The sequence below is a fragment of the Streptomyces sp. Sge12 genome, from assembly GCF_002080455.1.
In the GTDB taxonomy this organism is placed as follows: domain Bacteria; phylum Actinomycetota; class Actinomycetes; order Streptomycetales; family Streptomycetaceae; genus Streptomyces.
The window spans coordinates 2341716-2399386 of record NZ_CP020555.1 but is presented as its reverse complement, the minus strand read 5'-3'; the positions used below and the strand labels follow the sequence as shown (position 1 = coordinate 2399386).

Here is a 57671-nt window from a genome sequence, read left to right as displayed (position 1 = left end):
CGGCGTCCGGGGTGGCCTCGTACCCGTCGGGCAGCCCGGTGAAGAGCTCCTCGGGCGTGTAGAGCAGGCCCCGGTACGGGTCGAACGGCAGGTCCGGCACGGGCGGGAAGACCAGCGCACCGTCGGCGCGGACCTTCACCGCCGCGTCGGGCTCCATCGCGCAGCCCAGGAACACCGACGCCGAGGTGTCGGTCGCCAGCAGGGCGAAGGTCCGCTCCAGCAGGTTCACCGACTGGATCCGGTAGCCGCTGAGCGAGCCGCGTGCCACGACCTGGTCGAATTCGGCGAGCGTCTCGATCTCGATGTCTGGGGTGACCATTCGGCCCACCCTAAGGGCTGCTCGTCTCAGCGGGTCAATGCCAGCGACGTCAGTTGCGCCACACCCCAGCTGAGCGGAAGGCACACGGCCACGAGGGCGGTGGCCCGCAGGCTCGCGGCGCTGCGCAGGACGTTGGACGGGGCGCCGAGGTCGATGAGCGCGGTGCGTCCCGGCTCCCGGCCCCGCCGGGCCTCCACCACGGATGTGAGAAGGGTCGCGGCGGCGCACAGGGCCACCAGGAGGGCGGCCGGCCAGGTCAGCGGGCCCAGCGGGACGGGCAGTCCGCCCCGGTCGCGCAGGGCCAGGGCGGTCAGGGCGGCGGCGGCCACCGAGCACAGCACGCCCAGCGGCGGCCCGATCCGGGGGGCCTCCTGCTGGAGGACCCGTCCGGCCAGCAGCCGCAGCGCGCCCGGGCGGACCGCCTGGACCAGGCTGCCGCAGGCGTAGGCGAGTCCCGGTCCGGCGAGGGCGAGCCCGACCGCGGTCAGCGACCAGCCGGCGAGCACCCCGCCGCCGGTGGGGCCCGCGTAGGCGAGGACCGCGAGCCCGCAGGCGGTCAGGGCGATGCCCCAGGGCAGTCCGGTCTGCGGGGCCAGCGGCTGGTGCGGGCGCAGCGCGAGGGCGGTGGCGGCCGAGGCGGTCACCGGGATCAGGCCCAGCAGGGTGAGGGCGCCCGCCACGGGCAGCGGCTGGTCGGCGTGGAGGAGCTCGGCCCCGGCCCCGTCGAACGGCAGCCCGGCCACGTCCCCGCGCAGGTGGAGGAAGACGGCGAGGGCAAGGGCGGCGCCCAGGGCGCAGGCGACGGCGGTGGAGATCGCGGCGACCAGCGTGAGCCGGAGCGGTCCCAGTCCGGCGGCGTCCATTCCCTCGCGGGGCTGGGTGGCGGGGTCGGCCCGGGCCACGACGACGGCGAGGTGGACGGTGACGGCCAGCGGGATCAGCGCCCACAGCAGGCGAGGGAACGATCCGGCGGGCTGGGCCACGGCCCCGGCGAGTACGTAGAGCAGCAGGAAGCCGGTCCCGGCCGAGGCGGCGGCGACGAGGAGGCGCCGCAGCTGGACGAGGGGCCGGGAACCGCGGGCTAGGCGGAGAGCGAGCACGCGGTCTGGTCCTCCGTGGTGTCGGCGACGGGGGAGGCGGCGGCCGCGGCCCCTGCGAGGCGGCCGTCGAGCAGCGCGATCCGGCGGTCCGCGACGGCCGCGGTGGCCTCGTCGTGGGTGGCCAGCAGCACGGTGACGTCGTGGGAGCGGGCCGCGGTGGTCAGGGCGCGGAGCAGCAGGGCCCGGTCGGTGCGGTGCAGCGGGGCCGTCGGCTCGTCGGCGAAGATCACCGCGGGGTCGTTGACCAGGGCCCGGGCGAGGGCGACGCGCTGGCACTCGGCGCGGCTGAGGGCGCCGGGGCGCTTGCGGGCGAAGCCGCCGATGTCGAGGCGGTCCAGCCATTCGCAGGCGGCGCTGCGGGCGCTGCGGTGGGAGGCGCCGGCGAGCAGCAGGGGCAGGGCCGCGTTCTCCCAGACCTTCAGCTCGGGCAGCAACTGGGGCTCGTGGCCGATCCAGCCGAACCGGTCGCGGCGCAGCCGTTCGCGGACGACCGCACCCATGGTGTGCACGGGAAGGCTGTTGAACCAGACCTCGCCCTGCTGGGGGCGCAGCTGCCCGGACAGGCAGCGCAGCAGGGTGGTCTTGCCGCTGCCGCGGGGACCGGTCAGGGCGACGATCTCGCCCTGGCGGACTGCGACGGAGACCTCGACGAGGGCCGGGGAACCGTCGTGGGAGTAGTGAAGGGACCGAGCCCACAGGACGTCATTGTCAGGCGGGGCAGCATTGTCCGGTGGAGCCACCATGGCGTACACCTCCGTCCGGGGGAACGAAGCGGAACCTGCTGAAGTCACTGGCGCCGCACTGAGATGTAAAGAGATGAACGTCTTGGATGGTGACAGCACACGGCCCGGACCCCCGCGTTCTCACTCGAACGGAGGATCCGGGCCGTGTGGTTGGACTACTGCGGCTCGGACGATGGGGGTCCGGTTACAGCTTGGTCCACGCCTCGGTGAGCACGGAGCGCAGGATGGCCTCGATCTCGTCGAAGGTGCCCTGGTCCGCGATCAGCGGCGGCGCGAGCTGGATGACCGGGTCGCCGCGGTCGTCGGCCCGGCAGTACAGGCCGTTCTCGAAGAGGGCCTTGGAGAGGAAGCCGTAGAGCACGCGCTCCGTCTCCTCGTCCGTGAAGGACTCCTTCGTGACCTTGTCCTTGACGAGCTCGATGCCGTAGAAGTAGCCGTTGCCGCGGACGTCGCCGACGATCGGCAGGTCGTGCAGCTTCTCCAGCGTGGAGCGGAAGGCGTCCTCGTTCTTCAGCACGTGCTGATTGAGGCCTTCCTTGTCGAAAATGTCGAGGTTGGCGATGGCCACCGCCGAGGACACCGGGTGTCCGCCGAAGGTGTAGCCGTGCAGGAAGGTGTTCTCGCCCTTGTAGAACGGCTCCGCGATGCGGTCCGAGACGATGCAGGCACCGATCGGGGAGTAGCCCGAGGTCATGCCCTTGGCGCAGGTGATCATGTCCGGCACGTAGCCGAACTTGTCACAGGCGAACATCGTGCCGAGGCGGCCGAACGCGCAGATCGTCTCGTCGGAGACGAGCAGGACGTCGTACTCGTCGCAGATCTCGCGGACCCGCTGGAAGTACCCGGGCGGCGGCGGGAAGCAGCCGCCGGCGTTCTGCACCGGCTCCAGGAAGACGGCGGCGACGGTGTCGGCGCCCTCGAAGAGGATCTCCTGCTCGATCTGGTCGGCACACCAGCGGCCGAAGGCCTCCGGGTCGTCGCCGTAGATCGGGGCGCGGTAGATGTTGGTGTTCGGCACCTTGTGCGCGCCGGGGACCAGCGGCTCGAAGGGAGCCTTCAGGGCGGGGAGGCCCGTGATGGACAGGGCGCCCTGCGGGGTGCCGTGATAGGCGACCGCACGCGAGATGACCTTGTACTTCGTGTGCTTGCCCTGCAGCTTGAAGAACTGCTTGGCCAGCTTCCAGGCCGTCTCGACGGCCTCGCCGCCACCGGTGGTGAAGAAGACCTTGTTCAGGTCGCCCGGGGCGTAGTCGGCGAGGCGCTCGGCGAGCTCCACGGCCTTCGGGTGGGCGTACGACCACACGGGGAAGAAAGCGAGCTGCTGAGCCTGCTTGTAGGCGACCTCGGCCAGTTCCTTGCGGCCGTGACCTGCGTTGACCACGAACAGTCCGGCGAGACCGTCGAGGTAGCGCTTGCCCTTGTCGTCGAAGATGTAGGTGCCCTCACCACGCACGATGGTGGGGACGGGTGCGTTCTCGTACGACGACATGCGGGTGAAGTGCATCCACAGGTGGTCGTATGCGGTCTTGGAGAGGTCCTGGCTCACGGGCTATCGAGTTCCCCACATGTAGGTCTGCTTCTTCAGCTTCAGATAAACGAAGCTTTCGGTTGATCGCACGCCGGGGAGCGTGCGGATCTTCTTGTTGATCGTTTCGAGCAGGTGGTCGTCGTCCTCGCAGACGATTTCCACCATCAGGTCGAACGACCCTGCGGTCATGACCACGTACTCGCACTCGGCCATGGCGGTCAGCGCATCGGCCACCGGGTCGAGGTCTCCCTCGACGTTGATGCCGACCATGGCCTGGCGTCGCAGGCCCACGGTGAGCGGGTCGGTGACGGCGACGATCTGCATGACGCCCTGGTCGAGCAGCTTCTGCACCCGCTGGCGCACCGCCGCTTCGGACAGGCCGACGGCCTTGCCGATCGATGCATAGGGACGGCGACCGTCCTCCTGCAGTTGCTCGATGATCGCCAGGGACACAGCATCGACCGAAGGGGACGGTTGTCTGTTCCTGGAATCTGCGCTTCGACTGACCACGACCTCACTGTGCACGAGGGTCGTCTGTTCCGCAAGACGGAATCGATGAAATCCGTTGTTTGACGACTCTGATCTCACTGATTTCGTAGTTGGTGGCGTCCGGGTCTGTCGAAAGCCTCCGCCGAGGGGCTAGGCTTGGCTTTTGTCTCAATCGTTGGACATGTGATCAGGAGTGTGGCTGTAGTGACCACCGAACTGCGTCGTCTGCGCAACTACATCGGCGGGGAGTTCAAGGACGCCGCCGACGGGCGGACCACCGAGGTGGTCAACCCGGCCACCGGCGAGGTGTACGCCACCGCCCCGCTCTCGGGCCAGGCCGATGTCGACGCCGCCATGGCCGCCGCCGCGGCAGCCTTCCCGGGCTGGCGCGACACCACCCCGGCGGAGCGCCAGCGGGCGCTGCTGAAGATCGCGGACGCCTTCGAGGCGCGCGCGGAGGAGCTCATCGCCGCCGAGTCGGAGAACACCGGCAAGCCGCTGGGCCTCACGGCCAGCGAGGAACTGCCGCCGATGGTGGACCAGATCCGCTTCTTCGCCGGTGCCGCACGTCTGCTGGAGGGCCGCTCGGCCGGCGAGTACATGGAGGGGATGACCTCGATCATCCGCCGTGAGCCGGTCGGCGTCTGTGCCCAGGTCGCGCCGTGGAACTACCCGATGATGATGGCCGTGTGGAAGTTCGCCCCGGCCATCGCGGCGGGCAACACCGTCGTGCTCAAGCCTTCGGACACCACCCCGGCCTCCACCGTGCTGATGGCGGAGATCATCGACTCGGTGCTGCCCAAGGGCGTCTTCAACGTCATCTGTGGTGACCGCGAGACCGGCAAGGCCATGGTCGAGCACTCCACCCCGGCGATGGCCTCCATCACCGGCTCGGTGCGCGCGGGCATGCAGGTCGCCGAGAGCGCGTCCAAGGACGTCAAGCGCGTCCACCTGGAGCTCGGCGGCAAGGCCCCGGTCGTGGTCTTCGAGGACGCCGACATCCCCAAGGCCGTCGAGGACATCGCGGTCGCCGGTTACTTCAACGCCGGCCAGGACTGCACCGCCGCTACCCGCGTGCTCGTGCACGAGTCGATCCACGACGAGTTCGTGGCCGCGCTCGCCAAGGCCGCCGCCGACACCAAGACCGGCCAGCCGGACGACGAGGACGTGCTGTACGGCCCGCTGAACAACCCGAACCAGCTCAAGCAGGTCGCGGGCTTCATCGAGCGCCTCCCCGCCCACGCCAAGGTCGAGGCGGGTGGCCACCAGGTCGGCGAGAAGGGCTACTTCTACGCCCCGACCGTGGTCTCCGGCCTCAAGCAGGACGACGAGATCATCCAGAACGAGGTCTTCGGCCCCGTCATCACCGTCCAGTCCTTCACCAACGAGGACCAGGCCCTGGAGTACGCGAACGGCGTCGAGTTCGCCCTCGCCTCCTCCGTGTGGACCAAGGACCACGGCCGTGCGATGCGGATGTCCAAGAACCTCGACTTCGGCTGCGTGTGGATCAACACCCACATCCCGCTCGTCGCCGAGATGCCGCACGGCGGCTTCAAGAAGTCCGGCTACGGCAAGGACCTCTCCGCCTACGGCTTCGAGGACTACACGCGCATCAAGCACGTGATGACCTCGCTCGACGGCTGATCGGCCGCATCGATCACAGCACAGCGTTGACGGGGCGGGCAGTAGACAACATGTCTATTGCCCGCCCTTCCGCGTTCCCCGAGGCTGTGCCCATGCCTGAACTCGCCTTCTCCCGCCGTTCTGCGCTGTACGGCCTCGGTGCCGCGGGCCTCGTGGCCGCCCTCGCCGGCTGCGGCGTGCCCGCCGCCTATGTGCCCGAGGAAGGGCGCGAGGGCCCGGACCGCTCGGAGCGGGACCGCAGTGTCGTCTTCTCCAACTGGCCGCTCTACATCGACACCGACGAGGAGGACGAGGAGCGCCGTCCCACGCTGGAGGCCTTCTCGGAGCAGACGGGCATCGAGGTCCGGTACACCGAGGAGATCAACGACAACGACGAGTTCTTCGGCAAGGTCAGCCCGGCCCTGATGAACCGCCAGGAGACCGGCCACGACCTGATCGTGGTCAGCGACTGGATGGCCGCCCGCTTCGTCCACCTGGGCTGGGCCCAGAAGCTGGACCGGTCGGTCCAGCCCAATGTGGCCAGGCACCTCGATCCGCAGCTGCGTTCCCCCGCCTTCGACGAGGGCCGGCTGCACACCGTCCCCTGGCAGTCGGGGATCACCGGCATCGCCTACAACCGCAAGGCCCTGGGCCGGGAGATCAAATCGGTCAAGGACCTGTGGCAGCCGGACCTGGCGGGCAAGGTGACCCTCTTCTCCGGCCTGGACGAGTCCTTCGCCCTGCTGATGCAGGGCAACGGCGTGGACGTCACGCGCTGGACCGAGTCCGACTTCCACCGGATGTGCGACCAGGTCGAGAGCATGGTGAAGAAGAAGCACATCCGCCGCTTCACCGGCAACGACTACACCTCCGATCTGAGCAAGGGCGATGTCCTCGCCTGCCAGGCCTACTCCGGTGACGCCATCCAACTCCAGGCCGACAACCCGGACATCGAGTTCGTCGTCCCCGAGGAGGGGGCCGAGCTCTGGGCGGAGAGCCTGCTCGTCCCCAACCTGGCCCGGCACAAGGCCAATGCCGAGGCCCTCATGGACTACTACTACGCCCCGGAGGTGGCCGCCGAGCTCGCCGCCTCGGTCAACTACGTCTGCCCCGTCCCGGCCGCCCGGGAGGTTCTGGCCGCCTCCGACGACAAGGAGACCGCCGAACTGGCCGAGAACCCGCTGATCTTCCCGGACGAGGACATGCGCAAGAGGCTGGTCGTGGCACGGGACATCTCCTCCGCCGAGCGCCGCTCCCTCGCCAGGCGCTGGAACGCGATCGTCGGCCTCTGACCGGCGCGGACCGACTCCGCCCGCCGGTTCTGAACGCGTTCAGCAATTTGGCTGAACGCGTTCAGAAACCGGCGTACGCTTCCTTCCATGAGCGAGAGAAGCGCCCTTCAGCGGCGGATCCGTGTCTGGCTGGCCCTGTTCATCGTCTGCCTGGTCCTCAGCGGCCTCACCGCCTTCCCCCTGGTCAGCGAGCTCCGCTGGGCCAACGCCCTGATCGACAACGAGTGGCTGCGACGCGTGGGCGACGGCCTGGACCAGGCCGATGCCGCCTACCCCTTCCTCCTCTACGGGACCGACTGGCTCGCCTTCGCCCACCTCGTCATCGCCGTCTTCTTCTACGGGGTCCACCGCGACCCGGTCCGCAACATCTGGATCGTCGACGCCGGCATGATCGCCTGTGCCGGAGTGATACCGGTGGCCCTGATCTGCGGCCCGATCCGGGGCATCCCCCTCTGGTGGAGCGTCATCGACATGGCGTTCGGGGTCTTCGGGGTGATCCCGCTCCTGGTCCTCCGCCGCATGATCAAGCGCCTGGAGGGCCTGGAGGGCCTGGAGCACCGGGAAGCCGTGCCGGCTACCGGGTGAAGGCCGCCATCACGATGTCGAAGGCCACCTTGTTCATGTCCCGGCCCTTGGCGTCCACGGAGTTGACCGAGTAGACGAGGGTGCGCGACAGGTCCCGCGTGCCGCCGATGACGGTGCTGTAGCCGTGGCGCGAGCCCGTCTTGCCGTAGGCCACCGTGCCGTCCGGCAGGACAAGCCGCTTCAGTCCCGCCGTCTGTTCCGCGTCCTCCCCGCTCTCGAAGTCCTTCACCTCCGGCACCGTGAACATCTCCTCCAGCTGCGCCGGGGGTACCAGCCGCCCACCGAAGAGGGCCACCGTGAAGCGCTCCAGGTCCGCCGTCGTCGATATCAGGTCCCCGGCGGCCCAGTTGGACCAGGAGTTCCACTCGGTCACATCCACCAGCTCCCGCGTGCCGTCGGCCCGCGTCACCGCCTGGTAGCCGCGGTTGTGCGGACCCGGTATCCGCGTCTGCGTCCGGCTCGGCAACGAGGTGTCGCGCAGCCCGAGCGGCTTGAATATCCGCGTGGTCACGGCCTGTTCGTAGGACCGGCCCGTCACCTTCTCGATCAGCACGCCCAGGATGGTGTAGTCGATGTTGAGGTAGTGCTGACGGGTCCCCGGGTCGAACTCGGGCCCCTTCGCCACCGCGTTGGCGATCAACGCCCGCGGATCGTCCCGGTCGAACCGGTGGGCCAAGGCGTCCTCGAAGGTGTCACCCGGGCCGTCGGCCGGACGGATGCCACTCGTGTAGTTCAGCAACTGCCGCACCGTGACGGGCTTGAAGGTCCCCGGCAGCAGGCCCGGCAGGTACTCCTGCACCGGACGGTCCAGCTCCACGCGCCCCTCGGCGGCCAGCTGGAGCACCACCGCCGCGGTGAAGGCCTTGGTCACCGACCCCGCCCGGAAGCGGCCCCGCTCCAGCGCCGGGCGCCCCGTACGGACATCGGCGACACCGGAGTGCCCCTGCCAGCTGCCGCTCGAACCGCCCACGCGGACCAGCGCGGCCGTCGCATCCGCGTGCCCGGGGCCGAGCCCGGCGATCGCCTTCTCCAGCGCCCCCGCGTTCGGCGGCGTCGCGATCGCCGGTGTGACCAACCCCTGTGAAAGAGGAGCCGGCGCCGCAGCGGTCGCGGCATGCGCGACGGCCGGACCGGAAGCGATCCCCAGCACCAGAGCGGCGGCGGTCAGCGTGCGCGTCGTGGCGTTCATGATGGTGTGTGCTCCCCCTGTGAGAACCCGGGGCCCGACTGCCCCGATGACCTCAATGCTCCTGCTCACCCGGGTAGTTGCGGATCACCAACGAGAGGGGTCTTCACCGGTACGACAACTCACCGGCGCGAGGGAGGCGACACGCCGCACCTCACTCCCCGGAGGGAGTACCCGCCGCGATCAGGCCCGTTTCGTACGCGCAGATCACCGCCTGGATCCGGTCCCGCAGGCCCAGCTTCGCCAGCACGTTCCCCACGTGCGACTTCACCGTGTGCTCGCTCACCACCAGAGACGCCGCGATCTCCGCGTTCGACAGCCCCCGCCCCAGGTGCAGCAGCGTTTCCCGCTCCCGCGCCGTCAGCACCTCCAGCCGCTCCGCCCGCAGCCCGTGCCGCGCCGCGGCCCCCGTCACCGCCGTGTACTCCTCGATCAGCCGGCGCGCCACCGAGGGCGCCAGCAGGGACTCGCCCGCCGCCACCACCCGTACCGCGTGCACGAGATCGTCCCGCCGCACGTCCTTCAGGAGGAAACCGCTCGCCCCCGCGTGCAGCGCCTCGTACACGTACTCGTCCGAGTCGAAGGTCGTCAGCATCACCGTCCGGCAGGAGCTCCGCGCCGAGATCGTCCGGCACGCCTCGATCCCGTCCAGCACCGGCATCCGGATGTCGAGCAGCACCACGTCCGGCGCCAGCCGGGCCACCGCCTCCACCGCCGCCGCGCCGTCCCCCGCCTCCGCCACGACCTCGATGTCCTCCTGGGCGTCCAGGATCATCGCGAACCCGCTGCGCACGAGCTCCTGGTCGTCGGCCACCACCACACGGATCGTCAACTGCCCACCTCCTGCGGCGAGGCTGCAAGGACCACCCGTACCGAGTACCCGCGCCCGTCGGGCCCCGGGCCGGTCCACGCCGTTCCACCGTGCGCCGCCGCCCGCTCGCGGATCCCGATCAGGCCGTGCCCGCCGCCGGACTTCCCGCCCGGCCCCCTGCCGTCGTCCGTCACCGTCACCGTGAGCGCCCGCGGGCCGTACTCCAGCCGGACGTCCACCGCCGCGGCCCCGGCGTGCTTCACCACGTTCGTCAGCGCCTCCTGCACCACCCGGTGCACCGTCGCCTCCAGCGCCGCCGGCAGCTCGCGCACCTCGCCCGACCGCTCGTACGACACCCGGAGCCCGCTGGCCCGCACCCGGTCCAAGAGCGCCGGCAGCGCCCCCGTCCCGGGCTGCGGCGCACGCGGAGCCTCCGCCTCCGCCGCGCGGAGCACGCCGAGCATCGTCCGCAGCTGCGCCATCGCCTCCCGACCCGTCTCGGCGATCGCCTCGAAGGCGGCCTCGGCCCGGGCCGGCGCCCGGCGCACCGCGACCGGACCGGCCTCGGCCTGCACGATCATGATGCTGACGGAGTGCGACAGGATGTCGTGCATCTCCCGGGCTATCCGGGCCCGTTCGCGCGCCGCCGCCTGCTCCGCCTCGATCCGGTTCGCCCGCTCCAGCTGAGCCGCCCGGTCCTCGACGGCTGCCGTGTACGCCTGACGGGTCGCCTGCAGCCGGCCCAGCGCAACCGCCGCCCCGAAGACGAACAGCGAGAACAGCAGCTCCTTGGCCGTCGCGGTGTTGAGCGCCACGGAGCCCAGGATGGCCGCCGTCACGACCACCCCCATCACGAGCCGCACCCGCGGCGCGCAGATCAGCGCGATCGTGTAGACGGCGATCAGCGCCGCGTACGGCAGCGGCTGCCCGGGACCGTCCAGCGAGAGCCGGTAGAGCGACCCGGCCGCGATCACACCGAACATCACCCACACCGGAGCCCGTCGGCGCCACACCAGCGGTACGTTGACCAGCGTGGTCAGCAGGTACGCCGGCCAGCTCGCAGGCGATTCCTCCGGGTCGCGCGGCACGACGAACGGGATCGTCGTCGCCACCTGCACCAGCAGCATCAGCCCCAGGTCCTGCCAGCGGGGAGGTGCGCTCCGGATCCGCTCCCCGAAGGCCCGTATCACCGCCCGAGCCCGGCCCGGACGGACGCCAGCGCGTCCAGCCGGTTCGTGGTGATCGAGTCGACCCCCGCCGCGACGAGGGCCTTCATCGTGCGCCTGGTGTCGGCCGTCCAGGCCGACACCAGCAGGCCGTCCGCGTGCAGCGCGTCGACCAGCTCCCGGCTCACCAGCCCGAAGCGGTAGTTGAGCCAGCGCGGCGCCAGGGCGTCGACCAGGGCCCGCCGCGGCGGCGACAGCGAGGTCCAGGTCAGCGCGATCTCCGCACCCGGATCGGCGGCGCGGACCGCCAGCATGGTGTTCGGGCCCGCGCAGTAGTACGTGCGCTCGCGCGCCCCGCACTCGCGGACCTGGCCCACGACGATCCGTACCGCTTCCGCAGTGGCGCCCGGGAGGTCGAGCATCAGCCGGCCCGGGCCGGCGGCCATCAGGGCATCGCGCAGCGTGGGCACCCCGCCCAGCGTCAGCTCCTTCAGCTGCGGGGCCGTGACGTCGTCGAGGCGTACGTCGTGACCCCACAGCCGCTGGAGCGTCTCGTCGTGGAGCAGGACCGGCACCCCGTCCCGGGTCAGCCGTACGTCGATCTCGACGTCGTCCGCCCCGCGCGCGAACGCGGAGCGGATCGAGGCAAGGGTGTTCTCACGGACACGGTAGGGATCGCCGCGGTGGCCGACGGCAGTCAGAGTGCTCATGTCCCCATTCTCAGGGGCGCAGTTGTCGCAACGGCGTCAGCGCGCGAGCCATTTCGTGGTGTACGTGTCGATCTCCGCGGTGAGCTTCGCCTTGCCGGCCGGGTCCAGGAAGGAGGCCTCGACGGCGTTCTTCGCGAGCTGCGCGAGCCCGCGCTCGTCGAGGTCGAGCAGGCGCGCGGCCACCGCGTACTCGTTGTTGAGGTCGGAGCCGAACATCGGCGGGTCGTCGCTGTTGATGGTGACGAGCACGCCGGCCGCGACCATCTCCTTGACCGGGTGCAGGTCGAGGTCGGTCACGGCGCGGGTGGCGATGTTGGAGGTCGGGCAGACCTCCAGGGCGATCCGGTGCTCGGCGAGGTAGGCGAGCAGCTCCGGGTCCTGCGTGGCGCTCGTGCCGTGGCCGATGCGCTCGGCGCCGAGATCGCGGATGGCGTCCCAGATCGTCTCCGGGCCGGTGGTCTCGCCGGCGTGCGGGACGCTGTGCAGACCGGCGGCGCGGGCCGCGTCGAAGTACGGCTTGAACTGCGGCCGCGGGACACCGATCTCGGGGCCGCCCAGGCCGAAGGAGACCAGGCCCTCGGGGTGCAGGTCCACGGCGAGCCGGGCGGTCTCGGCGGCGGCCTCCAGGCCGGCCTCGCCGGGGATGTCGAAGCACCAGCGCAGGATGACGCCGAGTTCGGTCTCGGCGGCCCTGCGGGCGTCCTCGATGGCCTCCATGAAGGCCTTCTCGTCGATGCCGCGGCGGGTAGAGGAGTACGGGGTGATGGTCAGCTCGGCGTAGCGGATGTTCTGCCGGGCCATGTCGCGGGCGACTTCGAAGGTGAGGGTGCGGACGTCGTCCGGGGTGCGGACCAGGTCGACCACCGACAGGTAGACCTCGATGAAGTGGGCGAAGTCGGTGAAGGTGAAGTAGTCGGCGAGCGCCTCGGGGTCGGTGGGGACCTTCGAGTCGGGGTGCCGGGAGGCGAGCTCGGCCACGATGCGCGGGGATGCCGAGCCGACGTGGTGGACGTGCAGTTCGGCCTTGGGCAGCCCCGCGATGAAGGGGTGCAGGTCGGTCATGGGGTTGCCTCCGGGAGGACGCGGGTGCGGTCAGTTCGGGATTCATCGTAGGCACGCCGGTGACTGTCGGTGGCAGCGCTTAGCATGGCTGTACGAGAGGGGGGCGCCGTATGACCGACAGCAGTCCTGAGCCGGGGGACCCGTGGGCGCCGCCGGAGCGGCCGGCGGTCGAGCTGGGCAAGCCGCAGGGCGCGCAGGGTGCACCGGGCGTGTCGGGCCCGCCGTCCGTGCACGACCAGCCGACGCTCGCCGGGATGCCGGGCGACCCGTACCCCCCGCCGGCCCCGGCCCAGCCCTATCCGTCGGCCCCGACGCCGACCCCGCCCCCGATGACCGGGCCGCCCGCGTCGGCGGCGTACGGGTACCCGGCCCAGCCCGGTTACGGGTACCCCGGCGACGCCGGACACCCCGGGCAGACCGGCCACCCGGGCTATCCGGGCCATCCGGGGTACCAGGGCTATCCCGGTTACCAGGGCTACCCGGGCCAGGGCCCGTACCCGCCCTACGGGGCCGGGCGCAGCAATGGCTTCGGCATCACCGGGCTCGTCCTCGGGATCCTGTCGGTCGTCGGCTGCTTCACCAGCTTCTTCGCGATAGCCCTCGGCATAGCCGCGATCGTCTTCGCCACCCTCGGCCGCGGCAAGGTGAGCCGCGGCGAGGCAGACAACGGCGGGATGGCGCTCGCCGGCATCATCCTCGGCGCGATCGGCATCGTGCTCGGCGCCCTGATGATCGCGGTCATATTCGCCGGATTCATGGACGAGGGGTCGAATGACGACTCGCCCTACGACAGCCCCTACGACAACTCCCGGCTGCGCGAGAAGGTCTGACCGGGCCCCTCAGGAGGCCCACGGCCAGTCGGCGTTGCCGCCGGCCTCGATCAGGGACACCATCCGGAAGGCCCCGTCCGTGAGCCCTCCGAAGGCGTGCCGGTTCGCGGCGCCGGAGGGCGCGTGCCCGACGCGGTAGCCGGCCAGGTTCCAGGTGTAGACGGGAACCGCGGACGGTACCTCGGCCGTGGGATCGCCGCCGTGGCCGTACGCGGCGGCCTGCTCGTCGGTGATGATCAACACCCGGTCGTGCTCCCGGTAGTGCTGCTTCACCGCCTTGGCCGTGCAGGTCCCGCCGAGATTCCCGAACCGGTCCAGCACCTTCAGTACGGACTCGCCGCGGCAGAAGGGGACCGCCCGGCTGGTCGTACCGAACTCCACCAGGTCGGCCTCCTCGGCCCGCAGCGCCAGCGCCGCACCGAAAACGGCCGCGGCGTCCGCCCGGTTGAGCCGGGACCGGTCCGAGAGCGGGCACCACATCGAGCCCGAGCGGTCGACGAGGACCACCGTCCGCCCGGGCAGCGCCGGTACGTTGGCCAGCGAGTGGCCGAGCGCCTGTTCCAGCGGGTACGCCCAGCGCAGCGAGGGCGCGTGCTGATGGGCGGCCAGGTAGCGGAAGGGGAACTGCCGCGACCGGGCGACGACTTCCGGGTCGGAGATCCTCGCCGCGACCTGCGCGGCCACCGCGTCCGAGACCCCGGCCTGGTCGAAGTTGCGCAGGTTGCGCAGCAGCGCCATCGTGCCCATCGACGGGATGACCGCCTCCCAGGCGGCCGCGTCCATCGGCCCCTGGAGCCAGCCGGCCAGCGCCTCCCAGGTCATGCCCGCCTCCGCGAGCCGCTCGGCGGCGTCCGGGGCGGTGACCACGGCCCGCCGCTGCTCCACCGGCAGTTCCATCAGCGCCCGGTGGGCGGCGAGGGTGCGGTTGCCGGCCGGGACCTGCGCGCTCTCCGGGTGGTGCCTGCGGTCGAGGGCGTGCCGGAACAGCTCGCCCTGCCAGGGCTTGGCCGGGTCGGGGGAGGCGTGCACCAGGTTGAGGACGTCACCGAAGCGGTAGGCCCTGGAGTCGGTGTCGTACTTCAGCAGCGAACTGCCGGAGTAGAGCCGGCGTACCGCGTCGGCGATGCCGCGCTTGACGGGCTTGGGCACGCCCCGCCCGTACGTCGCCGTCCAGTAGGCCAGCAGCTCGCCGGGCTCGTCGGCGCGCCGCAGCACGCGGTCCACGACCTGGCGGTTCGAGGGCCCGTCGGTGGCGCCCGCGTCGAGCCGGGCCTTCACGTACTCGGCGGCGCCGACGAGCGAGGCGGTCCGCATGTTCGCGTCCTCGCGGAGCCAGCCCAGCAGGCCGGCCGTCCAGGTGGGATCCTCGACGGCGAGGGTGCGCACGAGCGCCGCGAAGCGGTCGTCGCGCGCCTCGCCGCTCTCGTAGGCGGTCTGCTGCGTCACGAAGTTGGCGACGGCGAGCAGGAACAGCTCGGAGCGCGGGTCGCGCAGGTGGCCCGGGCCGCCCTGGTGGGTGCGGGCGGGTCCGGCGGAGCGGACGGGCGATGTGGGCGAGGCGGGCGCAGACCTGCGCGCCCGCAGGTTGAAGCGGGCCATGTGAATCCCCCCGAATTCAGTGAGACATGGGGGGAGGCGGGACGTGCGGGATGCCCGAGATCAGAGGTCGGCGACGGACTGAGTCAGGTGCTCTGTCCAGCTGAGCTACCGGCCCGGGGGCCGGGCGGGATTCGAACCCGCCCCCTCCTGATCCCTGGAAGTAACCGTCGCCTGCGCACCGGGCATCCCGCACGCGTGCCTCCCGAGATCGAGGTGGCGGCGGCCTGATTCTCTGCAAGGAAGGAGCCGCAGCCCGCGCACCGGGAGGTGCGTGACGTGAGGTGTCCAGAGAACAACGACATCGGCGAAACCATGCGGTGCTCTACCTGCTGAGCTACACCGGCCGGAGCCGATGACGGGACTCGAACCCGTGACACTCGAAGGAGGTCTCGCCTGCGCACCTGGACGAACATCACGGTAGGGCACCGCCCGCGCCGGCCGCCACGCAATAGTTCCCGCTCGAAGCGGCGCCGCGGGCTTCCGCCGACCTCCGCCTCAGACCTCGGCCGAGGACAGCAGCGTCGCCACCATGACCTGCCCGTCGGCGGCGCCCCGCGACAGCGGGACCCAGATGAGCCCGACCATCCGCGGGCAGTCGCACGTCAGGTCCGCGTCGACGCCGAGGACCGGCTCGCCGGGCCCGACCTCCACGCGGAAGCAGGAGGTCCGGCCCGAGGGGTAGGGCGCGTCGTACGCGTACCGCACGCTCAGGGCGCGCAGGCCGACCTCCTCCGCCACCTCACGGCGGACCGCGTCCTCGGGCTCCTCGCCCGCCTCCAGGCCGCCGCCCGGCAGCGTCCAGTACTCCGGCCCGTCGTGCCGCCCCGTCGGCCCCGGGCCGCGCTCGCGCACCATCAGCACGCAGCCGTCCCGGATGATCACGGCGGCGACCCGGCGCCGCTCCGTCACGCGTCGCCCTCGCGCAGCCGCTTCCGGGCCTCCATGAGGGCGAAGCCCAGCAGGTTCAGCCCGCGCCAGCGCGCCGGCTGCAGGGCGCGCTCGTCGTCGGCCGCGAGGCCGATCCCCCAGATCCGGTCCATCGGGCTCGCCTCCACCAGGACCCGCTCGCCGGTGCCGAGCAGGTACCCGCGCAGCGCCGGGTCCGAGCCGAACTTGTGCACGCTGCCCTCCACCACCAGGGCGAAGCGCTCCCGCTCCCATATCGCATTGTCGAAGCCGCGCACCAGGCGCCCGACCTTCTTCGCCTCGGCCGGGCTCTTCGCCGCCAGTGCAGCCCGCTCCGCCTCGGCGTCGCCGAACAGCCGGGCCTTGCCGGCCATCATCCAGTGCTCCGCGGTCGCATAACGGACGTCACCGACAGTGAAGGCAGAGGGCCACCACTGGCTCATACAGCTCGGTCCGAGCCGGCCGTCCGGCTGCGGCCGGTGCCCCCAGAACGGCAGGTACTTCACCCGCTCACCACGGCTGACCTGCTTGATCAGATCGTCGATCATCTCCATGCACGCGAGTCTGGCAGTCGCCACTGACACTTCGTACGGGATTTTCGGTGTGCCTCGACACATGGTCGACCGATTCCGTCGCGTAATCAAAAGGCAACAACGGAATCACTTGGCCGAGGGCATCACCTCTGCCAGGATCGGCACTCAATTCGAGCTGTAGCTCGAACTGTAGCTACGGAGAGCGTGAGAGCGTTATGGGCAACCGCTTCCAGGTCAAAGACCGCTTCGCGGACGGCGCGCAGTACATCGACGGGCAGCTGAGGTCCGGCACCTCCGGACAGTCACACACCGTGGTCGATCCGGCGACCGGCGACGAGGTCCTCACCTACGAGCTCGCGAGCACCACGGACGTCGACGAGGCCGTCGCCGCCGCCAAGAGGGCCTTCCCGGGCTGGTCCGGCGCCACCCCCGGCGAGCGTTCGGACGCCCTGCACCGGCTGGCCGCCGTACTGGCCGAGCAGGCCGAGGACTTCGCGTACGCCGAGTCCCTCCAGTGCGGCAAGCCGATCAAGCTGTCCACGGAGTTCGACGTACCGGGGACCATCGACAACACCGCCTTCTTCGCGGGCGCGGCCCGCCACCTCCAGGGGCAGGCGGCCGCCGAGTACTCCGGCGACCACACCTCCTACGTACGCCGTGAGGCCATCGGGGTCGTCGGCTCCATCGCGCCCTGGAACTATCCGCTCCAGATGGCCGCCTGGAAGATCCTCCCGGCGATCGCCGCCGGCAACACCATCGTCCTCAAGCCCGCCGAGCTCACCCCGCTGACCTCCCTGATGTTCGCGCAGGCGGCCAAGGATGCGGGCCTGCCCGACGGCGTGATCAACATCGTCACCGGCGCCGGCCGCGAAGCCGGAGAGCACCTGGTGGGCCACCCCGACGTGGTCATGACCTCCTTCACCGGCTCCACCGCCGTCGGCAAGCGGGTCGCCGAGATCGCGACCGCCACCGTCAAGCGGCTCCACCTGGAGCTCGGCGGCAAGGCCCCCTTCCTCGTCTTCGACGACGCCGACCTGGAGGCCGCCGCGCACGGCGCTGTCGCCGCCTCCCTCATCAACACCGGCCAGGACTGCACGGCCGCCACCCGTGCCTACGTCCAGCGCCCCCTGCACGACGCCTTCGTCGCCCGGGTGGCCGAGCTGATGGAGGGCGTCCGCCTCGGCGACCCCTTCGCGCCCACCACAGACCTGGGCCCGCTGGTCTCGCACGCCCAGCGCGACCGCGTCGCCGGATTCGTCGAGCGGGCCCGCGCCTACGCCACCGTCGTCACCGGCGGCGAGATCCCGGCGGGGGACCTGGACCGGGGCGCGTACTACCGGCCCACCCTCATCACCGGAGCCGCCCAGGACAGCGAAGTGGTCCAGTCCGAGATCTTCGGTCCGGTCCTGGTCGTCCTGCCCTTCGACACCGACGACGAGGGCATCGCGCTGGCCAACGACACCCCGTACGGACTCGCGGCCTCCGCCTGGAGCCGCGACCTCTACCGGGCGAACCGGGCCACCCGCGAGATCAAGGCGGGCTGCGTCTGGATCAACGACCACATTCCGATCATCAGCGAGATGCCCCACGGGGGCTACAAGGCCAGCGGCTTCGGAAAGGACATGTCGGCCTACTCCTTCGAGGAGTACACGCAGGTCAAGCACGTGATGTACGACAACACCGCGGTGGCCGAGAAGGACTGGCACCGCACGATCTTCGGGGACCGTCCGTAACCATCTGCGGCTCATCGCCGCGTGGGCCCACCGCCTGACCAGCGGTACACCTCCCGAAAGGGCACAGCGCATGGAGCAGTTCGAGCCCGACCGCCTCTCGGCGGCGCAACTCGCCGCGATGCGGCGCAGCCTCACCAGCGGGCGCGGCGCCCTCACCCGCCGCTCGCTGCTGCGCGCCTCCGGAGTCGGAGCGCTCACCCTCGGAGGGCTGTCCACCCTCGCCGGATGCGGAATCCCGCCCGCCAAACGCGAGGGCGACGCGGCCGCGGCCTCCGACGACCACTCGGCCGGGGAGAAGGAGATCAACTTCTCCAACTGGACCGAGTACATGGACACCAGCGAGGACGAGAAGTCCCGTCCCACGCTGGAGGAGTTCACCAAGCGGACCGGCATCAAGGTCAAGTACACCGAGGACATCAACGACAACGTCGAGTTCTTCGGCAAGATCCGCCCCCAGCTCGCGGCCGGTCAGGACACCGGCCGCGACCTGATCGTGGTCACCGACTGGCTGGCCGCCCGCATCATCCGCCTCGGCTGGGCGCAGAAGCTGGACCCCGCGCACCTCCCGCACGCGTACGCCAACCTGATCCCGCAGTTCCGCACCCCCGACTGGGACCCGGGGCGCTCGTACAGCTACCCCTGGACCGGCATCGACACGGTCATCGCCTACAACGAGAAGGCGACCGGCGGCAAGAAGGTCGACTCCGTCACCCAGATGCTCGACGACCCCTCCCTCAAGGGCCGCGTCGGCTTCCTCACCGAGATGCGCGACAGCGTCGGCATGACCCTGCTCGACCAGGGCAAGGACCCGGCGACCTTCACCACCGCCGACTTCGACGAGGCGATCGGCCGGCTCCAGAAGGGCGTGGACAAGAACCAGATCCGCCGCTTCACCGGCAACGACTACACCTCCGACCTCGACAAGGGCGACCTCGCCGCCTGCCTCGCCTGGGCCGGGGACATCATCCAGCTCCAGGCCGGCAACCCGGACATCAAGTACGCCATCCCCGCCCCCGGATACATCACCTCCAGCGACAACCTCCTGGTCCCCGCCAAGGCCCGGCACAAGGCCAACGCGGAGAAGCTCATCGACTTCTACTACGAGCCGGAGATCGCCGCCCAGCTGGCCGCGTACATCAGCTACGTCTGCCCGGTCGAGGGCGTCAAGGACGAGCTGGCCAAGATCGATCCCGCGCTCGCGGACAACCCCCTGATCGTCCCGGACAAGGCGATGGCCGCCAAGGCCCACGCCTTCCGCTCCCTCACCAGCGAGGAAGAGACGGCGTACGAGGAGAAGTTCGCCAAGCTCATCGGCGCCTGACGCACGCCTTGCGGCGAGCCCGCCGGACCGCGGCACCGACCCCCGGAGGACTCCGGCGGCGGCGCGGCCCGGCCGGCTCCGCCGAGCCTTCGACCCCTTGCCCCACCCAACCCCGGGACCATCCATGACTGACAAGACCGCGGGCGGCGACGTCCGCCTCTCCGGGATCAGCAAGCACTACGGCACCTTCACCGCCGTGCACCCGCTGGATCTCACCATCCCCCAGGGCTCCTTCTTCGCGCTGCTCGGCGCCTCCGGCTGCGGGAAGACCACCACCCTGCGCATGATCGCCGGCCTGGAGGAGCCCTCCACCGGCACGGTCCACCTCGGCGACCGGGAGGTCACCGACCTGCAGCCGTACAAGCGCCCGGTCAACACGGTCTTCCAGAGCTACGCACTCTTCCCGCACCTGAGCATCTTCGAGAACGTCGCCTTCGGACTGCGCCGGCGCGGCATAAAGTCGGTCAAGAAGCAGGTGGACGACATGCTGGAGCTGGTCCAGCTCGGCCAGTTCGCCCAGCGCAAGCCGCACCAGCTCTCCGGCGGCCAGCAGCAGCGCGTCGCCGTCGCCCGCGCCCTGATCAACCACCCGCAGGTACTGCTCCTCGACGAGCCGCTCGGCGCCCTCGACCTCAAGCTGCGCCGCCAGATGCAGCTGGAGCTCAAGCGGATCCAGACCGAGGTCGGCATCACCTTCGTGCACGTCACGCACGACCAGGAGGAGGCCATGACGATGGCCGACACGGTCGCCGTGATGAACGGCGGCCGCGTCGAGCAGCTGGGCGCCCCCGCCGAGCTGTACGAGAACCCCGGCACCACCTTCGTCGCCAACTTCCTCGGCACCTCGAACCTCATCGAGGCCACCGTGGAGACCGCCGGCACCGGCGCCGCGGCCGGCTCCGGATCCGAGATCGTCGTGTCCGCCTCCGGCGCCACCCTCCGGCTGCCCGCCGCCCGCTGCGCGACCACCCCCCGTACGGGCGGAAAGCTCCTGGTCGGGGTGCGCCCCGAGAAGATCTCCCTGGTCCACGAGGACGAGGAGCACACCATCGCGACCGGCCGCAACAAGATCACCGGGCGGATCGCCGACTCCTCCTTCATCGGCGTCTCCACGCAGTACGTCATCGACAGCCAGGTCTGTCCGGAGCTGGAGGTGTACGCCCAGAACATCGAGCGGGACAGCCGCCTGGTGCCGGGCGCCGAGGTGATCCTGCACTGGAACCCGGAGCACACCTTCGGCCTCGACGCGGCCCAGTCCATGCTTGCAGGGACGATGGGCGACGCGGGCATCGAGACGGTGGAGGAAAGCGCATGACGACCACCGCGGCGCCGCCCCAGGCGCCCGCCGCCACCGAACCCCCGGTGCACAAGCCGTCCCTGCGCAAGCGGCTGATCCCGTACTGGCTGCTGCTACCCGGCATCCTGTGGCTGCTGGTGTTCTTCGTGCTGCCGATGGTCTACCAGGCCTCGACCTCGGTGCAGACCGGTTCCCTCGAAGAGGGCTTCAAGGTCACCTGGCACTTCGGGACCTACTGGGACGCCTTCACCGAGTACTACCCGCAGTTCCTGCGCTCCCTGCTCTACGCGGGCACCGCGACCGCGCTGTGCCTGCTGCTCGGCTACCCGCTGGCCTACCTGATCGCCTTCAAGGCGGGCCGCTGGCGCAACCTGCTCCTCGTGCTGGTGATCGCCCCGTTCTTCACCAGCTTCCTGATCCGCACGCTGGCCTGGAAGACGATCCTGGCCGACGGCGGGCCGGTGGTCGGCGTCCTCAACAGCATCGGCTTCCTCGACGTCACCAGCTGGCTCGGGATGACCGAGGGGGACCGGGTGCTGGCCACGCCGCTCGCGGTGGTGTGCGGTCTGACGTACAACTTCCTCCCTTTCATGATCCTGCCGCTGTACTCCTCGCTGGAGCGCATCGACACCCGCCTCCACGAGGCGGCCGGGGACCTGTACGCCCGCCCCGCCACGGTCTTCCGGAAGGTGACCTTCCCGCTCTCGATGCCGGGCGTGGTCTCCGGGACCCTGCTCACCTTCATCCCGGCGAGCGGCGACTACGTGAACGCCGAACTGCTCGGGTCCACGGACACCCGGATGATCGGCAACGTCATCCAGTCGCAGTACCTGCGGATCCTCGACTACCCGACGGCGGCCGCGCTGTCCTTCATTCTCATGGCGATCGTGCTGATCATGGTCACCATCTACATCCGCCGAGCGGGGACGGAGGACCTGGTCTGATGCGCAATCCCGTCACCTGGCTGCGGCGCAACCTGGTCGTCATCGCGGGCCTCGGCACGCTCGCGTACATGATCCTGCCGAACGTCGTCGTCACCGTCTTCTCCTTCAACAACCCCACCGGGCGGTTCAACTACGCCTGGCAGGAGTTCTCCCTCGACGCCTGGAAGGACCCCTGCGGGGTCGCCGACATGTGCGGCTCGCTCTCCCTCTCGCTCCAGATCGCCCTCTGGTCCACCCTGGTCGCGACCGCGCTGGGCACCGCGATCGCCTTCGCGCTCGTGCGCTACCGCTTCCGGGCCCGCGGCGCGGTCAACTCGCTGATCTTCCTGCCCATGGCCATGCCCGAGATCGTGATGGCGGCCTCGCTGCTCGCGCTCTTCCTGAACATGGGCATCCAGCTGGGCTTCTGGACGATCCTGATCGCGCACATCATGTTCTGCCTCAGCTTCGTCGTCGCCGCCGTCAAGGCGCGCGTCCTGTCCATGGACCCGCGGCTGGAGGAAGCCGCCCGCGACCTCTACGCCGGACCGGTGCAGACCTTCGTACGGGTCACGCTGCCGATCGCGGCACCCGGTATCGCGGCGGGTGCGCTGCTCTCCTTCGCGCTCTCCTTCGACGACTTCATCATCACCAACTTCAACTCGGGCAACACCGTCACCTTCCCCATGTTCGTGTGGGGATCGGCCCAGCGCGGTACGCCCGTGCAGATCAACGTCATCGGTACGGCGATGTTCGTCATCGCGGTGCTGGTGGTCCTCGCCGGCCAGATGGTCGGCAACCGCCGCAAGAAGGCACAACCGAAGTAATTCGGAAGCACGTCATCAGTTCCGTAGGGAGTTGGAAGCCATGGCCCCAGTCGCCATGCGTAGTGTTGCGAAATCCCTTTCCGAAGCGAAGCCGGTCTCGTACTGGCTGGACGACCCCGGCAAGCCCGCGCCCGAGCCGGCGCTGACCTCCGACGAGCGGTGCGACCTGCTGGTCGTCGGCGGCGGCTACAGCGGCCTGTGGACCGCACTGATCGCCAAGGAGCGCGATCCCGAACGGGACGTCGTACTGATCGAGAGCAAGGAGGCGGGCTGGGCCGCCTCCGGCCGCAACGGCGGTTTCTGCGCCGCTTCCCTCACCCACGGCCTCAGCAACGGACTGGCCCGCTGGCCCGGCGAGCTGGCCAAGCTGGAGGAACTGGGCGCCCGCAACCTCGACGCCATCGAGGAGGCCGTCGCCCGCTACGGCATCGACTGCGACTTCGAGCGGACCGGCGAGATCGACGTCGCCACCGAACCGCACCAGGTCGAGGAACTGCGCGAACTGCACGAGGAGGCGCTGCGCCTGGGCCTCGCCGACGGCTCCGAATGGCTGGACGGCGAGGCGGTGCGCGCCGAGGTCGACTCGCCGACCTTCCTCGCGGGCCTCTGGGACCGCGACGGAGTCGCCATGCTCAATCCGGCGAAGCTGGCCTGGGGCCTCAAGCGGGCCTGCCTGGAGCTCGGGGTGCGGATCTACGAGAACACCCGCGCCCTCAAGCTGGCCGCGGCCGGTTCCGGAATGACCGTGACCACCCCCTACGGCACGATCCTCGCCCGCCGGGTCGCCCTGGGCACCAACATCTTCCCCTCGCTGGTCCGCCGGGTCCGCCCGTTCACCGTCCCGGTCTACGACTACGCGCTGATGAGCGAGCCGCTCGACGAGGCCCAGCTCGCCGCCATCGGCTGGAAGAGGCGGCAGGGGCTCGGCGACAGCGCCAACCAGTTCCACTACTTCCGCATCACCCGCGACCACCGGATCCTGTGGGGCGGCTACGACGCGATCTACCCCTACCGGGGCAAGCTCGACTCCGAGTACGACCACCGCCCCGAGACCTACCTCAAGCTCGCGGAGCACTTCTTCACCGCCTTCCCGCAGCTGGAGGGGCTGAAGTTCAGTCACGCCTGGGGCGGCGCGATCGACACCTGCTCGCGCTTCTCCGCCTTCTTCGGCACCGCGTACACGGGGAAGGTGGCCTACGCGGCCGGCTACACCGGTCTCGGCGTGGGGGCCACCCGGTTCGGCGCGGACGTGATGCTGGACCTGCTGGACGGGATCTCCACCGAGCGCACGCAGTTGGAGATGGTGAAGTCCAAGCCGATGCCGTTCCCGCCCGAGCCCTTCGCGTGGACCGGGATCGCGCTCACCAAGTGGTCGCTGGCCCGCGCGGACGCCCGCGGCGGACACCGGAACCTGTGGCTCAAGACGCTGGACCGCTTCGGCCTCGGGTTCGACAGCTAGTCCGCCCCCCGTCGCGGGCTGTCGGCCGTGCGCCGCGCGCGCCCGGCGCGGACCACCCGCCACCGTGTGACCCGATTCACTACCATGGAGTAACGAAACCCGCGTCATACCCCCGCCCGGCCCCGCTCTCTCCAGGTGAGAACCCCTCACCTACAGGGAACGGAGGCCGGGCGATGACGATCCCGGGGGCCAAGACGGCAGTGGACTGGCTGGTATCGGTGGCGCCGGATCCGGGGGCCTGCCGGTGGGAGTGGGAGCGCAACCCCCTCGGGGTCGCCCTGCTGCCCGCCGGCCGGCGCTGGGACGTGCTGATCCTGCCCGGGGAGCTGGGGCGGCCCACCCTCGACGTACTGCGCCTGATCGGCCGGCCCGGCCCGGTGCTCGCCGACTTCGGTGACTCCCGGCTGGGCTTCTTCGTGCCCGCGGGCACGGCCTCGCGGTGGCTCGGCACGGGCGTACGGGGTGCCGGGCGCGGGACCTGGATCGTGGTCCCGTACCCGGGCCGGGCGACCGGCGGAGTGCGCTGGCTGGTGCTCCCGGACGGCGAGGGGACGCTCACCGACCCGGCCGTGCTGGAGCTCGCGATGCACGAGGCGGCCGCATGTGTGCTGACGCATGGAGGCCGGAAGTCTTGACAAGGGTATTGGTCTGGACCATCTTGGGCGCCGCTGACCCCCTCCATCCCCCCATGTACCGGAGGCAGTTGTGCGCAGAGCCCTCCCCTTCCTCACGGCCGCCGCCCTCGCGGTGGCCGGCTTCCTCGCCGCGGGCCCGCCCGCCGCGGCGGCCGACGCCGACCTCGTGCGCAACGGCGGCTTCGAGGCCGGACTCGACGGCTGGAGCTGCTCGGGCGGCAGCGGAGCCATCGTCACCACGCCCGTCCACGGCGGAGGTTCCGCCCTGCGGGCCACCCCGGCCGGCCAGGACAACGCCCGCTGCTCCCAGACCGTCACCGTCAAGCCCGACTCGGCGTACACGCTCACCGCCTGGGTGCAGGGTGCCTACGTCTACCTCGGCGCGAGCGGCACTGGCACCACCGACGTATCGACCTGGACGCAGACACCGGGCGCCTGGAAGCAGCTGGCGACCACCTTCCGCACCGGCCCGTCCACGACCTCGGTGACGGTCTACACCCACGGCTGGTACGGCCAGCCCGCCCACGTCACCGACGACCTCAGCCTGATCGGCCCGGACCCAGGCGGTCCCGGACAGCCCCGGCCCCCGGCCGCCCCCACTGGCCTGGCCGCCTCCGCCACCTCCCCGACCTCCGTCGCGCTGACCTGGTCGGCGGTCCCGGACGCCACCTCGTACACCGTCCACCGCGACGGCGCCGCGCCCGTGAGCGTCACCTCCGCCTCGGCGGCCGTGACCGGCCTCACCGCGGCCACCACCTACACCTTCCGGGTCAGCGCGGTGAACGCCGCGGGCGCGTCCCCGCAGAGCGCGCCCGTCTCCGCGACCACGCCCGGCGGTGGCGGTGGCGGGGGCGGCGGCGGCCTGCCCGCGCACGCACTCGTCGGCTACCTGCACGCGAGCTTCGCCAACGGCTCCGGCTACGTCCGGATGGCAGACGTCCCCGCCTCCTGGGACGTCATCAACCTCGCCTTCGGTGAACCCACTTCGGTGACCTCGGGCGACATCCGCTTCCGGCTCTGCCCGGTCGCGGAATGCCCGAACGTCGAATCCCCGGCGGAGTTCAAGGCGGCCATCAAGGCCAAGCAGGCGGCCGGCAAGAAGGTGCTGATCTCGATCGGCGGCCAGAACGGCCAGGTCCAGCTCGCGAGCACGGCCGCCCGGGACACCTTCGTCTCCTCCGTCAGCAGCATCATCGACGAGTACGGTCTCGACGGCCTGGACATCGACTTCGAGGGCCACTCGCTGTCCCTGGCCACCGGGGACACCGACTTCCGCGCTCCCACCACACCGGTCGTGGTCAATCTGATCGCGGCCGTGAAGACCCTGAAGGCCCGGTACGGCCCGGACTTCGTGCTGACCATGGCCCCGGAGACCTTCTTCGTACAGCTGGGCCACCAGTACTACGGCTCCGGCCCCTGGGGCGGACAGGACCCGCGCGCCGGCGCGTACCTCCCGGTGATCCACGCCCTGCGCGACGACCTCACGCTGCTCCACGTCCAGGACTACAACTCGGGCTCGATCATGGGCCTCGACAACCAGTACCACTCCATGGGCGGCGCCGACTTCCACATCGCCATGACCGACATGCTGCTCACCGGCTTCCCGGTCGCCGGGAACACCGCCCGGGTCTTCCCGGCCCTGCGCCCGGACCAGGTCGCCATCGGCCTGCCGGCCACGACCAACGCGGGCAACGGGCACACCTCGCCCGCGGAGGTGAACAAGGCGCTGAACTGCCTGACGAAGAAGACCGACTGCGGGACCTACCAGACCCACGGCACCTGGCCGGGGCTGCGCGGCCTGATGACCTGGTCGATCAACTGGGACCGCTTCGGCGGCTGGGAGTTCAGCCGGAACTTCGACGCCTACTTCGGCGGCTGACCCGGCTGGACCGGGTCGGCGCCGCGGATCCGGCCGACCCGGTCCGCCCACGCCACGCCGAGCAGCAGGGGAGTGCAGAGCAGCAGGCTGGCCAGCACGTCCAGCGGCCAGTGCCACCCCCGCAGGATCAGCCCGACGGCCGTCGCCCCCGTGAGCACCAGGGCGACGGCCGTCGGCCATGCCCGGCGGGTGTACGGGCGCACGAGCAGGGCCGCGCCGAGATAGGCGACGGCCGCGGTGGCCGTGTGGCCCGAGGGGAAGTAGCCGGCGGCCCAGGGCTCCAGCGGTCCGGGCCGGCCGGTCCACTCCTTGAAGGGGATGACCAGGGCCGGCACCAGGGCCATGGCCAGGCCCGCCGCCCCGGCGGCGAGCAGCCGCCCGCGCCGGGCGGCGTAGGCCATGGCCAGCACGAGAACGGGTACGGCGACCGGGATGTTGCCGAGGTCGGAGAGGCGCTCGGTGACCGAGTCCGGGAGCGCGCGCACCAGGGCGCGGCTCAGCGCGTGGTCCGGGGCCAGCAGCGGGCCGTGGACCAGCACCTGCCACGTGACCAGGGAGAAGAGGATGCCGCAGACCGCGGCGATCAGAAGAGGAGTGGCCGGCCGTCCCGGAACAGGGGGGATGGTTCCGGGACGGCCGCCCGGATCGGGTTGCCGGGCGCCCCGGGGGGTTTGGGGCGAACGGCTGTCCGATCGGTGAGGAGTGTGCGCGAACGCATGCCCAGTACGGTGCTGGGGAAGCCCAGTACTGGTGTCGCCCCCGGTTTCCCTGGAGCGGGGTGTCTCACTCATCTGCAGAAACCGTACGGCAGCGAAAGGGGGACCGACAGCAGGATCGCGCTCCCGCCATCGGCCCCCCACAGCTTCTTCACAGCGTCCGCCCGTTACCGCCGGTATGAGCCGGTCGCGGCGTGCGCACGTTCTAGCCGTTCGATCAGATGGCCGTGCCGATGGCCGCGAACGCGGCCTCGATGAGGTCCATGCCCTCGTTCAGCAGGTCCTCGCCGATGACGATCGGCGGCAGGAAGCGGAGCACGTTGCCGTAGGTGCCACAGGTGAGGACGAGCAGGCCCTCGGCGTGGCAGGCCTTGGCGAGCGCGCCGGCCGCCTCCGGGAACGGGGTCTTGGACACCGGGTCCTTGACCAGCTCGATCGCGATCATGGCGCCGCGGCCGCGGATGTCGCCGATGATGTCGTACTTCTCCTGCATGGCCGTCAGGCGGGCCTTCATGATGGACTCGATCTTCTTCGCCGCGGCGTTGAGGTCGAGCTCCTTCATGGTCTCGATGGAGCCGAGCGCACCGGCGCAGGCCACCGGGTTACCGCCGTAGGTGCCACCCAGGCCACCCGCGTGCGCGGCGTCCATGATCTCGGCGCGGCCGGTCACGGCGGCGAGCGGCAGACCGCCCGCGATGCCCTTGGCGGTGGTGATCAGGTCCGGGACGATGCCCTCGTCCTCGCACGCGAACCACTGGCCGGTGCGGCAGAAGCCGGACTGGATCTCGTCGGCGACGAAGACGATGCCGTTGTCGTTGGCGAACTTCACGATCGCCGGCAGGAAGCCCTTGGCCGGCTCGATGAAGCCGCCCTCGCCGAGGACCGGCTCGATGATGATCGCGGCGACGTTGTCGGCGCCGATCTGCTTGGTGATCTCGTCGATCGCCTGGGCGGCGGCCTCGGGACCGCAGTTCTCGGCACCCGTGGGCCAGCGGTAGCCGTAGGCGACCGGGACGCGGTAGACCTCGGGGGCGAACGGACCGAAGCCCTGCTTGTACGGCATGTTCTTCGCGGTCAGCGCCATGGTGAGGTTCGTACGGCCGTGGTAGCCGTGGTCGAAGACGACGACGGCCTGGCGCTTGGTGTACGAACGGGCGATCTTGACGGCGTTCTCGACGGCCTCGGCGCCGGAGTTGAACAGGGCCGACTTCTTGGCGTGGGTGCCCGGGGTCAGCTCGGCGAGGGCCTCGCAGACCTCTACATAGCCCTCGTACGGGGTGACCATGAAACAGGTGTGGGTGAAGTCGGCGAGCTGCGCGGAGGCGCGGCGCACGACGGCCTCGGCGGACGCGCCGACCGAGGTCACGGCGATGCCGGAGCCGAAGTCGATCAGGCGGTTGCCGTCGACGTCCTCGATGATGCCGCCGCCCGCGCGGGCCGTGAAGACGGGCAGCACGGAGCCCACGCCACCGGCCACGGTCTGGAGGCGGCGGGCCTGCAGCTCCTGCGACTTGGGGCCGGGGATCGCGGTGACGATCTTGCGCTCCTGCGGAACAGCGGTCATAGGGGGCTCCTGGGGGGTGTTTTCGGACGCACTTGTCTCTTTGTCCGCAGGCTAGGCCCGGGAGCGGGGGTCCTGCATGCTCCGTTCGGTAGTGATCACCGCGTGTCCTTGTCCGCGACGGCCATAGGAAGGACCCGAGCGGGCGTCCTGCGGACGGCACGTCGAATCGGAGCGCGGGTACGGGCCCACGGCCGACGCCGGGCAACTACATTGAGCGACGCAGCGCACGCACGGGCAGGGGGCAGGGGTTTCATGGACACCGACGGCACGCACGACGGACGGGCAACCCGCTCGGACCGCGTCCCGAGACCGGCCGGCCCGCCGCCCCCGGGCCTGCCCCCGAAGCCGTCGCACGCCCCGACCGCCGGCCCGACGCTGGGGGACTGGCTGCGCTTCCCCCGCTCCTCGGACGGGCCGGGCGTATGGACGTACGGGCACGTGCCGCGCGCCGCCGAAGAACCCGAGGAGACCCCCACCCGCCAGCTGATCAGCGGCGCCCTGATCTCCCTTCTGGCGGGGCTCCTGCTGTGGTCGCTGCTGTGGAACGGCTACCTCGGCGGCTTCTGGCTCTGGCCCCTCTATATGTTCACGCCGGACTCCTGGGCCGGAACGCTCCCTTCCGTCGTGGCCTCGTACGTCTGGTACGCAGTGGTCGCCATCGTCCTGATCATTGGCTTCGGACGCCTGGGCCGCTGGCCCGAACTGGGCCGCCGGCTGCTCAGCAGCCGGCCCCTGCGGGTGGTGCAGCCCGTGCACACCGCCAACCCCGCCGGTCCCGAGGCGGGTGGGGAGGGCGATCCTGTGCGGTGGCCGGAGTTGCGGGGGGTTGGGCTTGCCGAGGTGGCCGAGAGGCTGGAGGTGGAGGCCGGGGGCGGGCGGATGAACGACGTGGACTACGCCCGGATCCGGCGGGCGTGGGATTCCGTGCGCGTCGACCCGTCCCGCATGCGCGCCTTCGCCGATGCCGTGCGCGCCCAGGGCGCCGGCGCCTGCGCGCACCCGTCCGGGGCGCGGGACCTGCCCGTGCGGGCCGCCCGGCACGATCTGCTGGCCCGGCAGGTGCTGCTCGGCACCGTCGAGGACGGCCCGCGCAATCCGTACTCCCGCCGCGGCACCGCCCTCGCCCTCGACCCCGACGTGCTCGGCACCTCCCTGCTCGCCGTCGGGCCCTCCGGCACCGGCAAGACCCGGCAGCTGGTGCGGCCCGTCGTCGAGTCCCTCTCGCTCCAGGCACTCGCCGGCCAGGCCGCCGTCGTCGCCGTCGGGGCGGCCGGCGCCCAGCTCGGGCCGGACGCCGCCTTCGACGTGGTGGTCCGGGTCGGCGACACCGCCTCCGTCTACGACCTCGACCTCTACGGCGGCGCCACCGACCCCGACGAGGCCGCCACCCTGCTCGCCGAGGCCTTCGTCGGGGACGTCCCCGGCATCGACGTACGCCGCGCCGCGACCGCCCTCGCCCAGCTCCTCGGGCCGTTCCGGGCGGCCCACGAGCGTTTCCCGGCCGTGCCCGAGCTGCGCGAGCTGCTCGACGGGATCCCCACCGCCCTCGACGCCCTGCGCCGCGACCTCGCCGGGCAGCACGCGATGCTGCGCGAGCTCGACGCCCGGGCCCGCCAGCACGGCGCCCCCGCGGACCCCGGCCCCGCCCTCGCCGACCGGGTGGCGCTGCTGGACCGGCCCGCCTTCGCCGGTTTCTTCGACACCACCGGCCAGGGCCGGCCGTTCTCGCTGCGCGCCCTGGAGCACCCGATCCGCGTCCGCGTCGACCTGCCCGAGCGCGGGCACGCCGACGCCTCCCGGATGCTGGCCCGGCTGCTGCTCGCCCAGTTCAACGCCGCCGCGGCCGCCCGCACCGACCGTTCCCTGTTCGCCTTCCTCGCCCTCGACGACGCCTCGCACACCCTGACCGCCGGAACCGTGCGCGGCGTGCAGCGGCTGCGCTCGGCGCACGCGGGCGTCCTGCTCACGCTGCGCACACTGGACGACGTACCCGAGGAGCTGCGCACGCCGCTGCTCGGGGCGGTCGGCTGTCGGATGGCCTTCTCCGGGGTCACCACCTGGGACGGCAAGCGGTTCGCCGAGGCCTGGGGCACCGAATGGGTGGAGACGCGGGACGTCACCCACCGCACGGTCTTCGCCGACCAGCCGCTGACCCGGCTGATGCATTCCTTCCGCAAGCTCGTCACCGGCAAGGCGGTCACCACGGACGCGGTGACCGTGCGGCAGGTGGAGCGGGAGCGGTGGTCCGCCTCGGACCTCGCGCACGCGGTGCCGCCGGGCCACGCGGTGCTGTCGCTGACCTCGGTGCGCGGGGAGCGGGCGGCGCCGCTGCTGGTCCGCCTGGCCGGAACGTCCTGACCCGCACCCCGACCCGTACGGGGTGGCAGAATCGAGGGGAGTCGTTCGTACGACACGGCGAAAACCCCCGGCGGTCTCCCGGCCCCTCCTCCATATCTGCCGCCCCTGCCGCCCCTGCCGGTCCCCGCTCCGCCGCCCCCTCCCGCTAAGGCCACTGGTAACCGATGCCGCTCACCCTCGCCTCACTCGTCCAGCACTCGGCGCTCAAGCTCAGCGTCCGGGCGGGGGAGGGACGCCTCGAGACCCCGGTGCGCTGGGCCCACGTCAGCGAGCTCGCCGACCCGGTCCCGTACATGGAGGGCGGGGAGCTGCTCCTGATCACCGCGATGAAGCTGGACGCCGGGGACCCCGACGAGATGCGGGCCTACGTGCGCCGCCTCGCCGCGGCCGGCGTCGTCGGCATCGGCTTCGCGATCGGCGTCAACTACGAGGAGATCCCCGAGGCGCTGGTGGAGGCCGCCCGTGCCGAGGACATGCCGCTGCTGGAGGTCCCGCGGCGGACCCCCTTCCTGGCGATCAGCAAGGCCGTCTCCGCCGCCCTCGCGGCCGACCAGTACCGGGCCGTCACCGCAGGCTTCGAGGCGCAGCGCGAGCTGACGCGCGCCGCGCTCTCCGTCGACGGCCCCGCCGAGCTGCTCGCCAAACTGGCGGCGCACGTACACGGCTGGGCCGCCCTCTACGACACCTCGGGCGCCGTCGTCGCGGCCGCCCCCGACTGGGCCGCGCGCCGCGCCGCCCGGCTCACCCCCGACGTGGAACGGCTGCGGGAGCGCCCGGCGCCCGCGAGCGCCGTGGTCGGCGGGTCCGAGGACCGCGTCGAACTCCAGTCCCTGGGCACCGGCCGACGGGCGCGCGGCGCGCTCGCCGTCGGTACCGCGGCCCCGCTGGGCACGGCCGAGCGGTACGCCGTCCACTCCGCGGTCGCGCTGCTCACCCTCACCACCGAGCGCTCGCGCTCCCTGCACGACGCCGAGTCCCGACTGGGGGCGGCGGTGCTGCGGATGCTGCTGGCGGGCGAGGCGGACCATGCGCGGTCCGTGGCCGGGGACCTGTACGGGGCCCTGCTGGAGGCGCCGTTCCGGCTGATCGTGGCCGAGCCGGCGCTGGCCGGGACCGCGCAGCCGGAAGGGCTCGCACTGCTCTCCGACACCGTGGAGTCGGCGGCCGCCCGCACCGGGGAGACCCTGCTGGTCGTCCCGGAGGCGGGCCGGCTCGTGATCCTCGCCTCCGACGGGGGCTCGGCCGTCCAGGCGTGCGTGGACCATGCGGAGGCGCTGGAGGCGCGCCGCGGCCGGGACGCGGCGGGACCCGAGCCGGACGAACTGGTGGTCGGCCTGTCCGCGCCGGCCGGACCGGCCGCCGTGGCGGCGGCTCTCAAGCAGGCCGACCAGGCCCTGGCCGTGGCCCGGCGCCGGGGGCGGCCGATGGTGGAGCACGAGGAGATGGCGGCGGGCTCGGTGCTGCCGCTGCTGGCCGACGACGCCGTACGGGCCTTCGCGGACGGCACCCTGCGCGCGCTGCGGGAGCACGACGCGACCGGGCGCGGCGACCTGGTGGCCTCGCTCCAGGCCTGGCTCTCCCGGCACGGGCAGTGGGACGCGGCCGCCGCCGACCTCGGCGTGCACCGGCACACCCTGCGCTACCGGATGAAGCGGGTCGAGGAGATCCTCGGCCGCTCCCTGGAGGACCCGGACGTCCGCATGGAGCTGTGGCTCGCCCTCAAGGCCAGCCCGCCCGCCGCCTGACCGGACCGCGGCCGCCGCAGCGGACCGACCGGGTCCGCCGCAGCGCACCCACCTCGGCCGCAGCAGCAGACCGGCCGGACGTGTGACATTGACAAAGCGGCGCAGCCTTCGCGACGGGTACTACACGCCGGACAAACGCCGAATCGCCCACGGAGTCCTACGGTGGAGGTGTCAGGACCCACCGCACACTTTCGAAGGGCCGGGATTCGCATGACTTCCACCCACGCCTTCTGGCTCGCCGGCCGCCAGGCCACCGGCGAGGACAGCTTCGACGTCCACTCCCCGTGGGACGGCCGACTGGTCGCCGCCGTCAGCGTGCCCACCGACGAGCAGGTCGAAGAGGCCGTGGCCGCGGCGTACGCCGTGACGGCGGAGTTCTCCGCGACCCCCGCCCACGTACGTGCCGCGGCGCTGGACCACGTGTCCAAGCGCCTGGTCGAGCGCACCGAGGAGATCGCCCAGCTGATCTCCGCCGAGAACGGCAAGCCCGTCAAGTGGGCCCGCGGTGAGGTCGGCCGTGCGGTGTCCGTGTTCCGCTTCGCCGCCGAAGAGGCCCGCCGGTTCAACGGCGGAGAGGCCCAGCGCCTGGACACCGACGCCGGTGGTGTCGGCCGTCTCGCGCTGACCCGCCGCTTCGTCAAGGGCCCGGTCCTCGGCATCGCGCCGTTCAACTTCCCGCTGAACCTGTGCGCCCACAAGGTGGCCCCGGCCATCGCCGTCGGCGCGCCGATCATCCTCAAGCCCGCTCCGGCCACGCCGCTGTCCGGGCTGATCCTGGGCGAGCTGCTCGCCGAGACCGACCTCCCGGCCGGTTCCTGGTCGGTCCTGCCGGTCGCCAACGACAAGATGCCGGCGCTGGTCAAGGACGAGCGTCTGCCCGTCATCTCCTTCACCGGTTCCGACACCGTCGGCTACGCCATCCAGCAGTCGGTGCCCCACAAGCACTGCACCCTGGAGCTCGGCGGCAACGCCGCGGCCGTGGTCCTGGACGACTGGTCCTCCGAGGCCGACCTCGACTGGGCCGCGACCCGTATCGCGACCTTCTCGAACTACCAGGCCGGTCAGTCCTGCATCTCCGTGCAGCGCGTGATCGCCGATGCCTCGGTCTACGACCGCCTCGTCGAGAAGGTCGTCGAGAAGGTCCAGGCGCAGGTCACCGGCGACCCGTCCGACTCCGCCACCGACGTCGGCCCCCTCGTCTCCGAGGCCGCCGCCCAGCGCGTCGAGGCCTGGGTCGACGAGGCCGTGGCCGGCGGAGCCAAGCTCCTCACCGGTGGCAAGCGCGCGGGTGCCTCGTACGAGCCCACCGTCCTGGCCCACGTGCCGGACGGCGTCAAGCTCGCCACCGAGGAGGTCTTCGGACCGGTCCTGACGCTGAAGAAGGTCGAGAACACCGACGAGGCCTTCGCCGCCGTCAACGACTCGAAGTTCGGCCTGCAGGCCGGCGTCTTCACCCGCAACGTCCAGACCGCGTTCCGGGCCCACCGCGAGCTCGAGGTCGGCGGTGTCATCATCGGCGACGCGCCGTCCTACCGCGCCGACCAGATGCCGTACGGCGGCGTCAAGCAGTCCGGTGTGGGCCGTGAGGGTGTCCGCTACGCGATGGACGACTACACGTACGAGCGGGTCCTGGTCCTGACCGGCCTCGACATCTGATCTCGTACGGCCCACAAGCCGACGGCCGGAGCCTACTGTGCGGGGGCTCCGGCCGTCCCCCTTTTCCGGGCCACCGCTTTCCTCCCATCGGCCGACTGCCGAGGCCGTCGGCCGATGGGAGGAAAGCGGTGGCCCCGTCGCGCGTCAGGTGGCGGATTTGTCGGATTGTGTGTGACTGGATGCTCGGGCGGCCCTGATCGGGGGCGGAATGCCGTCGGCGTCCCGTCCGACCGCGGTCCCTCCTCACCCAGGAGCCTTGATCGTGACGCTCACCGTGCTGCATCGGACATCGGGTCGTGCCGGGACCGGGGCCGGCGGGCGCCGCAGTTCGGCGGCGCCGGCAACGACGTCCAGGACGGCGGGGCGGGCATCAACACCAACGACGGCGGCTCCGGCTTCAACGTCTGTACCCGGCCCGTACCGGCCCCCCGGGCCCCGGCCGCCGATTCCCCCGACTGGACCGTCCCGGCTTTTCCGGTGGAGCCGGACGGGGTACGACTCACAAGTAGCACCGGCTGGTAGTCCGGTGAACCGACTCCGGCGGCGAGGTGAGTCCCCGCATGTCCGCAACACAGCCCGCACAGCCCAAGGTGACCGAGCGCGAGGCACGGCAGGTCGCGGAGGCGGCCCGGGAACAGGACTGGCGCAAGCCCAGTTTCGCCAAGGAACTCTTCCTCGGGCGCTTCCGGCTCGACCTGATCCACCCCCACCCGCTCCCCGCCGACGAGGACGTCCGGCGCGGCGAGGCCTTCCTGGCCCGGCTGCGGGAGTTCTGCGAGACCCACATCGACGGGGCCCGCATCGAACGCGAGGCGAAGATCCCCGACGAGACCGTGCGCGGGCTCAAGGAGCTCGGCGCCCTCGGCATGAAGATCGACCCCAAGTACGGCGGCCTCGGCCTCACCCAGGTCTACTACAACAAGGCGCTGGCCCTCGTCGGCTCGGTGAGCCCCGCCATCGGGGCGCTGCTCTCCGCCCACCAGTCGATCGGCGTGCCCCAGCCGCTGAAGATGTTCGGCACGCAGGAGCAGAAGGACGCCTACCTGCCCCGCTGCGCCACCACCGCCATCAGCGCCTTCCTGCTCACCGAGCCCGACGTGGGATCCGACCCGGCACGCCTGGCCACCACGGCGGTCCCCGACGGGGACGACTACGTCCTCGACGGCGTGAAGCTGTGGACGACCAACGGGGTCGTCGCGGACCTGCTCGTCGTCATGGCCCGCGTTCCCAAGTCGGAGCACCACCGCGGCGGAATCACCGCCTTCGTCGTGGAGGCCGACTCACCGGGCATCACCGTCGAGCACCGCAACGCCTTCATGGGCCTGCGCGGCCTGGAGAACGGCGTCACCCGCTTCCACCGGGTCAGGGTCCCCGCGGCCCAGCGCATCGGCGCCGAGGGCGCCGGCCTAAAGATCGCCCTGACCACCCTCAACACCGGCCGGCTGTCCCTGCCCGCCATGTGCGTCGGCGCCGGCAAGTGGTGCCTGAAGATCGCCCGCGAGTGGTCCGGCGTACGCGAGCAGTGGGGCCGACCGGTCGCGAAGCACGAGGCGGTCGGCGCCAAGATCTCCTTCATCGCCGCCACCACCTTCGCCCTCGAAGCGGTGGTCGACCTCGCCTCCCAGATGGCCGACGAGGACCGCAACGACATCCGCATCGAGGCCGCCCTCGCCAAGCTCTACGGCTCCGAGATGGCCTGCCTGATGGCCGACGAGCTGGTCCAGATCCGCGGCGGGCGCGGCTTCGAGACCGCCGACTCCCTCGCGGCCCGCGGCGAACGCGCCGTACCCGCCGAACAGATGCTCCGCGACCTGCGCATCAACCGGATCTTCGAGGGCTCGACGGAGATCATGCACCTGCTGATCGCCCGCGAGGCCGTGGACGCCCACCTCTCGGTGGCGGGCGACCTCATCGACCCCGACAAGGCGCTCGGCGACAAGGCGAAGGCCGGAGCCCGGGCCGCCGGCTTCTACGCCCGCTGGCTGCCCAAGCTCGCCACCGGCCCCGGCCAGGTCCCCGGCACCTACCGCGCCTTCCACCCCGGCGGCCACCCCGACCTCTCCACCCACCTGCGCTATGTGGAGCGCAGCGCCCGCAAACTCGCCCGCTCGACCTTCTACGCCATGTCCCGTTGGCAGGGCCGCATGGAGACGAAGCAGGGCTTCCTCGGCCGGATCGTCGACATCGGCGCCGAGCTGTTCGCCATGAGCGCCGCCTGCGTCCGTGCCGAGCACCTGCGCGCCACCGGCGCCCACGGCCGCGAGGCGTACCAGCTGGCCGACGCCTTCTGCGAGCAGTCCCGGCTGCGCGTCGAGGAGCTCTTCGGCCGGCTCTGGTCCAACACCGACGACCTCGACCGCAAGGTGGTCGCGGGCGTCATGTCCGGGACCTACGCCTGGCTGGAGGAGGGCGTCCTCGACCCCTCCGGCGAGGGCCCCTGGATCGCGGACGCCGCCCCCGGACCGTCGACTCAGAAAAACGTGCACCGCCCCATCCGCTGACCTGCGATCATCGCCGCACGTCGGACAGACGTACGAGGATGAGTACGAGTACTGGTACGCGTACGAGCACAGCGCGAGGCGGACGAGAACGATGTCGACGGCCGAGGAAGACCGCACCAGCCGGCGGCTGGCCTGGTGCGTGGCGCACCTGCTGCGCCACGCACCGGACCACGTCGTCACCGACATGATCGGCCGGCTCGACCGGCCCACCCGCAAATACTTGTGCCGGGACGAGTGGCTCTCGGCTTCCACCGTCACCCTCCTGCTGCGCCACGGCAGCGAGGAGGACCGCCACTACATCGCCCGCAACCCCCGCGTCGTCGGACGACCGCTGCCCGGCCTGCCCGGCCCCACGCGGTACGCCCGTCGCCGGACCCCGCCCGAACTCCTCCCGGTGCTCCGCGCCGAGCTGGGCCGGCACCCCGACGACGGACCGCTCACGGCCGCCGAGCTGATCGGCCTGCTGCGCCGGCACGGCCGCCGCGGCCCGCGCGTCCCGCTGGACATCCTGGCGCTCCCGTACGAGGCGGACCCGGACCTGCTGCGCGCCGAGCACGCCCGGCTGCCCCTGCCCGTCGGCTCCGTCGAGGCCCTGCTGATGGTCGCCGACCTGCCCCCCGACGGCGTCCACGCCCTGCTGGCCACCGGGGAGCAGGCCACGACCGGGGGCTCCTGGCACCGGCCCGCCGTCCGGGCCGTGCGGACCGGCCGGGTCACGCACGAGGAACTGGTCACCCACGTCGTCCCCGCCCGCCACACCCTGCTCCTCGGCCACCTCCCCGTACGGCGGTCCCTGCGCTGGACCCTGCCCGAACAGGCGGGCATGCAGACGGCCGTGCAGCGGGCCCTGCGCCCACTGGGGGACGACCCCCGCCTGTGGGCCGAGCTGCTGCGGCACGCCCCCGGCCACCCGGGCCCGCTGCCGGCGCTGGTGGCGGCCGTGGCCGATGACGCCCTGCCCGAGCCGGCCGCAGCGGATCAGCCCGGGCCCGAGCTGATCCGGGCCGTCCGCCATCTGGCGCCGACGCCCGCCGAGCCGACCGGGGAGGTGGAGCGCGAGCTGGCCCTGGCCAGCCTCGCCGTCCCGATGGACAGCGCCCTGGAGGACATCCGCTGGGTGCGCGACTGCCTGGACCGCGGCCTGCTGACCGGCATCGACGTGGTCCGGTTCAAGCTGCCGGCCTGCTGGGCCCTCGACGAGGACCACTGGCTCGGCGACGTGGACCACCCCGACCGCCACGACCGTCCGGACGCCGTCCTCACCGCCCGCGCCGAGGCGGACCGGCTGTTCACCGCGGCCCTCGGCGAGGACCCGCAGGCCTGGTGGCGTACGGCGCGCACGCTCCCGGAGTTCGCCGGAACGCTCCCGCACCTGCTTCTGCGGGTAACGGAAGGGGGCTCCGTGTCCGGCCGCTCCTGACTTGCGGCAACAATGGGGGGCATGAGCGACCGCCCAGCCCCCCTCGCCGATCCGCACCTCCTCTTCGACCCTGCGGCCGGCCTCCGGGACATCGTCATCCTCGGGTCCACCGGGTCCATCGGGACCCAGGCCATCGACCTCGCCCTGCGCAACCCGGACCGGTTCCGGGTCACCGCACTGTCCGCCGCGGGCGGGCGGGTGGAGCTGCTGGCCGAGCAGGCCCGGCTGCTGCGGGTCAAGACGGTGGCCGTCGCCCGCGAGGACGTCGTACCGGCCCTGAAAGAGGCGCTGAGCGCCCAGTACGGCGCGGCCGAGCCGCTGCCCGAGATCCTGGCCGGCCCGGACGCCGCGGCCGAACTCGCCGCCTCCGAGTGCCACACCGTCCTGAACGGCATCACCGGCTCCATCGGCCTCGCACCGACCCTCGCCGCCCTGCGGGCGGGCCGGACCCTGGCCCTGGCCAACAAGGAGTCGCTGATCGTCGGCGGCCCGCTGGTCAAGGCGCTGGCCCGGCCCGGCCAGATCATCCCCGTGGATTCCGAGCACGCCGCGCTCTTCCAGGCGCTCGCCGCCGGCACCCGGGCCGACGTCCGCAAGCTCGTGGTGACCGCCTCCGGCGGCCCCTTCCGCGGCCGCACCCGCGCCGAGCTGGGACAGGTCACCGTGCAGGACGCCCTCGCGCACCCCACCTGGGCCATGGGCCCGGTGATCACCGTCAACTCCGCGACCCTGGTCAACAAGGGGCTGGAGGTCATCGAGGCGCACCTGCTCTACGACATCCCCTTCGACCGCATCGAGGTCGTGGTCCACCCGCAGTCCTACGTGCACTCGATGGTGGAGTTCACGGACGGCTCCACGCTCGCCCAGGCCACCCCGCCGGACATGCGCGGCCCCATCGCGATCGGCCTCGGCTGGCCCGAGCGGGTCCCGGACGCGGCCCCCGCCTTCGACTGGACCAAGGCCTCCACCTGGGAGTTCTTCCCGCTGGACACCGAGGCCTTCCCGTCGGTGGGCCTGGCCCGGCACGTGGGCACGCTCGGCGGCACCGCCCCGGCGGTGTTCAATGCGGCCAACGAGGAGTGCGTCGAGGCATTCCTGGCAGGTCGGCTGCCGTTCACAGCAATCATGGATACGGTCTCTGCCGTGGTCGATGAGCACGGGACACCTGAGTCGGGAACCTCCCTGACGGTCCAGGACGTCCTAGAAGCGGAGGCCTGGGCCAGGGCCCGGGCGCGGGAGATGGCGGCACGGGCCGCCGTGGAGGCGCGCGCATGACACTACTGATGACGGTGCTCGGGGTCGTGGTCTTCGCGGTCGGCCTGCTGGTCTCCATCGCCTGGCACGAGCTGGGGCACCTCTCCACGGCCAAGGTCTTCGGCATCCGCGTGCCGCAGTACATGGTGGGCTTCGGGCCGACCATCTGGTCGCGGAGGAAGGGCGAGACCGAGTACGGGATCAAGGCCATCCCGATGGGCGGCTACATCCGCATGATCGGGATGTTCCCGCCCGGCGAGGACGGCAAGGTCACCGCCCGCTCCACCTCGCCGTTCCGGTCGATGATCGAGGACGCCCGCTCGGCGGCGTACGAGGAGCTCCAGCCCGGGGACGAGAGCCGGCTCTTCTACACGCGCAAGCCGTGGAAGCGCGTGATCGTGATGTTCGCCGGACCGTTCATGAACCTGATCCTGGCCGTGGCGATCTTCCTCACCACCCTGATGGCCTTCGGGCTGAACACCCAGACCACCTCCGTCGCCACCGTCTCGGACTGCGTCATCCAGCAGAGCGAGAAGCGCGACAAGTGCGCCCCCGGCGACCCGGCCGCCCCCGCCAAGGCGGCCGGCCTGAAGGCGGGCGACAAGATCGTCGCCTTCAACGGGCGCGCGGTCGGCGACTGGTCCGCCCTCCAGAAGGACATCCGCGCCACCGTCGGCCCCGCCACGATCACGGTGGAGCGGGCCGGCGGGCGCGTGGACCTCACGGCGAACCTGATCGAGAACAAGGTCGCCAAGACCGACGGCAGCGGCCGGTACGTCAAGGACGAGTACGTCACCGCGGGCTTCCTCGGCTTCGCCCCCGCCTCCGGCTACGTCCCGCAGTCCTTCGGCCAGTCCGTCGACCGCATGGGCGAGATGATGCAGGCCGGCGTCCAGTCGCTGGTCGAGCTGCCCTCCAAGGTCCCGGACCTGTGGAACGCGGCCTTCAACGGGGCCGAGCGCAAGCAGGACAGCCCGATGGGCGTCGTGGGCGCGGCACGGGTCAGCGGTGAGATCTTCACCCTCGACATCCCCGCCCAGCACCAGCTGGTCTTCTTCCTCAACCTGCTGGCCGGCTTCAACCTCTCGCTGTTCCTGTTCAACATGCTGCCGCTGCTCCCGCTCGACGGCGGGCACATCGCCGGCGCCCTGTGGGAGTCGGTCCGGCGGGGCGTCGCACGGATCTTCCGGCGCCCCGACCCCGGCCCGTTCGACGTGGCGAAGCTGATGCCCGTCGCGTACGTGGTCGCGGGCCTGTTCATCTGCTTCACCTTGCTGGTGATGGTGGCCGACGTGGTGAACCCGATCAAGATCACCTAGTTTGCGGGGGCTCTACCCCAGGCGTACGGGAGCCGGGCACGCTTCGTGCCCGGCTCCCTACGTTCGGGTGGCGCACCCCCTCGGATGCACGGGCCGCCCCGTGGTTGGCGTAATCTCGAAGCCTGGAGCCCGCCGATCTCGGGACCTTGATCCACACCTTGGGGTTGCACAGCAGATGACTGCCATCTCTCTCGGAATGCCGGCCGTGCCGACGAAGCTTGCCGACCGCAGGGTCAGCCGCAAGATCCAGGTCGGCAAGGTGGCCGTCGGCGGCGACGCACAGATCTCCGTGCAGTCGATGACCACCACCAGGACCTCCGACATCGGGGCGACGCTCCAGCAGATCGCCGAGCTGACCGCCTCCGGCTGCGACATCGTCCGTGTGGCCTGCCCGACCCAGGACGACGCCGACGCACTCGCCGTGATCGCGAAGAAGTCGCAGATCCCGGTCATCGCCGACATCCACTTCCAGCCGAAGTACGTGTTCGCCGCGATCGACGCCGGCTGCGCCGCGGTCCGGGTCAACCCGGGCAACATCAAGCAGTTCGACGACAAGGTCAAGGAGATCGCGAAGGCCGCGAACGAGACGCGCACCCCGATCCGCATCGGTGTGAACGCCGGCTCCCTCGACGCCCGACTCCTGAAGAAGTACGGCAAGGCCACCCCCGAAGCGCTGGTCGAGTCCGCGCTCTGGGAGGCCTCCCTCTTCGAGGAGCACGGCTTCGGCGACATCAAGATCTCGGTCAAGCACAACGACCCGGTCGTCATGGTCAACGCCTACCGCCAGCTCGCCGCCGCCTGCGACTACCCGCTGCACCTGGGCGTCACCGAGGCCGGCCCCGCCTTCCAGGGCACGATCAAGTCCGCCGTCGCCTTCGGCGCGCTGCTCTCCGAGGGCATCGGCGACACCATCCGCGTCTCCCTCTCCGCCCCGCCGGCGGAGGAAGTCAAGGTCGGCATCCAGATCCTGGAATCGCTGAACCTCAAGCCGCGCCGCCTGGAGATCGTCTCCTGCCCCTCCTGCGGCCGCGCCCAGGTCGACGTCTACAAGCTGGCCGAGGAGGTCACGGCGGGCCTGGAGGGCATGGAGGTCCCGCTGCGCGTCGCGGTCATGGGCTGCGTCGTCAACGGCCCCGGCGAGGCCCGTGAGGCCGACCTCGGCGTCGCCTCCGGCAACGGCAAGGGCCAGATCTTCGTCAAGGGCGAGGTCATCAAGACCGTCCCCGAGTCGAAGATCGTGGAGACCCTCATCGAAGAGGCGATGAAGATCGCCGAGCAGATGGAGAAGGACGGCGTGATGAGCGGCGAGCCCACCGTCGCCATCGGCGTCTGAGTCCTTCGGGCTCGGCCCGCTCGCTCGTCCCGCTCGTGGCCCCGGTGCCGTTCCCGCAGTTCGGGGGCGGTCCGGGGCTGTTTCGTGACCGCGGACACGGCATCCCCGGGCGCCGCCGGGTACAGTGCGGAGATCAGCAGACTTGCATGGTGAGGCCCCAGTGTTGACGCAGACCACCACCCGGGTCCTTGAGCCCAGTGATCTCGACGCCGCGATGGAAATCCTCGGACGCGAGCCGGTCGAGAACGCCTTCGTCACTTCACGGGTCCAGGTCGCCGGACTCGACCCGTGGCGCCTGGGCGGCGAGATGTGGGGCTGGTACGCCGACGGCGAGCTCCGCTCGCTCTGCTACGCGGGCGCCAACCTGGTCCCCGTCTGCGCAGGGCCCGACGCCGTACGCGCCTTCGCCGACCGGGCCCGCCGCACCGGCCGCCGCTGTTCCTCCATCGTCGGCCCCGCCGAGGCCACCCGGCTGCTGTGGCAGCTCCTGGAGCCCAGCTGGGGCCCCGCCCGCGAGGTCCGCTCCCACCAGCCGCTCATGGTCATCGAGCGCCCGTCCACCACGGTCGAGGCCGACCCGCAGGTCCGCCGGATCCGCAAGGACGAGATGGAGCTGATCATGCCCGCCTGCGTGGCCATGTTCACCGAGGAGGTCGGCATCTCGCCGATGGCCGGTGACGGCGGGCTGCTCTACCAGGCCCGCGTCGCCGAACTCGTCGCCGGCGGCCGGTCCTTCGCCCGCGTCGACGACGGCAAGGTCGTCTTCAAGGCCGAGATCGGCGCCGCCACCGCCCGCGCCTGCCAGATCCAGGGCGTGTGGGTGGACCCCGAGTTCCGCGGCCTCGGCCACTCGGAGACCGGGATGGCCGCCGTCGTGGCGTACGCGCTGCGGGACGTGGCGCCCGTCGTCAGCCTCTACGTGAACGACTTCAACGCCGCCGCGCGGGCGGCCTACAAGCGCGTCGGCTTCCGTGAGGTCGGCGCCTTCATGAGCGTCCTGTTCTGAACCGGGCCCGACCCGATCCGAAAGGCGGGCCACCGACCCCGGCAGTCTCGGCAGTGGCATTCCGGCGCCCCGGTACCGCCGAGTAAGGTCGCCGCATGCTGCCTTCCGGAGTCCGCATCGGTCCCCTCGACCTCGCCGCCCGCGTGGACGAGGCCCTGCGCGTGCAGGCCGTCGCCTTCGGCCTGAGCGAGGAAGAGGTCGGCATCCGGCGCTACATCGTCCAGCGCCACATGACCTGCCGCGGAGCCCGCGCCCTCGGGGCCTTCGCCGAGGACGGGGCGCTCACCGGCTTCGTGTACGGGATGCCCAACGACCGTACGCACTGGTGGTCCACCGTCGTCGAGCCCTATCTGCGGGCCGGCGGGCACGAGCACTGGCTCGACGGCTCCTTCGTGATCACCGAACTGCACGTGCACCCCGGATTCCAGGGAAACGGCATCGGCCGCGCGCTGATCACCGACATCACCGACGCCGCCGACGAGTCCCGCTCGATCCTCTCCGCCATCGACACCGAGAGCCCCGCCCGCGGCCTCTACCGGGCCCTCGGCTACGCCGACCTCGCCCGCCAGGTCCACTTCCCGAGCGCGAGCCTCCCGTACGCCGTCATGGGCGCCACCCTGCCGCTGACCAGGCCCTGACCTGGGGGTCCAGGCACCGAAACGAGTACCGCGGGCGGCGGCGCCCCCGGTAACCTCCCGGCATGTCTACGCAACACGTGCAGCGCATGTCCCGTCTGATGGCCAAGACCCTCCGCGAGGACCCGGCCGACGCCGAAACCCTCAGCCACCGGCTGCTGGTCCGCGCCGGCTACGTCCGGCGCAGTTCCGCCGGGGTGTGGACGTGGCTGCCGCTCGGCAAGCGGGTCCTGGACAACGTCTCGCGCATCGTCCGCGAGGAGATGGACGCGATCGGGGCCCAGGAGGTGCTGCTCCCGGCGCTGCTGCCGAAGGAGCCGTACGAGGTCAGCGGACGCTGGTCGGAGTACGGGGACCTGCTGTTCCGGCTCAAGGACCGCAAGGGCGCGGACTACCTGCTCGGGCCGACCCACGAGGAGATCTTCACCCTGGTGGTGAAGGACCAGTGCACCTCGTACAAGGACCTGCCGGTCATGCTCTACCAGATCCAGACCAAGTACCGCGACGAGGCACGGCCCCGGTCCGGGGTGCTGCGCGGGCGCGAGTTCCAGATGAAGGACTCGTACTCCTTCGACGTGTCCGACGAGGGCCTCGCGGAGTCCTACCGGCTCCACCGCGAGGCGTACGTCCGCATCTTCGAGCGGCTCGGCCTGGACCACCGCATCGTGTCGGCGGTCTCGGGGGCGATGGGCGGCTCGGCGTCGGAGGAGTTCCTGGCCCCCGCCGAAGCGGGCGAGGACACCTTCGTGGACTGCCCCTCCTGCGCCTACGCGGCGAACACGGAGGCCGTCACCTTCGCCCTCGCTCCCGTCTCGGCCGAGCACCCGGCGCTGGAGGAGGTGGACACCCCCGGCACCCCGACGATCGAGACCCTGGCCGCGCACCTGGGCGTACCGGCCTCCGCGACGCTGAAGAACCTCCTGGTCAAGGTCGACGGCGAGATCGTGGCCGTCGGCGTGCCGGGGGACCGCGAGGTGGACCTCGGCAAGCTGGGCGAGCACCTGGCCCCGGCGGTGGTGGAGTTGGTGACGGCCGAGGACTTCGTGGGCCGCCCGGACCTGGTCCGCGGTTACGTGGGCCCGCAGGGCCTGGAGAAGGTCCGCTACCTGGCCGACCCCCGTGTCGCGCCCGGCACTTCCTGGGTGACGGGGGCCAACCGGGCGGACACGCACGCCCGGAACGTGGTCTGCGGGCGCGACTTCGAAGTGGACCAGTACGTGGACGTCGTGGTCGTGGAGCCGGGCGACCCCTGCCCGTCCTGCGGGGCGGGGCTGCGGCTGGACCGGGCGATCGAGATCGGGCACATCTTCCAGCTGGGCCGCAAGTACGCGGACGCCTTCGGGCTGGACGTCCTCGGCCGCGAGGGCAAGCCGGTCCGGGTCACGATGGGCTCGTACGGCATCGGCGTCTCCCGGGCGGTGGCGGCGCTGGCCGAACAGACGGCGGACGAGCGCGGCCTGTGCTGGCCGGCGGCCGTGGCCCCGGCCGACGTCCACGTGGTGGCGGCGGGCAAGGCCGTGCCGCTGGCCCTGGCGGAGGAGGCGGCGGCCGCGCTGGCCGCGTCGGGGCTGCGGGTCCTGCTGGACGACCGGCCCGGCCTGTCGCCCGGCGTGAAGCTGACGGACGCGGAGCTGATCGGCGTGCCGTGGATCCTGGTGGCGGGCCGCCGCTCCGCCGACGGCGTGGTCGAACTCCAGCACCGCGCGTCCGGCACCCGCGAAGAGCTTTCCCTGCCGGAAGCCCTCGCCCGCCTGATTCCGTAACGCCGGCTGATTCAGCCTCGCCGGCGTTTGAGGCGCGGGTCCGGGCAGCGCCCGGGAGGCGCAGCGGCTACTCGCGCAGCCCCTCCCGCTCCTCCTCCGGCGACGGCGCATCCAGCATCAGCCCGTCCACCGGGGCGCCGAGCGCGTCCGGCACCGGAGCTCCCTCGAGCTCCTCCGCGTCGAGCCCGTCCGCGTCAGCGACCTCGGCCGGCCCGGGGCCTTCGGAAGCCGGGCCGGCCGGGGCCGGTTTCTCCCGCGCGGGGCCCGCCGCAGGCGGAGGCGCCGAGCGCTCGAGAAAGCGCAGCAGCTCCACCGGGAACGGCAGCACCAGCGTGGAGTTCTTCTCGGCGGCGACCGCCACGATCGTGTGCAGCAGGCGCAACTGCAGCGCCGCCGGCTGCTCCGACATGACCTCCGCCGCCTCCGCGAGCTTGTGCGAGGCCTGGAGCTCGGCGTCCGCGTTGATCACCCGCGCCCGCCGCTCCCGGTCCGCCTCCGCCTGCCGGGCCATCGACCGCTTCATCGTCTCGGGCAGGGACACGTCCTTGATCTCGACCCGGTCGATCTGCACGCCCCAGCCCACCGCCGGGCTGTCGATCATCAGCTCGAGGCCCTGGTTGAGCATCTCCCGGTTGGACAGCAGATCGTCCAGGTCGGACTTTCCGATGATCGACCTGAGCGAGGTCTGCGCCATCTGGGAGACGGCGAAGCGGTAGTCCTCCACCGCCACGATCGCGCTCGCCGGGTCGACGACCTTGAAGTACACGACCGCGTCCACCCGCACCGTGACGTTGTCCCGGGTGATGCCCTCCTGCGCGGGCACCGGCAGCGTCACGATCTGCATGTTGACCTTACGGAGCCGTTCCACGAACGGGACGATCGTCGTGAAGCCGGGCCCGCGGACCTCCTCGCGCAGCCTGCCGAAGCGGAAGACCAGGCCCCGCTCGTACTGCTTCACCACCCGGGCCGCGGCGCCCACGTAGACCACGGCGGCCACACCCGTGGCGATCGCCGCTGTCAGCAGTTCTTCGACCATGACGGCCCCCTGCCGGACATACCTTGATATCTACGGTATGCCCTACAACCAGGCCGCGAACTCCAGCAGCAGCTCCGCGTCCCGGCGCCGCCCCGCGGCCAGCGCGCGGTTGCCGGACTCGACCGCCCGGAACAGCGTCCAGCCCCGCAGCCGCTCCCGGTCCACGTCCAGCGCGTCGGCCAGCTTGTTCACCCGGCGCCGGGCCCCCGCCGCCCCCGCCGAGGACGCCACCTGGTCCTCCAGCCGGTCGCGGACCAGCCGCGCCAGGTCGTACGCCCGCTCACCGACCAGCGGATCGGGACCCACCGTCAGCCAGGGCGCCCGCTCGCCCGCCAGCACCTTGCCCTGCCGGAAGTTCCCGTGCAGCAGCAGTTCCTCCGGCGCGGCCGCCACCAGCTCCGCCCGCATCGCCAGCGCCGTGTCGGCCAGGGCCCGGACCTCCGCCGGGGCCCCTTGCAGGACCGCCGACTGCTGCTCGGTGCGTTCCGCGACCGTCTCCCAGCCGTGCCCGGCCGCCGGCGGCGCCACCCACAGCCTGCGCAGCGTGCCGCTCGCCTCCAGCAGGGCCTTCGCCTCCGGCAGCGAGCGCAGCGACACCTCCGGGTGCAGCCGCTCCAGCAGCAGCGCCCCGTCGTCTTCGTGGTGTCGGGTGTCGAGGACCCGTACGGCCCCGAAGCCGCCCCAGTGGGCCAGGGCGGCCAGCTCCCGGTCGGGCCGGGCGTGCGGGGGCGCCAGCTTCAGCGCGGCCGGGGTCCCGTCGGCGTACGTGACGAGGACGACCAGGCTGCTGCGGCCGCCCGGGGCCTGCACCCGCCGGGCCTCCACCCCGCGCCGGGACAGCGCGGCCTCGGTGAGCCGGGGCAGCTGCCCCAGCCAGTCCGCGTCCTGCGCCGTCTGCGGCATCTCGCCGAGCGCCCGTACAAGCCGCTGCGGCGGTTCGAAAGCCATGCGTGCGTGGTCCCTTTCAGCTGTGCTGGGCCCGTTGCGCCTCGTCAGCGCGTTCCGCGAGCCCAGGGAAGGCTACGCCGACACCGCGCCAGCGTGCCGCGCGCACTGCCGCCGCGCTCAGCGCGTCGGCCGCCTCGCGGCGCAGCGGACCCTCCGCCGCCCGCACCAGATCGGAGTACGCGCCGGCCACCCGGTCCTCGATCTCGGCGGCCAGCCGTTCGGCGTCCGCCGGGGTGCGCACCTCGAAGGGCAGGGCGTACGCGGCCTCGGCGGGCCGGGGCGCGCCGCCCAGCTGGCGCACGGTCCGGGCGAGGGCGTCCCGGCGCGCGAGGTGGCCGCCGTACGACTCGCGGGCCTGCGTCGCGCGGGCGCCGGTGGACCGGGCGCCGATCACCCCGTAGCCGTACGCCGCCGCGTGCTCGGCGGCGAGCGCGGCCTGGGCGGCCTCCAGGGCCCCGCCGGCGGCGGAGGGTTCGGGCTTCACGAGGTCGCTCCCGGGTTCGAGGTCAGCAGGTACGCGTGTACGGCGCCGCAGGCGGCCACCGAGGCCAGCAGCCGGGCCAACTCGGCCGGGGCCCCGGCCAGGTCGATCGTGCGGGACTCGGACAGGCTCCGCTCGGCGTCCGCGAGGGCGGTCAGGGCCTCCTCGGGCTTCGGCGGCACCGGCTCACCGCTCGCCGCGGGCGCGGCCGCCCCCGTACCGCCGGACCGGGACGGGGCGGGCGAGGGCCGGTCCGAAGGGGTCGGGGACAGGGCCGCGGCGTGCGCGGCGACGGCGGCGCGCAGCGGAGCGAGACGGGCGGCCAGGGCCGGATGGGCGGCCGCCGTGGTGTCGTAACGTTCCAGCAGTCGCGTACTGTCACGGACGGCCGTCTCACGCATCCGCCGTTCGAGTGGAATCGTGAGGGCCGCGTCGGTCGCACGGTCGAGGGAACACCCGGTCAGCAATCCGGCGCCGGCCGCACCGGCGGCTCCGGCGAGCAGGCTCCTGCGCGAGGGTCGCGAGGGTCTCGAAGGCAGAGTCCAGGGCACGGCGACGTCCTCCGGGTGATGGCGGGGTGATGGCGGGGCAGGGTGTGATCACGGTACCCGGGGCCCTGTCCACAGGGCGGACGGCAACACCCTCCGACACCGGATACCCTTTGACCTGACACACGACGGTAATCACAACAGCACACGCGGCCGAGGAGTCACCCGGATGAGCACCACCCAGAGCGACAGGCTGCGCGGACTGCTGGAGCCGCTCGTCGCCGCCAAGGGCCTGGACCTCGAAGAGATCGAGATGTCCCGGGCGGGCAAGCGCCGGATGCTGCGGATCATCGTGGACTCCGACGAGGGCGTGGAGCTGGACGCGTGTGCGGAGCTGAGTCGCGAGGTCTCCGACAAGCTCGACGAAACCGATGTGATGGGTGAGGACGAGTACGTCCTCGAAGTGAGCTCGCCGGGCGCCGACCGCCCGCTGACCGAGCACCGTCACTACGTACGGGCGATCGGCCGCCTCGTGAAGTTCCAGCTCGCCGAGGGCGGGGAACTGATCGCCCGCATTCTCGAAGTCGACGACGAGGGCCTGGACCTCGAAGTCCCGGGCGTGAAGGGCCGCAAGGCGACCGCCCGGCGTATCGCATTCACCGACATCGCCAAGGCGCGTGTCGAGATCGAGTTCAACCGCAAGGACAAGAAGGAAGAGGAGGCGTAGCCGTGGACATCGACATGAGTGCCCTGCGGGGTCTGGTCCGGGAGAAGGAGATCTCCTTCGACCTGCTCGTCGAGGCGATCGAGTCGGCCCTCCTCATCGCGTACCACCGGACCGAGGGGAGCTTCCGCCGCGCTCGCGTCGTGCTGGACCGCACCAATGGTCACGTGGTCGTGTGGGCGACGGAAGACCCGAGGGATCTCGAAGAGGGCCAGGAGCCCAAGGAGTTCGACGACACGCCGTCGGACTTCGGCCGGATCGCCGCGACGACCGCCAAGCAGGTGATCCTGCAGCGTCTGCGCGACGCCGAGGACGACCTGACCTTCGGCGAGTTCGCCGGCCGTGAGGGCGACGTCATCACCGGCGTCGTCCAGCAGGGCAAGGACCCGAAGAACGTCCTCGTCGACATCGGCAAGCTGGAGGCCATCCTGCCGGTGCAGGAGCAGGTCCCCGGTGAGGAGTACACGCACGGTCTGCGCCTGAAGGCGTACGTCGTGCGGGTGGCGAAGGGTGTCCGCGGTCCGTCCGTGACCCTCTCGCGCACCCACCCCAACCTCGTGAAGAAGCTCTTCTCGCTGGAGGTCCCGGAGATCGCCGACGGCAGCGTCGAGATCTCGGCGATCGCCCGTGAGGCCGGTCACCGCACCAAGATCGCGGTGCGTTCCACCCGTTCGGGTCTCAACCCGAAGGGCGCCTGCATCGGCCCGATGGGCAGCCGCGTGCGCAACGTGATGGCCGAGCTGCACGGCGAGAAGATCGACATCGTCGACTGGTCGGACGACCCTGCGGAGATGGTCGCGAACGCGCTGTCACCCGCCCGGGTGAGCAAGGTCGAGGTCGTCGACTGGGACACCCGCTCCGCACGGGTGACCGTGCCGGACTACCAGCTGTCGCTGGCCATCGGCAAGGAGGGCCAGAACGCCCGCCTCGCCGCGCGGCTCACCGGCTGGCGCATCGACATCCGCCCCGACACCGAGACGGCGCCCGACGCCGACCGGGACCGGGACGGGGAATAAACCGGTACCGTCCGGGCTTCCCCGGACGGTAGACAGGGTGCACGATCCGCCGCTCCGGCGGCGGATACAAGACAACACGACAGCCGTTCGATCTTTCCCCCGCCACTTGTCGGGAGAGAGGTCGGTGCGGGGAGGTAGACTTAGGCGTGTCTGGCCGGACGCAAGCCCGCGCATGCCCCGAACGCACCTGTGTGGGGTGTCGGGAGCGAGCGGCCAAGAACGATCTGCTGCGCGTCGTGGCGGATCGGGACGCTTGCGTCCCCGATCCACGCGGTACGCGGCCAGGACGGGGTGCTTATGTGCACCCCGCCGTGGTCTGCCTCGACCAGGCGATCCGCCGCCGTGCGTTCCCCCGGGCCCTTCGGTCCGCCGGAGCGCTCGACACGGAGAACCTGCGCAATGCCGTGGCCGGTGAGGCCGGGCACACCGTAAAGAAGTAGTACGGCACGGATACCCCGTGCGGTCAGGTACCTCGCGAGTTGGAAGTAGGTCGAGATTGCGATGAGCACTCGATGAGTACGCGATGAGTACGCCCATGAAGTAGCGACGGTCCGGCGTAACCCGGACCTAAAAGGAGCGAAGTGGCTAAGGTCCGGGTATACGAACTCGCCAAGGAGTTCGGGGTGGAGAGCAAGGTCGTCATGGCCAAGCTCCAAGAACTCGGTGAATTCGTCCGTTCGGCGTCCTCGACGATCGAGGCGCCGGTTGTACGCAAGTTGACTGACGCACTGCAGGGGCCCGGCGGCAACGCCGGCAAGTCCGCTGCAAAGCCCGGCGCGCCCCGCAAGGCCGCGCCCGCCAAGCCCGCAGCGCCCTCCCCGGCCGCTGCGGCACGTCCCGCTGCCCCGAAGCCCGGAGCGCCGGCCCCCAAGCCGGCCGCCGCCGAGGTTCCGGCCGCAGCCCCCGTGACGCCGGCCGCCTCCGGCCCGCGTCCCGGTCCGAAGGCTCCGGCCGCCCCGAAGCCCGCTCCGGCGGCGCCCGTGGCGACCGAGTTCTCCGCGCCCCCGGCGGCTCCCGCCGCCCCGGCGCGCACCGAGCGTCCCGCCGCCGCTCCCGGCCCCCGTCCGGCGCAGCAGCGTCCGGCCCAGGGCCAGGGTGGCCAGGCCGGCGCCCGTCCCGGCGCCCCGCGCCCGGCCGGCGCCACTCCCGGTGCCCCGGCGCAGCGCCCCCAGGGTGCTCAGGCCCCGCGCCCCCAGGGCGCCCGTCCGGCCGGTCCCCGTCCGGGCAACAACCCCTTCACCTCCGGCGGCTCGACCGGCATGGCGCGCCCGCAGGCGCCCCGTCCGGCCGGTGCGCCCCGTCCCGGTGCCCCCGGCGCCGGTGGCGGCCAGGGTGCTCCGCGCCCGCAGGGTGGTCCCGGCGGCGCTCCGCGTCCGCAGGGTCCCGGCGGCGCCCGTCCGACCCCGGGCGGCATGCCCCGCCCGCAGGGCGGCGCCCCGCGTCCCGGTGGTGCTCCCGGTGGTAACCGTCCCAACCCGGGCATGATGCCGCAGCGTCCCGCTGCCGGTGGTCCCGGTCCCCGTCCCGGTGGCGGCCCCGGTGGCCGTGGTCCCGGTGCGGGCGGCGCAGGTCGTCCCGGCGGTGCCGGTCGTCCCGCGGGCGGCGGCTTCGCCGGTCGTCCGGCCGGTCCGGGCTCGCGTCCCGGCGGCGGTGGCGGCTTCGGCGGCCCGCGTCCCGGTGGCGGCGGCTTCGGCGGCGGTCCGGCCGGTGCCGGTGGCGGCGGTCGTCCCGGCTTCGGTGGCCGTCCCGGTGGTCCCGGTGCCCGTGGTGGCACGCAGGGCGCCTTCGGCCGTCCCGGTGGTCCGGCCCGTCGTGGTCGCAAGTCCAAGCGTCAGAGGCGCCAGGAGTACGAGGCCATGCAGGCCCCGTCCGTCGGCGGCGTGATGCTGCCGCGCGGTGGCGGCGAGACCGTGCGCCTGTCGCGCGGTGCCTCCCTCACCGACTTCGCGGAGAAGATCAACGCCAACCCGGCGTCGCTCGTCGCCGTGATGATGAACCTCGGCGAGATGGTCACTGCCACGCAGTCCGTCTCCGACGAGACGCTCGAGATGCTGGCCGGCGAGATGAACTACGTCGTCCAGATCGTCAGCCCGGAGGAAGAGGACCGCGAGCTCCTCGAGGGCTTCGACATCGAGTTCGGCGAGGACGAGGGCGGCGAGGAATACCTCATGCCGCGTCCGCCGGTCGTGACCGTCATGGGTCACGTCGACCACGGTAAGACCCGACTGCTCGACGCCATCCGCAAGACGAACGTCGTTGCGGGCGAGGCCGGTGGCATCACGCAGCACATCGGTGCGTACCAGGTCTCCACCGAGGTCAACGACGAAGAGCGCAAGATCACCTTCATCGACACCCCGGGTCACGAGGCGTTCACCGCCATGCGTGCCCGTGGTGCGAAGTCGACCGACATCGCGATCCTCGTGGTCGCGGCCAACGACGGCGTCATGCCGCAGACGATCGAGGCGCTCAACCACGCCAAGGCCGCCGGCGTCCCGATCGTCGTCGCGGTCAACAAGATCGACGTCGAGGGTGCCGACCCGGTCAAGGTGCGCGGTCAGCTCACCGAGTTCGGTCTGGTCGCCGAGGAGTACGGCGGCGACACGATGTTCGTCGACATCTCCGCCAAGCAGGGTCTGCACATCGACTCCCTGCTCGAGGCCGTCGTCCTCACCGCCGACGCCTCGCTCGACCTCCGCGCCAACCCGGAGCAGGACGCTCAGGGTATTGCGATCGAGTCCCACCTCGACCGCGGCCGCGGTGCCGTCGCCACCGTCCTCGTCCAGCGCGGTACCCTCCGCGTCGGCGACACGATGGTCGTGGGCGATGCCTACGGCCGCGTGCGCGCCATGCTCGACGACAAGGGCAACAACGTCGAGGAAGCGGGTCCGTCGACCCCCGTCCTGGTCCTGGGTCTCACCAACGTCCCCGGCGCCGGCGACAACTTCCTCGTCGTCGACGAGGACCGCACCGCCCGTCAGATCGCCGAGAAGCGTGCTGCGCGTGAGCGCAACGCCAACTTCGCCAAGCGCGTCCGCCGGGTGTCCCTGGAAGACCTCGACTCGGTCCTCAAGGCCGGTCTGGTCCAGGAACTCAACCTCATCATCAAGGGCGACGCGTCCGGTGCGGTCGAGGCTCTCGAGTCCTCGCTGCTCCAGCTCGACGTCGGTGAAGAGGTCGACATCCGCGTCCTGCACCGCGGTGTGGGTGCGGTCACCGAGTCCGACATCTCGCTGGCGATGGGCTCCGACGCCATCGTCATCGGTTACAACGTCCGTGCGGCCGGCCGTGCCGCGCAGATGGCGGACCGCGAGGGCGTCGACGTTCGCTACTACTCGGTGATCTACCAGGCCATCGAGGAGATCGAGGCGGCCCTGAAGGGTCTCCTCAAGCCGGAGTACGAAGAGGTCGAGCTCGGTACGGCGGAGGTCCGCGAGATCTTCCGCTCGTCCAAGCTGGGCAACATCGCCGGTGTCCTCATCCGGTCCGGCGAGGTCAAGCGCAACACCAAGGCGCGGCTCCTGCGCGACGGCAAGGTCGTCGCCGAGAACCTCACCATCTCCGGTCTGCGCCGCTTCAAGGACGACGTCACCGAGATCCGCGAAGGCTTCGAGGGTGGTATCAACCTCGGTTCCTTCAACGACATCAAGATCGACGACGTCATCGCGACGTACGAGATGCGCGAGAAGCCCCGCGCGTAAGCGCAAGGCACATCGCACGTGTCGTAGCTCGTAACACCGGGGCCGGTCGGCGGAATATCCGTCGATCGGCCCCGGCCGTTGCGTGTACGGTTCTGGTGACCCGGCCGCGCGAGCGCCGGGTGATCCTGCCGGGCGACGGCCCGGCAGGCCACCGAACCCGCACCGGCGGGATATCCGGAACTGCATGTACGTGGGGACTCTGTCCTTCGACCTGCTCCTCGGCGATGTCCACTCGCTGAAGGAGAAACGCTCCGTCGTCCGACCCATCGTCGCCGAGCTCCAGAGGAAGTTCTCCGTGAGCGCGGCCGAGGTGGGCGACCAGGACCTCCACCGCCGGGCGCGGTTGGGAGTCGCCCTGGTCAGTGGGGACGCGGGGTTCCTCTCGGACGTACTGGACCGCTGCGAGCGGCTGGTCGCGGCACGTCCGGAAGTGGAGCTGCTGTCCGTACGACGGCGCCTCCACGGTGATGAAGACTGACTTTTAGCTTGTCTGCAAGACAGAAGAAGGAGACGGACCAGTGGCCGACAATGCGCGGGCGAAGAAGCTGGCGGACCTCATCCGGGAGGTGGTGGCGGAGAAGCTGCAGCGCGGTGTCAAGGACCCCCGCCTCGGTACGCACGTGACCATCACGGACACCCGGGTCACCGGCGACCTGCGGGAGGCCACGGTCTTCTACACGGTCTACGGTGACGACGAGGACCGCGCCAGCGCGGCGGCGGGCCTGGAGAGCGCCAAGGGCGTTCTGCGCTCCGCGGTCGGCCGGGCGGCGGGCACCAAGTTCACGCCCACCCTGACCTTCGTCGCGGACGCCCTCCCGGAGAACGCCAAGACCATCGAGGACCTCCTCGAAAAGGCGCGGACCTCCGACGCCCAGGTGCGCGAGGTCTCCTCCGGCGCGAAGTACGCCGGCGACGCCGACCCGTACAAGAAGCCGGGCGAGGACGACGACTCCGACGAGGACGCAGCCGCGGAATGAGCACCGACGCACGGAAGACGCCGGACGGCCTTGTCATCGTCGACAAGCCGTCCGGCTTCACGTCGCACGACGTGGTCGCCAAGATGCGCGGGATCGCCAAGACCCGTCGCGTCGGCCACGCAGGCACGCTCGACCCGATGGCGACCGGCGTGCTGGTCCTGGGCGTGGAGAAGGCCACCAAGCTCCTCGGCCACCTCGCGCTCACGGAGAAGGAGTACCTCGGCACGATCCGCCTGGGCCAGAACACCCTGACGGACGACGCCGAAGGCGATATCACCTCCTCCACGGACGCCACCGGGGTCACCCGGGAGGCCGTGGACGCGGGCATCGCCAAGCTGTCCGGCGAGATCATGCAGGTCCCGTCCAAGGTCAGCGCCATCAAGATCAAGGGCGTGCGTTCCTACAAGCGTGCCCGCGACGGCGAGGACTTCGAGATCCCGGCCCGGCCGGTGACCATCTCGTCGTTCCAGGTGTACGACATGCGCGAGGCGGAGGCCGAGGACGGCACGAAGGTCGTCGACCTCGTCGTCTCCGTCGTCTGCTCCAGCGGTACGTACATCCGCGCCCTCGCCCGTGACCTGGGCGCCGACCTCGGCGTCGGCGGGCACCTGACCGCGCTGCGGCGCACGCGGGTGGGCCCGTACAAGCTCGACCGGGCGCGCACCCTGGACCAGCTCCAGGAGGAGCTGACCGTCATGCCCATCGGCGAGGCGGCCGCCGCGGCCTTCCCGCGCTGGGACCTGGACGCCCGGCGGGCCTCGCTGCTCGCCAACGGCGTGCGGATCGACATGCCGCAGGAGTACGAGGCCGGTCGCACGGTCGCGGTCTTCGGGCCGCAGGGGCAGCTGCTCGGGCTCGTCGAGAACAAGAACGGGAAGGCCAAGTCCCTCGCGGTCTTCGCCTGATCCGCATCGCCGGCCGGTCTCCGGCGGGCGGCGGCCGGGCTTCGTGCGGGCTTCGGCCGGGCGGCGGGCCTTCGGCCGGTCGTCGGCCGCACCGGGTGTTTGACGTGGAGCGGTGAGCGCACAGGTACTGCCGCTCACCGCTCCACGACCCCCCTCGGGTAGGTCTCTATCCACCCGGAGCCCTGTATTCACCCGTCCGAGCAGGCGCTCGGAGTGAATGGAGGGAGCGTAAGGGGGCGCTTTCGCCTCGCGTGCTTTTCGTGCTGATCTTCACCTGCCTACCGTCGGACCACGGGGCGTTGCGGGGGAGCGGTGCGGGGAGTGGTGCGGCCATGGCGGAGCTCGTCAAAATCTGCGATCCCGGCGGTCGGGCGCGCGGCAGCGGATTCGTCGCCGACGACCGCGGGACGGTGGTCACCAGTCACGAGGCCGTCGACGGCCTGACCCGGGTGGTGCTGCACGCGCCGGGCCCCACCGGGCGGACCTGGCTGGCCGAGGCGGCGGACGTGACCGTCCTGCCGGGGCTCGCGCTGGCGCTGGTACGGACCGACGGGCTCGGGGTCCGCCCCCTGCCGGTGGCGCTGCGCGAGGTGATCGATCCCGGGACGTACGTACGGCTGCTCGCGCGGGGATGGCGGCAGGCGCGGGTGCTGGGCGGCGCACAGGCCACGTACCCGGCGGCGGAACGGACCCACGCGGTGCCCGCGGGCGTGGCCGTGGAACTGGCGATCGGCACGGACGGCCGGGACGCGCTGCGGCTGGGCGGCGAGGCCTGCGGGGGCCCGGTCCTCGATGCCGGGACCGGAGCGGTGCTCGCGGTCCTGGGCACCGCTCTGCGGGCGGAGCACCGCTCCGGGGGCTTCGCGGTGGCGTTGCGCGCCGCAGCAGGGGCCGACCCGGACGGACCGCTGGCCGCCCTCCTGGAACGCAACGCCGCGACCGTGCCCGGGCACGGCGCCGACCTGAACCTCGCCGGGGCGCTGGAGCTGACCGCGACCACCCTGGGCGCCTCACTGCGCCCCGACGGCCCCGAACCCGTGGAGCGCCCGGCCGTCGCCGCCGAACTCGCCGCGTTCACCGCCGGGGACCGCCCGGTCCTCGGCCTCGTCGGGGAGCCGGGCACGGGCCGCACCACGGAACTGGCCGCGCTGGCCGTGCGCCGCGCCCACGGGGCCCGCCCCGCCCCGACGCTCTGGCTGCGCGGGGCGGACCTGCGCGCCGGGGACACCTCCCTGGCCGACGCCGCGACCCGGACCCTGACGACGGCCGCCCGCATCGTCGCCACGGCTGACGCCCCGCCGCCACCGGCCCCGCACCCCCACCGGACCACGCGTACGAGCGTCGCCCCGCACCGAGACCCCGACCCGACCCCGAGCCCGGGCACCGGCGCGGCCACGGGCCGCGGTTGGGTTGCTGACCAGGCCGCGGGCATCAGCCCGGTCGGCAGCCCGTCCGCGGGCAATGGCCGCGACGGGGCCGCCGCTCCGGCGCGCGGCCCGATCCCGTCTGCGGGCACCGGCATCGGTGCGGGTCGGGGCCCGGCCAACAGCGCCGACGCCGCCACCGGCTGGG

Annotated in this window: 50 protein-coding genes (2 of these 50 cut by a window edge); 31 read left to right on the top strand and 19 right to left on the bottom strand. The window is 71.7% G+C overall.

All coding sequences use genetic code 11. From position 1 onward, the window contains the following. From B6R96_RS10285 to B6R96_RS10265, 5 genes are all read right to left on the bottom strand, one after another. Positions 1 to 319: the start of an LOG family protein gene (locus tag B6R96_RS10285; protein ID WP_081522313.1), read on the bottom strand. The gene continues 773 nt to the left of window position 1, outside the view; only the first 319 of its 1092 coding nucleotides appear in the window; it begins with the start codon at positions 317 to 319; its stop codon lies beyond the left edge, outside the window. A 26-nt stretch (positions 320 to 345) separates the two neighbouring features. Then, positions 346 to 1419 (bottom strand): hypothetical protein, encoded by a 1074-nt coding sequence (locus B6R96_RS10280; RefSeq protein WP_053701976.1) that lies wholly within the window; start codon positions 1417 to 1419, stop codon positions 346 to 348. Continuing rightward, a complete protein-coding gene (locus B6R96_RS10275; RefSeq protein ID WP_081522312.1) occupies positions 1401 to 2162 on the bottom strand; it encodes an ABC transporter ATP-binding protein in 762 nt (253 codons plus the stop codon). The genes B6R96_RS10280 and B6R96_RS10275 overlap by 19 nt, the downstream gene beginning before the upstream one ends. Before the next feature lie 184 nt (positions 2163 to 2346). Then, positions 2347 to 3708 (bottom strand): aspartate aminotransferase family protein, encoded by a 1362-nt coding sequence (locus B6R96_RS10270; RefSeq protein ID WP_030386376.1) that lies wholly within the window; start codon positions 3706 to 3708, stop codon positions 2347 to 2349. A 3-nt stretch (positions 3709 to 3711) separates the two neighbouring features. After that, positions 3712 to 4215, bottom strand: a complete 504-nt coding sequence (locus B6R96_RS10265) for an Lrp/AsnC family transcriptional regulator (protein ID WP_007266859.1) — start codon at positions 4213 to 4215, stop codon at positions 3712 to 3714. 168 nt (positions 4216 to 4383) lie between these two features. Between B6R96_RS10265 and B6R96_RS10260 the strand changes: the two genes are divergently transcribed. The 3 genes from B6R96_RS10260 (at position 4384) to B6R96_RS10250 (ending at position 7679) form a co-directional block, all read left to right on the top strand. Beyond that, entirely contained in the window at positions 4384 to 5823 is a 1440-nt protein-coding gene (locus B6R96_RS10260) for a gamma-aminobutyraldehyde dehydrogenase (protein WP_030386375.1), read from the top strand. A gap of 92 nt (positions 5824 to 5915) precedes the next feature. Then, positions 5916 to 7094: a polyamine ABC transporter substrate-binding protein gene (locus B6R96_RS10255; protein ID WP_030386374.1), complete on the top strand. Its 1179-nt coding sequence runs from the start codon at positions 5916 to 5918 to the stop codon at positions 7092 to 7094. A gap of 87 nt (positions 7095 to 7181) precedes the next feature. Further along, positions 7182 to 7679 (top strand): hypothetical protein, encoded by a 498-nt coding sequence (locus B6R96_RS10250; RefSeq protein ID WP_081522311.1) that lies wholly within the window; start codon positions 7182 to 7184, stop codon positions 7677 to 7679. Here the strand turns inward: B6R96_RS10250 and B6R96_RS10245 are convergent. The 5 genes from B6R96_RS10245 to B6R96_RS10225 form a co-directional block, all read right to left on the bottom strand. Then, positions 7669 to 8868: a serine hydrolase domain-containing protein gene (locus B6R96_RS10245; RefSeq protein ID WP_081522310.1), complete on the bottom strand. Its 1200-nt coding sequence runs from the start codon at positions 8866 to 8868 to the stop codon at positions 7669 to 7671. The two genes, B6R96_RS10250 and B6R96_RS10245, sit on opposite strands and share 11 nt — an antisense overlap. A 151-nt stretch (positions 8869 to 9019) precedes the next feature. Then, positions 9020 to 9697: a response regulator gene (locus B6R96_RS10240; RefSeq protein WP_053701973.1), complete on the bottom strand. Its 678-nt coding sequence runs from the start codon at positions 9695 to 9697 to the stop codon at positions 9020 to 9022. After that, entirely contained in the window at positions 9694 to 10842 is a 1149-nt protein-coding gene (locus tag B6R96_RS10235) for a sensor histidine kinase (RefSeq protein ID WP_443070013.1), read from the bottom strand. Before B6R96_RS10235 ends, B6R96_RS10240 begins: the two co-directional genes overlap by 4 nt. 20 nt (positions 10843 to 10862) lie before the next feature. Then, on the bottom strand, positions 10863 to 11552 hold the full coding sequence (locus tag B6R96_RS10230; protein ID WP_053701972.1) for a glycerophosphodiester phosphodiesterase: 690 nt from the start codon (positions 11550 to 11552) through the stop codon (positions 10863 to 10865). A 36-nt stretch (positions 11553 to 11588) separates the two neighbouring features. Continuing rightward, a complete protein-coding gene (locus B6R96_RS10225; RefSeq protein ID WP_081522309.1) occupies positions 11589 to 12614 on the bottom strand; it encodes an adenosine deaminase in 1026 nt (341 codons plus the stop codon). Positions 12615 to 12724: 110 nt separating this feature from the next. Here B6R96_RS10225 and B6R96_RS10220 point away from each other — a divergent pair, with 110 nt between their 5' ends. Beyond that, a complete protein-coding gene (locus tag B6R96_RS10220; protein ID WP_081522308.1) occupies positions 12725 to 13444 on the top strand; it encodes a DUF4190 domain-containing protein in 720 nt (239 codons plus the stop codon). A 9-nt stretch (positions 13445 to 13453) separates the two neighbouring features. Here B6R96_RS10220 and B6R96_RS10215 read toward each other — a convergent pair whose 3' ends face one another. From B6R96_RS10215 to B6R96_RS10205, 3 genes are all read right to left on the bottom strand, one after another. Beyond that, a complete protein-coding gene (locus tag B6R96_RS10215; protein ID WP_081522307.1) occupies positions 13454 to 15043 on the bottom strand; it encodes a TROVE domain-containing protein in 1590 nt (529 codons plus the stop codon). A gap of 495 nt (positions 15044 to 15538) precedes the next feature. Beyond that, positions 15539 to 15952: an NUDIX hydrolase gene (locus B6R96_RS10210; protein ID WP_081522306.1), complete on the bottom strand. Its 414-nt coding sequence runs from the start codon at positions 15950 to 15952 to the stop codon at positions 15539 to 15541. Further along, the gene (locus B6R96_RS10205; protein WP_053177452.1) at positions 15949 to 16503 is read right to left on the bottom strand and encodes an NADAR family protein; all 555 of its coding nucleotides are present in this window, start codon (positions 16501 to 16503) and stop codon (positions 15949 to 15951) included. Before B6R96_RS10205 ends, B6R96_RS10210 begins: the two co-directional genes overlap by 4 nt. A 194-nt stretch (positions 16504 to 16697) precedes the next feature. On the opposite strand from B6R96_RS10205, the gene B6R96_RS10200 reads away from it, so the two are divergent. From B6R96_RS10200 to B6R96_RS10165, 8 genes are all read left to right on the top strand, one after another. Next, complete coding sequence (locus B6R96_RS10200) at positions 16698 to 18215, top strand: gamma-aminobutyraldehyde dehydrogenase (protein ID WP_081522305.1); 1518 nt, start codon at positions 16698 to 16700, stop codon at positions 18213 to 18215. A gap of 70 nt (positions 18216 to 18285) precedes the next feature. After that, positions 18286 to 19536 (top strand): polyamine ABC transporter substrate-binding protein, encoded by a 1251-nt coding sequence (locus B6R96_RS10195; RefSeq protein WP_053177449.1) that lies wholly within the window; start codon positions 18286 to 18288, stop codon positions 19534 to 19536. Between the two features lie 124 nt (positions 19537 to 19660). After that, a complete protein-coding gene (locus tag B6R96_RS10190; protein WP_081522304.1) occupies positions 19661 to 20851 on the top strand; it encodes an ABC transporter ATP-binding protein in 1191 nt (396 codons plus the stop codon). Then, positions 20848 to 21777, top strand: a complete 930-nt coding sequence (locus B6R96_RS10185; protein WP_081522303.1) for an ABC transporter permease — start codon at positions 20848 to 20850, stop codon at positions 21775 to 21777. Before B6R96_RS10190 ends, B6R96_RS10185 begins: the two co-directional genes overlap by 4 nt. Then, the gene (locus tag B6R96_RS10180) at positions 21777 to 22583 is read left to right on the top strand and encodes an ABC transporter permease (protein ID WP_081522302.1); all 807 of its coding nucleotides are present in this window, start codon (positions 21777 to 21779) and stop codon (positions 22581 to 22583) included. The genes B6R96_RS10185 and B6R96_RS10180 overlap by 1 nt, the downstream gene beginning before the upstream one ends. Before the next feature lie 40 nt (positions 22584 to 22623). Beyond that, on the top strand, positions 22624 to 24042 hold the full coding sequence (locus tag B6R96_RS10175) for an NAD(P)/FAD-dependent oxidoreductase (protein WP_081522301.1): 1419 nt from the start codon (positions 22624 to 22626) through the stop codon (positions 24040 to 24042). A gap of 173 nt (positions 24043 to 24215) precedes the next feature. Further along, the gene (locus B6R96_RS10170) at positions 24216 to 24677 is read left to right on the top strand and encodes a hypothetical protein (protein ID WP_053701965.1); all 462 of its coding nucleotides are present in this window, start codon (positions 24216 to 24218) and stop codon (positions 24675 to 24677) included. Positions 24678 to 24789: 112 nt separating this feature from the next. After that, complete coding sequence (locus B6R96_RS10165) at positions 24790 to 26556, top strand: chitinase (protein ID WP_335755568.1); 1767 nt, start codon at positions 24790 to 24792, stop codon at positions 26554 to 26556. Here the strand turns inward: B6R96_RS10165 and B6R96_RS10160 are convergent. Further along, positions 26541 to 27095, bottom strand: coding sequence for a phosphatase PAP2 family protein (locus B6R96_RS10160; RefSeq protein WP_335755526.1), 555 nt, complete (start codon positions 27093 to 27095; stop codon positions 26541 to 26543). The genes B6R96_RS10165 and B6R96_RS10160 overlap by 16 nt on opposite strands. A gap of 394 nt (positions 27096 to 27489) precedes the next feature. Next, positions 27490 to 28836: a 4-aminobutyrate--2-oxoglutarate transaminase gene (gabT, locus tag B6R96_RS10155; RefSeq protein ID WP_081522299.1), complete on the bottom strand. Its 1347-nt coding sequence runs from the start codon at positions 28834 to 28836 to the stop codon at positions 27490 to 27492. 252 nt (positions 28837 to 29088) lie between these two features. Here gabT and B6R96_RS10150 point away from each other — a divergent pair, with 252 nt between their 5' ends. From B6R96_RS10150 to B6R96_RS10100, 11 genes are all read left to right on the top strand, one after another. Continuing rightward, complete coding sequence (locus B6R96_RS10150) at positions 29089 to 31194, top strand: ATP-binding protein (RefSeq protein ID WP_081522298.1); 2106 nt, start codon at positions 29089 to 29091, stop codon at positions 31192 to 31194. 164 nt (positions 31195 to 31358) lie between these two features. Continuing rightward, entirely contained in the window at positions 31359 to 32939 is a 1581-nt protein-coding gene (locus B6R96_RS10145; RefSeq protein WP_081522297.1) for a PucR family transcriptional regulator, read from the top strand. A gap of 210 nt (positions 32940 to 33149) precedes the next feature. After that, on the top strand, positions 33150 to 34595 hold the full coding sequence (locus B6R96_RS10140; protein WP_030386351.1) for an aldehyde dehydrogenase family protein: 1446 nt from the start codon (positions 33150 to 33152) through the stop codon (positions 34593 to 34595). 560 nt (positions 34596 to 35155) lie between these two features. Beyond that, on the top strand, positions 35156 to 37096 hold the full coding sequence (locus tag B6R96_RS10135; protein ID WP_030386349.1) for an acyl-CoA dehydrogenase family protein: 1941 nt from the start codon (positions 35156 to 35158) through the stop codon (positions 37094 to 37096). A gap of 91 nt (positions 37097 to 37187) precedes the next feature. Beyond that, positions 37188 to 38516, top strand: a complete 1329-nt coding sequence (locus B6R96_RS10130) for a hypothetical protein (protein WP_081522296.1) — start codon at positions 37188 to 37190, stop codon at positions 38514 to 38516. A gap of 21 nt (positions 38517 to 38537) precedes the next feature. After that, positions 38538 to 39791 carry a 1-deoxy-D-xylulose-5-phosphate reductoisomerase gene (gene dxr, locus B6R96_RS10125; RefSeq protein WP_079406294.1) on the top strand — a complete coding sequence of 418 codons (1254 nt, stop codon included), beginning with the start codon at positions 38538 to 38540 and terminating at the stop codon, positions 39789 to 39791. After that, positions 39788 to 41089, top strand: coding sequence for a M50 family metallopeptidase (locus B6R96_RS10120; RefSeq protein WP_081522295.1), 1302 nt, complete (start codon positions 39788 to 39790; stop codon positions 41087 to 41089). The genes dxr and B6R96_RS10120 overlap by 4 nt, the downstream gene beginning before the upstream one ends. Before the next feature lie 175 nt (positions 41090 to 41264). Next, positions 41265 to 42422, top strand: coding sequence for a flavodoxin-dependent (E)-4-hydroxy-3-methylbut-2-enyl-diphosphate synthase (gene ispG / locus B6R96_RS10115; RefSeq protein ID WP_030386345.1), 1158 nt, complete (start codon positions 41265 to 41267; stop codon positions 42420 to 42422). Positions 42423 to 42585: 163 nt separating this feature from the next. After that, the gene (locus B6R96_RS10110; RefSeq protein ID WP_037860162.1) at positions 42586 to 43428 is read left to right on the top strand and encodes a GNAT family N-acetyltransferase; all 843 of its coding nucleotides are present in this window, start codon (positions 42586 to 42588) and stop codon (positions 43426 to 43428) included. A 95-nt stretch (positions 43429 to 43523) separates the two neighbouring features. Continuing rightward, positions 43524 to 44066 carry a GNAT family N-acetyltransferase gene (locus tag B6R96_RS10105; protein WP_030386343.1) on the top strand — a complete coding sequence of 181 codons (543 nt, stop codon included), beginning with the start codon at positions 43524 to 43526 and terminating at the stop codon, positions 44064 to 44066. Positions 44067 to 44128: 62 nt separating this feature from the next. Next, the gene (locus tag B6R96_RS10100) at positions 44129 to 45826 is read left to right on the top strand and encodes a proline--tRNA ligase (protein WP_081522294.1); all 1698 of its coding nucleotides are present in this window, start codon (positions 44129 to 44131) and stop codon (positions 45824 to 45826) included. A 67-nt stretch (positions 45827 to 45893) separates the two neighbouring features. On the opposite strand, the gene B6R96_RS10095 is transcribed toward B6R96_RS10100, so the two are convergent. From B6R96_RS10095 to B6R96_RS36755, 4 genes are read right to left on the bottom strand one after another with little or no spacing between them, the layout of a single operon-like run. Continuing rightward, the gene (locus tag B6R96_RS10095) at positions 45894 to 46862 is read right to left on the bottom strand and encodes a slipin family protein (RefSeq protein ID WP_078972344.1); all 969 of its coding nucleotides are present in this window, start codon (positions 46860 to 46862) and stop codon (positions 45894 to 45896) included. 42 nt (positions 46863 to 46904) lie between these two features. Further along, positions 46905 to 47810, bottom strand: a complete 906-nt coding sequence (locus B6R96_RS10090; RefSeq protein WP_053177424.1) for an aminoglycoside phosphotransferase family protein — start codon at positions 47808 to 47810, stop codon at positions 46905 to 46907. A 16-nt stretch (positions 47811 to 47826) separates the two neighbouring features. Beyond that, positions 47827 to 48294, bottom strand: a complete 468-nt coding sequence (locus B6R96_RS10085) for a ferritin-like domain-containing protein (RefSeq protein WP_053177422.1) — start codon at positions 48292 to 48294, stop codon at positions 47827 to 47829. Continuing rightward, positions 48291 to 48842 (bottom strand): hypothetical protein, encoded by a 552-nt coding sequence (locus B6R96_RS36755; RefSeq protein ID WP_030386338.1) that lies wholly within the window; start codon positions 48840 to 48842, stop codon positions 48291 to 48293. Before B6R96_RS36755 ends, B6R96_RS10085 begins: the two co-directional genes overlap by 4 nt. A gap of 166 nt (positions 48843 to 49008) precedes the next feature. On the opposite strand from B6R96_RS36755, the gene rimP reads away from it, so the two are divergent. The 8 genes from rimP to B6R96_RS10035 all read left to right on the top strand — a co-directional run. Further along, positions 49009 to 49506, top strand: coding sequence for a ribosome maturation factor RimP (gene rimP / locus B6R96_RS10070; RefSeq protein WP_030386337.1), 498 nt, complete (start codon positions 49009 to 49011; stop codon positions 49504 to 49506). A gap of 2 nt (positions 49507 to 49508) precedes the next feature. Continuing rightward, the gene (nusA, locus tag B6R96_RS10065; protein WP_030386336.1) at positions 49509 to 50519 is read left to right on the top strand and encodes a transcription termination factor NusA; all 1011 of its coding nucleotides are present in this window, start codon (positions 49509 to 49511) and stop codon (positions 50517 to 50519) included. Positions 50520 to 50665: 146 nt separating this feature from the next. Further along, positions 50666 to 50959, top strand: a complete 294-nt coding sequence (locus tag B6R96_RS10060; protein ID WP_081522293.1) for a YlxR family protein — start codon at positions 50666 to 50668, stop codon at positions 50957 to 50959. Between the two features lie 141 nt (positions 50960 to 51100). Next, positions 51101 to 54217 carry a translation initiation factor IF-2 gene (infB, locus tag B6R96_RS10055; RefSeq protein ID WP_078626311.1) on the top strand — a complete coding sequence of 1039 codons (3117 nt, stop codon included), beginning with the start codon at positions 51101 to 51103 and terminating at the stop codon, positions 54215 to 54217. Between the two features lie 184 nt (positions 54218 to 54401). Further along, entirely contained in the window at positions 54402 to 54695 is a 294-nt protein-coding gene (locus tag B6R96_RS10050) for a DUF503 domain-containing protein (RefSeq protein WP_030011580.1), read from the top strand. A 40-nt stretch (positions 54696 to 54735) separates the two neighbouring features. Beyond that, entirely contained in the window at positions 54736 to 55194 is a 459-nt protein-coding gene (rbfA, locus tag B6R96_RS10045; RefSeq protein ID WP_030386333.1) for a 30S ribosome-binding factor RbfA, read from the top strand. Further along, on the top strand, positions 55191 to 56099 hold the full coding sequence (gene truB, locus B6R96_RS10040) for a tRNA pseudouridine(55) synthase TruB (protein ID WP_030386332.1): 909 nt from the start codon (positions 55191 to 55193) through the stop codon (positions 56097 to 56099). The genes rbfA and truB overlap by 4 nt, the downstream gene beginning before the upstream one ends. A gap of 332 nt (positions 56100 to 56431) precedes the next feature. Further along, positions 56432 to 57671: the beginning of a hypothetical protein gene (locus tag B6R96_RS10035; protein ID WP_081522292.1), read on the top strand. It continues 3104 nt past the right edge of the window; the window shows 1240 of its 4344 coding nt (coding positions 1-1240); it begins with the start codon at positions 56432 to 56434; the stop codon falls past the right edge of the window.

What these genes read in the sequence shown, in the direction of transcription:
- B6R96_RS10275 (WP_081522312.1), bottom strand. Translation starts at nt 2,162, where the DNA reads ATGGTGGCTCCACCGGACAATGCTGCCCCGCCTGACAATGACGTCCTG.
- B6R96_RS10255 (WP_030386374.1), top strand. Translation starts at nt 5,916, where the DNA reads ATGCCTGAACTCGCCTTCTCCCGCCGTTCTGCGCTGTACGGCCTCGGT.
- B6R96_RS10250 (WP_081522311.1), top strand. Translation starts at nt 7,182, where the DNA reads ATGAGCGAGAGAAGCGCCCTTCAGCGGCGGATCCGTGTCTGGCTGGCC.
- B6R96_RS10245 (WP_081522310.1), bottom strand. Translation starts at nt 8,868, where the DNA reads ATGAACGCCACGACGCGCACGCTGACCGCCGCCGCTCTGGTGCTGGGG.
- B6R96_RS10230 (WP_053701972.1), bottom strand. Translation starts at nt 11,552, where the DNA reads ATGAGCACTCTGACTGCCGTCGGCCACCGCGGCGATCCCTACCGTGTC.
- B6R96_RS10225 (WP_081522309.1), bottom strand. Translation starts at nt 12,614, where the DNA reads ATGACCGACCTGCACCCCTTCATCGCGGGGCTGCCCAAGGCCGAACTG.
- B6R96_RS10220 (WP_081522308.1), top strand. Translation starts at nt 12,725, where the DNA reads ATGACCGACAGCAGTCCTGAGCCGGGGGACCCGTGGGCGCCGCCGGAG.
- B6R96_RS10215 (WP_081522307.1), bottom strand. Translation starts at nt 15,043, where the DNA reads ATGGCCCGCTTCAACCTGCGGGCGCGCAGGTCTGCGCCCGCCTCGCCC.
- B6R96_RS10205 (WP_053177452.1), bottom strand. Translation starts at nt 16,503, where the DNA reads ATGGAGATGATCGACGATCTGATCAAGCAGGTCAGCCGTGGTGAGCGG.
- B6R96_RS10200 (WP_081522305.1), top strand. Translation starts at nt 16,698, where the DNA reads ATGGGCAACCGCTTCCAGGTCAAAGACCGCTTCGCGGACGGCGCGCAG.
- B6R96_RS10195 (WP_053177449.1), top strand. Translation starts at nt 18,286, where the DNA reads ATGGAGCAGTTCGAGCCCGACCGCCTCTCGGCGGCGCAACTCGCCGCG.
- B6R96_RS10190 (WP_081522304.1), top strand. Translation starts at nt 19,661, where the DNA reads ATGACTGACAAGACCGCGGGCGGCGACGTCCGCCTCTCCGGGATCAGC.
- B6R96_RS10185 (WP_081522303.1), top strand. Translation starts at nt 20,848, where the DNA reads ATGACGACCACCGCGGCGCCGCCCCAGGCGCCCGCCGCCACCGAACCC.
- B6R96_RS10180 (WP_081522302.1), top strand. Translation starts at nt 21,777, where the DNA reads ATGCGCAATCCCGTCACCTGGCTGCGGCGCAACCTGGTCGTCATCGCG.
- B6R96_RS10175 (WP_081522301.1), top strand. Translation starts at nt 22,624, where the DNA reads ATGGCCCCAGTCGCCATGCGTAGTGTTGCGAAATCCCTTTCCGAAGCG.
- B6R96_RS10170 (WP_053701965.1), top strand. Translation starts at nt 24,216, where the DNA reads ATGACGATCCCGGGGGCCAAGACGGCAGTGGACTGGCTGGTATCGGTG.
- gabT (WP_081522299.1), bottom strand. Translation starts at nt 28,836, where the DNA reads ATGACCGCTGTTCCGCAGGAGCGCAAGATCGTCACCGCGATCCCCGGC.
- B6R96_RS10150 (WP_081522298.1), top strand. Translation starts at nt 29,089, where the DNA reads ATGGACACCGACGGCACGCACGACGGACGGGCAACCCGCTCGGACCGC.
- B6R96_RS10145 (WP_081522297.1), top strand. Translation starts at nt 31,359, where the DNA reads ATGCCGCTCACCCTCGCCTCACTCGTCCAGCACTCGGCGCTCAAGCTC.
- B6R96_RS10140 (WP_030386351.1), top strand. Translation starts at nt 33,150, where the DNA reads ATGACTTCCACCCACGCCTTCTGGCTCGCCGGCCGCCAGGCCACCGGC.
- B6R96_RS10135 (WP_030386349.1), top strand. Translation starts at nt 35,156, where the DNA reads ATGTCCGCAACACAGCCCGCACAGCCCAAGGTGACCGAGCGCGAGGCA.
- B6R96_RS10130 (WP_081522296.1), top strand. Translation starts at nt 37,188, where the DNA reads ATGTCGACGGCCGAGGAAGACCGCACCAGCCGGCGGCTGGCCTGGTGC.
- dxr (WP_079406294.1), top strand. Translation starts at nt 38,538, where the DNA reads ATGAGCGACCGCCCAGCCCCCCTCGCCGATCCGCACCTCCTCTTCGAC.
- B6R96_RS10120 (WP_081522295.1), top strand. Translation starts at nt 39,788, where the DNA reads ATGACACTACTGATGACGGTGCTCGGGGTCGTGGTCTTCGCGGTCGGC.
- ispG (WP_030386345.1), top strand. Translation starts at nt 41,265, where the DNA reads ATGACTGCCATCTCTCTCGGAATGCCGGCCGTGCCGACGAAGCTTGCC.
- B6R96_RS10105 (WP_030386343.1), top strand. Translation starts at nt 43,524, where the DNA reads ATGCTGCCTTCCGGAGTCCGCATCGGTCCCCTCGACCTCGCCGCCCGC.
- B6R96_RS10100 (WP_081522294.1), top strand. Translation starts at nt 44,129, where the DNA reads ATGTCTACGCAACACGTGCAGCGCATGTCCCGTCTGATGGCCAAGACC.
- B6R96_RS10095 (WP_078972344.1), bottom strand. Translation starts at nt 46,862, where the DNA reads ATGGTCGAAGAACTGCTGACAGCGGCGATCGCCACGGGTGTGGCCGCC.
- B6R96_RS10090 (WP_053177424.1), bottom strand. Translation starts at nt 47,810, where the DNA reads ATGGCTTTCGAACCGCCGCAGCGGCTTGTACGGGCGCTCGGCGAGATG.
- rimP (WP_030386337.1), top strand. Translation starts at nt 49,009, where the DNA reads ATGAGCACCACCCAGAGCGACAGGCTGCGCGGACTGCTGGAGCCGCTC.
- B6R96_RS10050 (WP_030011580.1), top strand. Translation starts at nt 54,402, where the DNA reads ATGTACGTGGGGACTCTGTCCTTCGACCTGCTCCTCGGCGATGTCCAC.
- truB (WP_030386332.1), top strand. Translation starts at nt 55,191, where the DNA reads ATGAGCACCGACGCACGGAAGACGCCGGACGGCCTTGTCATCGTCGAC.